Source organism: Clostridium lamae, from assembly GCF_033043255.1.
GTDB lineage: Bacteria > Bacillota > Clostridia > Clostridiales > Clostridiaceae > Clostridium > Clostridium lamae.
This window is the reverse complement of sequence record NZ_JASCQJ010000001.1, coordinates 173,015-230,685: the sequence shown is the minus strand read 5'-3', so window position 1 is coordinate 230,685 and position 57,671 is coordinate 173,015. Positions and strand designations below refer to the sequence as shown.

Annotated in this window: 49 protein-coding genes, 1 pseudogene and 1 riboswitch (2 of these 51 running past the window's edge); of the genes and pseudogenes, 5 read left to right on the top strand and 45 right to left on the bottom strand. The window is 29.4% G+C overall.

The annotated features are described in order from the left end of the window. The 9 genes from QK892_RS01010 to QK892_RS00970 all read right to left on the bottom strand — a co-directional run. On the bottom strand, positions 1-315 hold the 5' portion of the coding sequence (locus tag QK892_RS01010) for a GNAT family N-acetyltransferase (protein WP_317271654.1). It extends 183 nt beyond the left edge of the window; 315 of the gene's 498 nt are visible here — the first part of the coding sequence; the start codon lies at positions 313-315; the stop codon falls past the left edge of the window. A 17-nt stretch (positions 316-332) separates the two neighbouring features. Beyond that, the gene (locus QK892_RS01005; protein ID WP_394854992.1) at positions 333-464 is read right to left on the bottom strand and encodes a hypothetical protein; all 132 of its coding nucleotides are present in this window, start codon (positions 462-464) and stop codon (positions 333-335) included. 234 nt (positions 465-698) lie between these two features. Continuing rightward, on the bottom strand, positions 699-1,430 hold the full coding sequence (locus tag QK892_RS01000) for a lytic transglycosylase domain-containing protein (RefSeq protein ID WP_317271653.1): 732 nt from the start codon (positions 1,428-1,430) through the stop codon (positions 699-701). Positions 1,431-1,492: 62 nt separating this feature from the next. Beyond that, positions 1,493-3,568 (bottom strand): triple tyrosine motif-containing protein, encoded by a 2,076-nt coding sequence (locus QK892_RS00995; RefSeq protein WP_317271652.1) that lies wholly within the window; start codon positions 3,566-3,568, stop codon positions 1,493-1,495. Between the two features lie 126 nt (positions 3,569-3,694). Beyond that, positions 3,695-4,138: a YaiI/YqxD family protein gene (locus tag QK892_RS00990; protein ID WP_317271651.1), complete on the bottom strand. Its 444-nt coding sequence runs from the start codon at positions 4,136-4,138 to the stop codon at positions 3,695-3,697. Beyond that, positions 4,138-5,493, bottom strand: coding sequence for a glucose-6-phosphate isomerase (locus QK892_RS00985; RefSeq protein WP_317271650.1), 1,356 nt, complete (start codon positions 5,491-5,493; stop codon positions 4,138-4,140). The genes QK892_RS00990 and QK892_RS00985 overlap by 1 nt, the downstream gene beginning before the upstream one ends. 209 nt (positions 5,494-5,702) lie before the next feature. Then, the gene (locus QK892_RS00980; RefSeq protein ID WP_317271649.1) at positions 5,703-5,861 is read right to left on the bottom strand and encodes a hypothetical protein; all 159 of its coding nucleotides are present in this window, start codon (positions 5,859-5,861) and stop codon (positions 5,703-5,705) included. A gap of 48 nt (positions 5,862-5,909) precedes the next feature. Then, entirely contained in the window at positions 5,910-6,155 is a 246-nt protein-coding gene (locus tag QK892_RS00975) for a hypothetical protein (protein WP_317271648.1), read from the bottom strand. Positions 6,156-6,224: 69 nt separating this feature from the next. Continuing rightward, positions 6,225-6,533 (bottom strand): peptidoglycan recognition protein family protein, encoded by a 309-nt coding sequence (locus QK892_RS00970; RefSeq protein WP_317271647.1) that lies wholly within the window; start codon positions 6,531-6,533, stop codon positions 6,225-6,227. A gap of 174 nt (positions 6,534-6,707) precedes the next feature. On the opposite strand from QK892_RS00970, the gene QK892_RS00965 reads away from it, so the two are divergent. Both QK892_RS00965 and QK892_RS00960 read left to right on the top strand, forming a co-directional pair. Beyond that, positions 6,708-7,130, top strand: coding sequence for a GNAT family N-acetyltransferase (locus QK892_RS00965; protein WP_317271646.1), 423 nt, complete (start codon positions 6,708-6,710; stop codon positions 7,128-7,130). Between the two features lie 144 nt (positions 7,131-7,274). Further along, entirely contained in the window at positions 7,275-7,787 is a 513-nt protein-coding gene (locus tag QK892_RS00960) for a hypothetical protein (protein WP_317271645.1), read from the top strand. 271 nt (positions 7,788-8,058) lie between these two features. Here QK892_RS00960 and QK892_RS00955 read toward each other — a convergent pair whose 3' ends face one another. The 8 genes from QK892_RS00955 to QK892_RS00920 all read right to left on the bottom strand — a co-directional run bounded on the left by QK892_RS00955 (position 8,059) and on the right by QK892_RS00920 (position 20,998). After that, a complete protein-coding gene (locus QK892_RS00955) occupies positions 8,059-8,463 on the bottom strand; it encodes a YmaF family protein (protein WP_317271644.1) in 405 nt (134 codons plus the stop codon). 129 nt (positions 8,464-8,592) lie between these two features. Beyond that, the gene (locus QK892_RS00950; protein WP_317271643.1) at positions 8,593-10,338 is read right to left on the bottom strand and encodes an ammonium transporter; all 1,746 of its coding nucleotides are present in this window, start codon (positions 10,336-10,338) and stop codon (positions 8,593-8,595) included. A 307-nt stretch (positions 10,339-10,645) separates the two neighbouring features. Then, complete coding sequence (locus QK892_RS00945) at positions 10,646-12,748, bottom strand: glycoside hydrolase family 36 protein (protein ID WP_317271642.1); 2,103 nt, start codon at positions 12,746-12,748, stop codon at positions 10,646-10,648. A gap of 214 nt (positions 12,749-12,962) precedes the next feature. Continuing rightward, the gene (locus QK892_RS00940; protein WP_317271641.1) at positions 12,963-13,727 is read right to left on the bottom strand and encodes a YwaF family protein; all 765 of its coding nucleotides are present in this window, start codon (positions 13,725-13,727) and stop codon (positions 12,963-12,965) included. A 200-nt stretch (positions 13,728-13,927) separates the two neighbouring features. Then, a complete protein-coding gene (locus QK892_RS00935; protein ID WP_317271640.1) occupies positions 13,928-16,648 on the bottom strand; it encodes an ABC transporter ATP-binding protein/permease in 2,721 nt (906 codons plus the stop codon). A 224-nt stretch (positions 16,649-16,872) separates the two neighbouring features. Next, a complete protein-coding gene (locus QK892_RS00930; RefSeq protein WP_317271639.1) occupies positions 16,873-17,463 on the bottom strand; it encodes a GNAT family N-acetyltransferase in 591 nt (196 codons plus the stop codon). Between the two features lie 168 nt (positions 17,464-17,631). Continuing rightward, positions 17,632-18,945 (bottom strand): PTS sugar transporter subunit IIC, encoded by a 1,314-nt coding sequence (locus tag QK892_RS00925; protein WP_317271638.1) that lies wholly within the window; start codon positions 18,943-18,945, stop codon positions 17,632-17,634. 37 nt (positions 18,946-18,982) lie between these two features. Beyond that, positions 18,983-20,998, bottom strand: coding sequence for an alpha-galactosidase (locus QK892_RS00920; protein ID WP_317271637.1), 2,016 nt, complete (start codon positions 20,996-20,998; stop codon positions 18,983-18,985). 315 nt (positions 20,999-21,313) lie between these two features. On the opposite strand from QK892_RS00920, the gene QK892_RS00915 reads away from it, so the two are divergent. Continuing rightward, a complete protein-coding gene (locus tag QK892_RS00915; protein ID WP_317271636.1) occupies positions 21,314-22,150 on the top strand; it encodes an AraC family transcriptional regulator in 837 nt (278 codons plus the stop codon). A 194-nt stretch (positions 22,151-22,344) separates the two neighbouring features. Here QK892_RS00915 and QK892_RS00910 read toward each other — a convergent pair whose 3' ends face one another. Further along, positions 22,345-22,812: a YbaK/EbsC family protein gene (locus QK892_RS00910; protein WP_317271635.1), complete on the bottom strand. Its 468-nt coding sequence runs from the start codon at positions 22,810-22,812 to the stop codon at positions 22,345-22,347. A 227-nt stretch (positions 22,813-23,039) separates the two neighbouring features. Here QK892_RS00910 and QK892_RS00905 point away from each other — a divergent pair, with 227 nt between their 5' ends. Continuing rightward, positions 23,040-23,870, top strand: coding sequence for an EFR1 family ferrodoxin (locus tag QK892_RS00905; RefSeq protein ID WP_317271634.1), 831 nt, complete (start codon positions 23,040-23,042; stop codon positions 23,868-23,870). 78 nt (positions 23,871-23,948) lie between these two features. Here the strand turns inward: QK892_RS00905 and QK892_RS00900 are convergent, their stop codons facing one another. The 5 genes from QK892_RS00900 to QK892_RS00880 all read right to left on the bottom strand — a co-directional run bounded on the left by QK892_RS00900 (position 23,949) and on the right by QK892_RS00880 (position 30,045). Beyond that, the gene (locus tag QK892_RS00900) at positions 23,949-24,464 is read right to left on the bottom strand and encodes a PadR family transcriptional regulator (RefSeq protein ID WP_317271633.1); all 516 of its coding nucleotides are present in this window, start codon (positions 24,462-24,464) and stop codon (positions 23,949-23,951) included. 20 nt (positions 24,465-24,484) lie between these two features. Continuing rightward, a complete protein-coding gene (locus tag QK892_RS00895; RefSeq protein WP_317271632.1) occupies positions 24,485-25,336 on the bottom strand; it encodes a sialate O-acetylesterase in 852 nt (283 codons plus the stop codon). Between the two features lie 266 nt (positions 25,337-25,602). Further along, a complete protein-coding gene (locus QK892_RS00890) occupies positions 25,603-27,522 on the bottom strand; it encodes an oxidoreductase (protein WP_317271631.1) in 1,920 nt (639 codons plus the stop codon). A gap of 390 nt (positions 27,523-27,912) precedes the next feature. Continuing rightward, the gene (locus QK892_RS00885; protein ID WP_317271630.1) at positions 27,913-28,839 is read right to left on the bottom strand and encodes an aldo/keto reductase; all 927 of its coding nucleotides are present in this window, start codon (positions 28,837-28,839) and stop codon (positions 27,913-27,915) included. 27 nt (positions 28,840-28,866) lie between these two features. Further along, positions 28,867-30,045, bottom strand: coding sequence for an iron-containing alcohol dehydrogenase (locus QK892_RS00880; protein WP_317271629.1), 1,179 nt, complete (start codon positions 30,043-30,045; stop codon positions 28,867-28,869). 94 nt (positions 30,046-30,139) lie between these two features. On the opposite strand from QK892_RS00880, the gene QK892_RS00875 reads away from it, so the two are divergent. Next, complete coding sequence (locus QK892_RS00875) at positions 30,140-30,541, top strand: MerR family transcriptional regulator (protein ID WP_317271628.1); 402 nt, start codon at positions 30,140-30,142, stop codon at positions 30,539-30,541. 118 nt (positions 30,542-30,659) lie between these two features. Here the strand turns inward: QK892_RS00875 and QK892_RS00870 are convergent. From QK892_RS00870 to groL, 22 genes and pseudogenes are all read right to left on the bottom strand, one after another. Continuing rightward, positions 30,660-30,734, bottom strand: a pseudogene (locus QK892_RS00870) (GMP synthase (glutamine-hydrolyzing)); the annotation flags it as partial. 398 nt (positions 30,735-31,132) lie between these two features. Then, positions 31,133-31,843: a Fic family protein gene (locus QK892_RS00865; protein ID WP_317271627.1), complete on the bottom strand. Its 711-nt coding sequence runs from the start codon at positions 31,841-31,843 to the stop codon at positions 31,133-31,135. 244 nt (positions 31,844-32,087) lie between these two features. Continuing rightward, positions 32,088-32,726 carry an HAD family hydrolase gene (locus QK892_RS00860; protein WP_317271626.1) on the bottom strand — a complete coding sequence of 213 codons (639 nt, stop codon included), beginning with the start codon at positions 32,724-32,726 and terminating at the stop codon, positions 32,088-32,090. A 184-nt stretch (positions 32,727-32,910) separates the two neighbouring features. After that, a complete protein-coding gene (gene guaA, locus QK892_RS00855) occupies positions 32,911-34,452 on the bottom strand; it encodes a glutamine-hydrolyzing GMP synthase (RefSeq protein ID WP_317271625.1) in 1,542 nt (513 codons plus the stop codon). A gap of 288 nt (positions 34,453-34,740) precedes the next feature. Then, positions 34,741-36,189 (bottom strand): IMP dehydrogenase, encoded by a 1,449-nt coding sequence (gene guaB, locus QK892_RS00850; RefSeq protein ID WP_317271624.1) that lies wholly within the window; start codon positions 36,187-36,189, stop codon positions 34,741-34,743. A gap of 154 nt (positions 36,190-36,343) precedes the next feature. After that, a riboswitch (purine riboswitch) is annotated at positions 36,344-36,441 on the bottom strand. Positions 36,442-36,513: 72 nt separating this feature from the next. Then, positions 36,514-37,650, bottom strand: coding sequence for a glycerate kinase (locus QK892_RS00845; protein WP_317271623.1), 1,137 nt, complete (start codon positions 37,648-37,650; stop codon positions 36,514-36,516). Positions 37,651-37,747: 97 nt separating this feature from the next. Then, positions 37,748-39,280, bottom strand: coding sequence for a PTS transporter subunit EIIC (locus QK892_RS00840; protein WP_317271622.1), 1,533 nt, complete (start codon positions 39,278-39,280; stop codon positions 37,748-37,750). Between the two features lie 79 nt (positions 39,281-39,359). Continuing rightward, positions 39,360-40,682 carry a 6-phospho-alpha-glucosidase gene (locus QK892_RS00835; RefSeq protein ID WP_317271621.1) on the bottom strand — a complete coding sequence of 441 codons (1,323 nt, stop codon included), beginning with the start codon at positions 40,680-40,682 and terminating at the stop codon, positions 39,360-39,362. A 188-nt stretch (positions 40,683-40,870) separates the two neighbouring features. Continuing rightward, positions 40,871-41,644 (bottom strand): MurR/RpiR family transcriptional regulator, encoded by a 774-nt coding sequence (locus QK892_RS00830; protein WP_317271620.1) that lies wholly within the window; start codon positions 41,642-41,644, stop codon positions 40,871-40,873. 230 nt (positions 41,645-41,874) lie between these two features. Beyond that, the gene (locus QK892_RS00825) at positions 41,875-44,796 is read right to left on the bottom strand and encodes a VWA domain-containing protein (RefSeq protein ID WP_317271619.1); all 2,922 of its coding nucleotides are present in this window, start codon (positions 44,794-44,796) and stop codon (positions 41,875-41,877) included. A 1-nt stretch (position 44,797) separates the two neighbouring features. Further along, a complete protein-coding gene (locus QK892_RS00820) occupies positions 44,798-45,409 on the bottom strand; it encodes a type II secretion system protein (RefSeq protein ID WP_317271618.1) in 612 nt (203 codons plus the stop codon). 14 nt (positions 45,410-45,423) lie between these two features. Beyond that, positions 45,424-47,481: an autotransporter outer membrane beta-barrel domain-containing protein gene (locus QK892_RS00815; protein ID WP_317271617.1), complete on the bottom strand. Its 2,058-nt coding sequence runs from the start codon at positions 47,479-47,481 to the stop codon at positions 45,424-45,426. Positions 47,482-47,501: 20 nt separating this feature from the next. Beyond that, complete coding sequence (locus QK892_RS00810) at positions 47,502-48,398, bottom strand: type IV pilus modification PilV family protein (RefSeq protein ID WP_317271616.1); 897 nt, start codon at positions 48,396-48,398, stop codon at positions 47,502-47,504. Positions 48,399-48,406: 8 nt separating this feature from the next. Further along, positions 48,407-49,678, bottom strand: coding sequence for a hypothetical protein (locus QK892_RS00805; RefSeq protein WP_317271615.1), 1,272 nt, complete (start codon positions 49,676-49,678; stop codon positions 48,407-48,409). 1 nt (position 49,679) lies between these two features. Continuing rightward, on the bottom strand, positions 49,680-50,228 hold the full coding sequence (locus tag QK892_RS00800; protein ID WP_317271614.1) for a PilN domain-containing protein: 549 nt from the start codon (positions 50,226-50,228) through the stop codon (positions 49,680-49,682). Between the two features lie 15 nt (positions 50,229-50,243). Next, positions 50,244-51,431 (bottom strand): type IV pilus assembly protein PilM, encoded by a 1,188-nt coding sequence (gene pilM, locus QK892_RS00795; protein WP_317271613.1) that lies wholly within the window; start codon positions 51,429-51,431, stop codon positions 50,244-50,246. Positions 51,432-51,710: 279 nt separating this feature from the next. Next, positions 51,711-52,163 carry a prepilin-type N-terminal cleavage/methylation domain-containing protein gene (locus tag QK892_RS00790; RefSeq protein ID WP_317271612.1) on the bottom strand — a complete coding sequence of 151 codons (453 nt, stop codon included), beginning with the start codon at positions 52,161-52,163 and terminating at the stop codon, positions 51,711-51,713. Between the two features lie 413 nt (positions 52,164-52,576). After that, positions 52,577-53,779, bottom strand: a complete 1,203-nt coding sequence (locus QK892_RS00785) for a type II secretion system F family protein (protein WP_317271611.1) — start codon at positions 53,777-53,779, stop codon at positions 52,577-52,579. A gap of 16 nt (positions 53,780-53,795) precedes the next feature. Continuing rightward, positions 53,796-55,487, bottom strand: a complete 1,692-nt coding sequence (locus tag QK892_RS00780) for a GspE/PulE family protein (RefSeq protein WP_317271610.1) — start codon at positions 55,485-55,487, stop codon at positions 53,796-53,798. Between the two features lie 143 nt (positions 55,488-55,630). After that, a complete protein-coding gene (locus QK892_RS00775) occupies positions 55,631-56,380 on the bottom strand; it encodes a prepilin peptidase (protein WP_317271609.1) in 750 nt (249 codons plus the stop codon). A gap of 231 nt (positions 56,381-56,611) precedes the next feature. Beyond that, positions 56,612-57,016, bottom strand: a complete 405-nt coding sequence (locus tag QK892_RS00770) for a type II secretion system protein (RefSeq protein WP_317271608.1) — start codon at positions 57,014-57,016, stop codon at positions 56,612-56,614. A gap of 134 nt (positions 57,017-57,150) precedes the next feature. Beyond that, positions 57,151-57,671 carry the end of a chaperonin GroEL gene (gene groL / locus QK892_RS00765; protein WP_317271607.1) on the bottom strand. The gene runs 1,105 nt beyond the window's last position, so only the last 521 of its 1,626 coding nucleotides appear in the window; the start codon falls outside the window, past its right edge — the gene reads right to left on this strand; it ends in the stop codon at positions 57,151-57,153.

Here is a 57,671-nt window from a genome sequence, read left to right as displayed (position 1 = left end):
TTTACCTATACCTTTATTTTGAAGATTTGTATCTATAAATATATTTCCTAAGTAATTAATATTTGTTTCACTATTTATCCATAAAATTACACAACCTATGGTCTTATCTTCTAGGCTTATCTTATAGGAAGTTGTATCTTCTAGGAATCCATATTTTCGTAAAAAGTCTCCATTATCATAGCCTTCCGGTCCACCTTTATCTTCACCTAAATGAATTTTGGTATCCTCATCAAAGGCTCTTTCCATTATTGTAGTTAATTCGTCAATATCTTTTTCTTGTAAAACTTCAAAAATTAAATCTCCATATTTCTTCATAACATATTGATCCCTTCTTATAACTTTCTTATAGGAAAAAACATATATCCTTCTTGCCATAGCCTTTGAATAAAGCCATTCCCTTCATTAGTTGAACCTTCTTTGCCAATTACAGAAAATGATTCTTTTATACATTTATTAATCTCCATCTCAATTCCCCCTATAATATAACCCTACTTATTAATTTAATTATACTCTTATATCCATAAATTTACATGTATAATGTTGTTAGTTAATTTTATAAAATCTATAATTTTACAAGTTCTAGAGTTCATAGCGCAAAATAAAAGAGCGTTTTTACACGCTCTTAAAATAAATTTTTAGTAATCTTTAACAAATTACATTAAAAACTATTTACTTTTACTTTTTAATTACTCACATTTTTATACTAGTTGTCCCATTATTTTTGGCACATAATTTTGTGTTTCCTCTGGCATTTTATATAAATCACTTGGAGAGCTTACCCCTCTTCTTTGAACTGTACCTGGTCCTGCATTATATGCCATTAGCGCCATCTCTACATTGCCATTATACAAATCTAAATAAGATTTAATATGTTTAACTCCAGCGTTTATGTTTTCATCAATATCAAAAGGATTTTTTACTCCATAGGCTTTACTATTAAAATCCATTAATTGCATAAGTCCCTTTGCTCCAGCACTAGAAACCGCATTTGGATTAAAGTTTGATTCCTGTTTTATAATTGCTAACACCAATTTTTTATCAACACCATATTGGCTTGAATATTTATCAACAGCATTATAAATCTTATCCATATCAACAGAAGAATTTTCTTGTGAATATACTTCAAGACTGTTACCTACATTATTATATACTGTATTAGTACTTTCTAAGACTAACTCACCAGTTTGTATTGGAGTAGTTCTCATTCTTAGTGGAATATCATCAAGTCTTTGTCCCGATCCAGATGTTGTATAAGAATATGATTCTTCCTCTTTATTTTCTTGATTTTCTTCTGAATTCATATTCTCTATTTGAGAATTCACCATAGTTTCATAAACTAAATCAAATTCAGGACCATCACCTATTGCCTTTTTTAAAACATCTTTACTTATAGTTAATCCCAAAAAATCTTCAACCTTAGATATATTCACACCTCTACCTCACTCTCACTAATAATATAACTATTATTAATTTCGTATATAATATATTATTCTTAAGGCTTAACTTCAAATTCTAAATATGCATAGTCCTCATAATTAACTTTTTTATAGTAACTCTTACTTAAAACTAAAACTCTATATTCCCCAGGAGTAAATGGAAGGAATGTATAGTAGTTTTTTTTGCTATAAGGTTGTACTCTTACCCAGTTCCCCTTTTCCATGATGTAAAATTCATAACAAACGTCTTTTCCACCTTCACTTAACACCTCAAAAGTAACCTCTTTACCTGCTAGAACTTCATTAACATCTAATTTAATTTTAGTATTAGTTATTTGTACTGCTTCATTCACATAAATTGATAGCTCTTTCTTTGTATCATACTCTTCTTTGCACAATACATTTTTAGCATATATCTCAAAGGTATATTTCCCTGGACACTTAGGTTTAACCTTAATATATTTACTAGAAATAAATCCCGTATCTTCAACTTCATGTCCATTAATTTTAGTTACATATCTTAATAATATGTTCTTTGTATTTTGTGTTATTATCTCAAGCTCTATTTTATCTCCTACTAAGTAAAACTCTTTTCCTTCTAATAAAACATAATCAATTTCTGCTTCTTGATATTCCTTTACTTTAAAGAATAACCGATCATGAGCATCATATTCCCTTGAAGAATATTTATCTATAACTCTTACCTCAACTTCATATTCTCCACTTTCTTCAGGAGTAAAATTAACCCAATTCGTTAATCCGTATTGACTTCTTTCTTTTTCAATCCCATCTTTATATACTATAAAAGAATATTTAAGACATGTTCCACCTTCTGCTTTTACTTTTAAGTTTATCGGTTCTCCCTTAACACACCCTCTTGTTTTACTTGAATTTATTTCTAAAATATTGATAGGCTTTTCACCCTTTTTATCAATTTTAAAGAATAATTCTTTTTTATCTTCATACTCTCCTTCAAATGATATATCTTTTACCATTAAAGTTATCTTATATTCTCCTTCTGCTTTAGTTTCCCAGTTAAAATTCCTATTTCTAATATATCCACTCTCTTCAGCAACTGGTCCTTCTATTATATATTTATATAATACCTCTTTACCTCCAGACACTGATGCCTTAAGTGTTATTGTATTTCCACACAATTGAGGTGAACTTAATTCTGAAGTAAAATTATTAATTCTTATTTCCTCATATGCCTTAACTGAATAAATCATAGCAGCTCTATCATCATAAGGTTTGTTAGAAAAGATATCTCTTACATAACATAGTAATTTATATTTACCTTTTTCATTTTCATATAGAGAGACAATATTTTTTGTGGAATAATCTTGAATGCAAGTAACTCTTCCATTCTCATCTACTCTTAAAAACTTATAAAGAATAGTTCTTGATTTTTCATAATTTACTCCAACTTTAAAGATAAGCTCCTCTCCAACTAAAAGATTACTTGATAAACAATCAAATGAAGTCAATTCAATTACTGGCTGTTCCCTTACTTGAAATTTAATAGTTGTAAAATCATCTACATTATTAAATGAAGACGGTCTCTTACATTCTATTAGTATTTCCTCTTCTCCCACCTTTGTAGTTGTATAAGTTAACTTATTTTCTGTACTGTAGTCTTTTAAAGGCTCCCAACCATGAGTTCCTCTAATCCAAAATCTATATAACAATACTTCCTCTTCTTCTGGAGAAAGTATATCTAAATTAATCTTTTCTCCTAGTATTAAGCTTGTCTTATCTATTACTACATCTTGTATTAATTTACTTATTTCTGTATTATTTCTGTCACTCTCAATTATATCCTTTTCGATTATATCTTTTTCATCTGCATCTTTTATCTTATACTTCATTCTTCCAATATTAGTGACACCAGACTCCTTATCTACAGTTTGAACCATTATCATATAGTCACCTGGATTATTAGGCTTCCAATTGCATTGAGAATCACCTGAAAAATCCTGTATTTGCTTCCAAGTTAAACTTCTTTCATTTGGTGTCCCTTCTAAGAATTTGTATTCTAAATTTTCTTCATTTTCTGTAATTACTTTTATTTTAATTTCTTCATTTACATTTGACGGACTTTCCTTATCAAAAACTAATATTATATCACTCATACCCTCACACCCTGTTTTTCTCAATATTGTATAATATTATTATACATTTACATCCTCAAAATATAAAACGAAATTTGTCATCTATATATAAAAATAAGGATAAACCGTAATTTATATTTCTACAGTTTATCCTTTTATATTACTTTCTATTAGCTTTATCAAGTTTTTCTCTAATCTTGAATCGTCTTCTTTTGTCCTTTTTTTAGGATTATTAGTTCTTCCACCTGCACGCCTTATTTTTTGAGAGATATGTCTTTCTTCTAATAATCTGTCAATATTTCCTTCATTATAATAATATCCCTTAGGATTAATAACATAAGCTTTTTTACCTAAAGCAATAGCTGCTACTCCATAATCTTGGCTAATTACTATATCCTTTTCCTTACAAATATTTATTACATACATATCTACACTTTGAAATCCACTATCTACAACCTTAACTTCACCATATTCTAAATATATATAATGATTAATATCGCAAAAAACTATTAAATCTAGTTTATATTCTTTTGCTATATTTTCAATAATGGAGATACCTGGACAGGCATCTCCATCTACTATGATTCTCATTATTTTAATTTAGCTTCTAATTCAGCTTTTAATTCTTCGAATCCTGGCTTTCCAAGTAAAGCAAACATATTCTTCTTGTATGCTTCAACTCCTGGTTGATCAAATGGATTAACGCCTAATAAGTATCCACTTATTCCACAAGCTTTTTCAAAGAAGTATACCATGTATCCAAAGTAATATGCATTAAGTTCTGGAATATTTAATACCATATTTGGAACTCCACCATCATTGTGAGCTAATAAAGTTCCCTTAAATGCTTGTTTGTTAACAAAATCTATAGTTTTTCCAGCTAAGAAATTTAATCCATCTAAGTTTCCATCAACTTCTTCTATAGACATTTCTCTCTTAGCTTTTTCTACATTTAGAACTGTTTCAAACATTATTCTGCTACCCTCTTGGATAAATTGTCCCATTGAGTGTAAGTCTGTTGAAAAGTCTACTGCTGCAGGGAAAATTCCTTTTTCATCTTTTCCTTCTGATTCTCCAAATAATTGCTTCCACCATTCATTGAAATAGTGTAAACCTGGTTCGTAGTTAACTAAAATTTCTGTGTTCTTTCCTTTATTATATAAAATATTTCTCATTGCTGCATATTTGTAGCAATCATTGTTCATAAAGTCATCAGTTGCATATGCTTCTCTAGCATCTGCAGCACCTTGCATCATTTCATCTATACTAATTCCTGCTACTGCTATTGGTAATAATCCAACTGCAGTTAATACTGAAAATCTTCCGCCAACATCATCTGGAATTACGAATGTTTCATATCCCATTTCATCTGCTAAGGATTTTAATGCACCTCTACTCTTATCAGTAGTTGCAAATATTCTTTCCTTTGAACCTTCAACACCATATTTCTTTTCCATATAATCTTTAAATACTCTAAATGCTATAGCAGGTTCTGTTGTAGTTCCTGACTTAGAAATAACATTTACGCTTATGTCTAATCCTTCGATTGCATCTAAAAGATCAGCTAAATATGTTGAACTAATATTGTTTCCAACAAAGAATACTTGTGGAGTTTCTCTCTTATTTTTTCCTAAAACATTATAGAAGTTGCTATTTAACATTTCTATAGCCGCTCTTGGACCTAAATATGATCCACCTATTCCTATAACTATTAAAGCATCTGAATTTTTCTTTATTTTTTCAGCTGCATTTTTTATTCTTGCAAACTCATTTTTATCATAGTTTACAGGTAAATCTAGCCATCCTAAAAAGTCATTACCTGCGCCTGTTCCCTTTTCTAGAGTTTCTTGTGCAACTTTAACCATTGCTTCCATATGTTTTAATTCTTGTTCTACTTTTACATATGGTTCTACTTTAGATAAGTCTAATCTTAAACCTTTATTCATTTCTATAACCTCCAAATTTTCTAGGAATTTTTTTGTCAACTGATTCTACGTTTATTAATTCTAGTATATTATAACATAATTTATTTTTATATTTAAAATTTTTTATTTATTTATATTATTTCATACATTGCTCTAAAATACTTATACATTTTTTCTATGAATATATTAATAAAGACAAAAAGGAGCTATTAAACAGCTCCAATTGATTATTATGCTTTATACCCTGCTAAAACTAAGTCCTTTAAATAAACCCAGCTAGTTATTTCTGCTAACAAAGCCTTATCATAAGTTATCCTACTAACAGTGAAAGTTTTTTGTTTTACCCAATAAGGAATAGTTTCACTTGTAGCATAATAAATTCCAACCACTTTTACTTTTGAACCTACAACTATATTTTCTATCGGATATACCTTTACTCAAGAACTATTAAATATACTATAACCAGGATTTTTATCTGCACAATCTATTGCATTTTGCAATACACTAAATGCTCCAATTTGTGAAGCTTCATCTGCCCATGTTTTTCTTACCCTATATAATTCAGTTGTCGGTGGATTTAAATTGTCTATTTCAGTTTGAATAATATTTAAGAATCTTTGCCATCCCATATCTAAAGTTCTATGAGGGCAATATTTACCACTAAAATCTTGATGTTTTTTCACATTACTTATCGTCCACCCATATTGTTTTAGTAATGCTGCAACTTCTTTTGCTGCTCTCTTTTCTGCTATTCAAAATCTGTCTCCTCCTGATTTTGAATAACAGATTTCTACTCCAATATAATATCTGTTACCTTCACCACTTCCTCCATCTCCAGCATGCCAACCATTTCTATTTAGTGGTAATCCTTGAATTGCTTCTTTATCATCCACAGCAATATGAAAAGATGTAGAACTAGTATTAGTTTGCATGTAAGAAATCTCATTTGATGCAGTTGCATCATTTGCAGTGTTGTGAATACATATACCTTTTGGTGTCATTGGATAAGGACATTTTAATGAATACTTGTCTGATGAAATAAGTCTTTGAATTAATGCCATTTAAAATTCTTACTCCTTTTAATTTATTTAAGGAATTATTATCCTTACCTATTACATACGTACTAGAAAGGTCTTTTTTAAATTTTTATATTTTTAATTTTATATTTATCTTCTTTTTCATCATTTAATTTATGATAAAATAATATTAATTTATTGGTAAAAGGGGTATATATAATGAATATAATAATAAAAAAAGATTGTTTAAATATCGATTGGCATGAAGTCAGAGATATAATAAGAATGGTAGGAATGTCCTATGTTGATGCAGAGCTTCATAAAAAGTCCTTTGAAAATAGTTATGCTGTAGTTTTTATTTTTCATGATAGTAAATTGATTGGATTTGGAAGATCTATTTCCGATGGTGTTAGACAATCTGCTATATATGATGTCGCCATTCATCCAGAATATCAAAGAAAGGGTATCGGTAGCTTAATTATAAAAAATATAATTGAAGCCACTCCTACTTGCAACTTCATACTTTATGCTTCTCCTGGAAAAGAAAGCTTTTATGAAAGCCTCGGATTTAGCAAACTAAAAACCGGTATGGGGTTATTTGTAAATATGGAAAGAATGAAATCTAACAACTTCATTTATTAAGTTCAAAGCCAACCTTATATAATATTTTATTTGTAATTATACTTTTCTTATTGTAACAATTATAGTCCAAGCAACATATTATAGAATATGTGCATTATAGTTAATACTGCACAAATATAATTACGTTTATGGAGATGGATTAGTATGACTTATAGTAATTCAAATGACAATTGGTATTTCTCTTATGATGATGAAAAAGAAGATAATAGAGAATACGATAATGAAAGATGTTGGGAAAAGAAAGAAGAAAGACATTGTAAAGACAAAGATAAAAAGAAAAAAGAAGAATACTACTGTAAATGCTATAAGAAACATGATGATAAGAAAGATAAAGATCATGATGACAAAGATTACGACGACAAAAAAAATTCTAATTGGAGAGAAATTGACGAGCGTGATAGGTGTAAGTGTCCTAGAAAGCATGATGACGACAAAGATAAATGCAAAGACGATAAGGACGACAAGAAAGATTATTCAGAACTTTACTGTAAATGCTATAAAAAAGAAGAAGATAAGAAAGACAAATGTCATGAAAAACGTGATGAAGATAAACATGATAGATGTTGTGAAAAACGTGATGATGACAAGAAAGATGACTATTCCTATGAAGATCACTTTAAGTGGTGCAAACACACCTATGAAAATCAAAAAAGATAGTTAGATATTTATATTTTTAGGAATTATTTTTAGAAATTATTTTTAATAAAAATTCTATAATTTAAAATTTCAGCTGTATCTAATTAGGTTAAAACAAATTAGATGCAGCCCTTTTTACTTGATTAATTCTAGTTAAAAGTTAAATATTTTATAAAAAAGATAGTAATATGTAATGTTTTTACATATTACTATCTTAATTCTTAGAATAAATTATTACTTAATATTCTTATTCAAAAAAATTAAGTATTTTTACTCAAGTGTATAGTTTGAATTAACAATATTCATTGTCACCTATAGGATTTTCAATTAAAGTCGCAACCCTAAAATTATGCCTATGGCCATTACTATCCCTTGTGCAAGCAAATACATAATGGACATGCCTTGCACCATTACCTACTGGTATTGCTGGACCAGTAACAACATCAAGAACATGGTAATGATTATTATGATTATCTGTTCTTGTTACTATTCTATGAACATGACTTTCTCTACCATTACTATCTCTACAAGGAATTGCGTCTCCAGTAACTCCTGCAAAACGATGATTATGGGCTTGGCTAGTATTTTCTCCAACTACTCTTGTGCTACCAAGGTACTCATGAACGTGTCTTTGAACTTCTTCTTCACAACTGCGTCTTTCCTCTTCTTCTTCACATCTCATGTCTTCTCTTCTCATGGTTAGACCCCTTTCTCTTTTGTTACGTAATATCTAATATATAATACATAATATATAATATTTATTTACTATGGATTTTGTTACTCTTTTCTAATAAATCTTTATAAAAATGTGTGATATATAATTATATTATTCTTCATCTTGTAATGCATCATAACCATGTTCTTTAGTACGAATCTTAATTACATCTTCTACATCGTAGATAAATATCTTTCCGTCACCAATCTTTCCTGTATAAAGTACCTTTTGTACAGTTTCAACAAGAGTTTCAGTTGGTATTTTACATATTACAACATCAATCTTAACCTTAGGAAGAAGCCTAGTATCCATAGGTGCTCCTCTAAAGAATGTTGGATTACCCTTTTGCATACCATGACCAAGAACATTTGTAACTGTAAGCCCAGTAACCCCAAGTTTTTCAAGAGCATCTTGTAATTCTGAGAGCTTATTTTGATTTGTAATAATAGTAACCTTTGTCATCTTTTCATCTGAATTCTCTTTGTGAACAACAGGAATTGCAACATTTGCTGAAACATTCTTATTCTTTGAAAAATCTTCTTCAATATCTATCTCAATATTTTCTACAGAATTAGTAAATTCAGTTGCAATTCCAGCTATAGCAAAGTCCGGATAAGCTATATTTCCATGCTCACCGATATCAAGTCCAGCAATTTCTTCTTCAGGAGATACTCTAATTCCAAGTGTCTTCTTAATTAAATACCAAACAAGTAAAGATGAAGCAAATACAAATGCACCTACTGCAACTATCCCTATAAGTTGAGCCCATAATAATTCAAATCCTCCGCCATAGAATAAACCATTTTTAGTTGATAAAGTAGTGATTCCTTCTTGTGCAAATAACCCAACACAGATTGTCCCAAAAACACCACAAGCAAGATGGACAGCTGTAGCTCCAACTGGATCATCAACTTTTATTTTATCAAAGAACATTACTGCAAATACTACTATAATACCAGCAATAGCTCCAATTAATAATGAAGCCTCAATACTAACATATGCACAACTTCCAGTAATTCCTACTAAACCAGCAAGACATCCATTAATAGTCATTCCTAAATCAGGTTTTCCTATTACAATCCAAGAAGTAGCAGTAGATGTTATTACAGCTGCAATTGCTGCAGTATTAGTAGTCATTAAAATATGCATTACATCAGCTGGATTTTGAAAACTCATTGTAGATCCAGGATTGAATCCAAACCAACCAAGCCAAAGAACAAATAATCCTATAACAGCTAGTGACATATTATGCCCTGGAATAGCCTTCACTTTACCGTCTTTACCATATTTTCCAATACGAGGACCAAGAATCAATGCACCTGCAAGTGCTGCCCATCCTCCAACTGAGTGTACGACAGTATCACCTGCAAAATCCATAAAACCTATATTAGCAAGCCAACCGCCTCCCCATACCCAGTGACCAACTATTGGGTATATAATAAGAGTTAGTACAAATGAAAAAACTATAAATGAAATATATTTTACACGCTCAGCTACAGCACCAGAGACTATAGTAGCTGCTGTACCACAGAATACAAGTTGGAAGAAGAATTTTCCCCAAAATGGAACACTTGCTGTTAATGTTTCATCATAGAATGAAAGATCTGCATTTCCTAAAATAAATAGATTCTCTGTTCCAACAAAAGGGTTGTCCCCACCAAACATCAGTCCCCATCCAAGTAGCATAAAACCAAGTGATGAAACTGCAAATACAATAAAGTTTTTTGATAGGATATTAACTGTATTTTTGGATCTTGCAAAACCTGCTTCCACTGATGCAAAGCCAAGATTCATGAAGAAAACCAAAATAGCTGCAAGAAATACCCAAATAGTGTCAATAATCATTGTAGTATCCATAATTATACCTCCTAAAAAAATATATAAAAAAAGAAGGCAAAGACATTCTAACTTAGAACGCCTTTGCCCTCTTTTTTTTTTAATGTTATTATAATATCACGGCTAATAATTCGTGTCAATATTTACCTCAAAAGTATTATTTTATTTTATTTTTTACAAATTTGCATCGTTTACTTTTACGTATTCTATAATTTTTTATATAATTGTAACTTTTTTTCTTATATTTTATACATTGCTCATTTCATAGAAATATAAATTTTATTATTCTAATGATTTGATGATTTTCTCTTAGGCATTAATAATAAATTCAAACAAGCTTAATCGCTAAAGCTTTATAATTTTCCTTTGGATAATATTTCAAAACATTATTCTCAATAACAACATTTTCTTCTGTATCAGAATATATTTCTTTTATTTTTTTAGGATATCCTTTTTTTAGTTCTATTGATATACATTCTGGAATTTCCGCTTCAAATGTATGGATAACAATATAAGCCTCATTATTTTTCCCTATGCGAAGAAGAGCTTGCCATCCCTTAGGATATCTTGTGCTTTTTATTTTACTTCCATATAAATAAGATTGTCCATTTTTTATGATTTCAGATATACTCTTATAAAATTTTATTCCCTTTTCTATTAAAATCCACTGATCTTTTGTAAGTTTTGTTACATCTCCAGATAAACATAATCTTCCTAAAAATGTATTTGCCATTGAATATGCTATTCTCTTTAAAGAATCATCTGTACGTATCACAGCCCATATTTGACTTTGTGCTGGATGAATAACTCTATGAAGGTTTGCTGCTATAATAGGAATATCCTTACATTCATGAGCATCTGAAAATGAAGCCATGCTCATTTGAGCCATAAGGCTAGGCTCTAGACGATGTCCTCCTGATGCACAATTTTCAAGTACTATATTAGGAACTTCATTTTTAACTTTATCTATAAATTTATATGAAGCTTCCATATTCTTTCTTAAGCCTTCTCCAAGAGATTCTGCTCCTTCACAACCAATTCCAATGGTTTCATTATAATCAATTTTCATATAACCAAATCCATATTTGTTTAATGTACCTATTACTCTATCTGTAAGATAATTCTCCACCCATGGATTTTTCATATCCCAGAATCTTCTGAAATAACTTGTTAATACTTTTCCATCCTTATGAAGAAGATAATCTTCCATTTTATAAGCCTTTGATGCACTACCTACATTTTCGATTTCAAACCAAATACCAGGAATCATATCTGCATCTTTAATTACCTTTACGGTCTTATCTAAACCTTCTGGAAAAAGACTTTTTGATACCTCATAATCTCCCATACTTATATCCCATGGAATTCCATCTTCTTTAAACCACCCACAATCAATAACAAAATAGCTAAATCCTTTTCCTTTAATATTTTCAAGAATTTCTGTGATATTTTCGTGTGATGGATTCCCCCAAGTAGTACAATATTCATTAAATACTAATGGTAAATCTTTTTCTATATCTGGAACCTTATCAAGATGTTCTAATGCATATTGTGTAAGCCTACCAGTTAATTCATCGAAGGATTCTGTATTTGCTGTTGTTACAATTGCATAAGGTGTATCAAAAGTCTCCTTAGGTTTTATTTCTTTCATCCAATGTCCAAATTCTCTATCTGCAAGCCCACCGCTTATACTTAATCCATCATCCTTACGATACACTTCCATTTGCCAAGAAGCATTATGAGCAATTTGAGCTCCCCAAAACACATTATTTTTTCTATCTTCTATTGCTACGAAAGGAAAGAATTTATTTACTGGCATTGATCCTACTTGACCAAAACGTTCACAACGAACTGCATGAGGTGAGTATGCTGGCTCAAGCTGTAAGTCCTCTACAGGCAAATACTCATGTCTTCCTTCTTGACTCCAAACACCTCTTATTCTATGAAGATATAAATTTTCATGTCCATCTCCCTCTAAGTAAGGAGATAATCCACTAATAGAAAAGCTCTCCATCATTTCTAAAGAAACTACTTCCTCACTTTGATTTTCAAAAGTACAGTAAATCTTTATATATGGTGTTTTATATTTCCATATAAGGTGGTGGGTCACCCTATATCCTCTATCATCTAATAATACTGTATTAATAGTTAAATATTCATCAGCCTTTTCTATTTCTTGCTCTTTATAAACAAGTCTTTTTACTGTTTCACTATTACGCATGGTATTTCCCATAGCATATGCACAATCATAAATATCCCCAGTTATTTTCAACTGGACTAAAGACTCTAATTTCTCATTTTTCACAATATTATTTTCAGGATATTTATCAGAAGGAAGCAATCTTAATGAAACTTGTCCACTACTTTCTTCTATCAAATATTTTGCTATTATATCACCTAAAATATATTCTCTTAATAGTTTTATTGCCATATTATTTTCTCCTCATAACCACCCATTTTTATCTCTCAATAAATAAAATTATATAGCAAAAAGTAAATGTTCACTATATAATACCCTTATCAAATGCCCCTTTTTTTTTTATAATGATCCTTGTTTTTTACAACAAAAAAGAAGGAACTGTCGCAACAGCACCCTCTTTAATCTTCCAGTTCTTTTACCTTTTAACCTTATTTTAACGCAAATCTTAAGCACAAGTCTTTTCTTCTTTACTTTTTAAAATTCCAGACTTAGATTTTTTCATAAAATAAAATGGAGAATACATTACTACTAATACTAATGATTCAATGACAGGTACCCCAAGTAAATGATGTCCAAAGTTTTCTCCAAACCAATAAAGTGGATTACCAGGTTCTGCAGACATTAAAAACATAAAATTCGTATCCCATAATAAATTTAAAAAGTAAATAGGTACAGACATAATAGCTGTAAAAAGAATACTTTTAGGAATTTCCCTTATATCTGGCTTAATATCTTTTCCAGCCACAAGCATCAATGGATATGTTGCCAATAAAATATGTATAGTAAAGCTATGCATATGCATGAAATTCCCAAACGGTAATTCTATCCAACTAGGAGCTACTATCGCTGCTAAAGCTGCTGGAAAACAAATCGAATAAAGAAAGTTATCCAACATCTTTGAAGGTTTATACACATGATAAGTAATTATAAAAATATTAATACTACATAAGTGCAATGGTAGATACTTAACGCCATAATTTCCACCTATTAAAAGCATAACTATTTTAAAAATTTCATCTCCTATAATTAAAAAAGCCATTACCTTTCTTAACTTTAAACGTATTGTCGTATCACTTGAACTATAAACGTAACAACAAATGCCAGCAAAGATGATAAAAATTGCTAGCCAAAATAAATGTGTTGCTCCAAAATAGCTAAACCCAACACCCTCTTCTATTGTTTCTACTGTGTCTAAAAAATATTTCATCATCCCATCTCCCCTCTCACATATAAACTATACCAAATCTAAACATAATTTTACAACTTTTTCTATATAATACAAACATTAAATTATACTGAACTTTATATTAACCAGAAATTAAATAGCAGATAATCACTAGGATCATCTGCTATTATCTACTTAATATTAACTATCTTTATTTGAACTCTTTAATTGTTATTTTATAATGCCTATTCAGTTCTTAATGCTGTTACTGGATCTTTTTTAGCTGCCTTTTTAGCAGGGATAAATCCTCCTATTAGTGTTAAAATAACACTTAAAACAATTAATATTATAGCAGCACCTACTGGCAGCTTAGCATTAATTGTTGTAATATCAGTTAATTTATGAATTACTGCATTTGTTGGTATTAAAAGTAATAATGTAACTCCAACACCTATAAAGCCAGAAAGTAATCCAATAATAAATGTTTCTGCATTAAATACTTGACTAATATTACGTTTTGAAGCACCAATTGCACGTAATATACCAATTTCCTTTGTTCTTTCAAGTACTGAAATATAAGTAATTATACCTATCATTATTGAAGAAACAACTAATGATACTCCTACAAATGCAATCAATACATAAGAAATAACATCTATAATTGTTGTGATTGAAGACATTAATAAAGCAACATAGTCTGTATAAGTTATTTTATTTTCCTCTGAAGCACTATCATTATATTCTTCTATACATCTTGAAATTTCTTCCTTTGCCTCAAAACTATCTGCATAAATATTTATTGAAGAAGGAGCATCTAAACTAACAACTCCAAATGCAGTTAAATTATCATCATAATTACCTGTAGAAATATATTGATCATATATTCCAATTAACGCTTCATCACTAGCAGTAGTTATATATTGATCCATCATACTAGCTAGTTGACTTTCTCCCATAGCTCTCATTTGTGTTGGCATCATACTTTCAGATTGCATAATTGACATAGCTAAATTAGCTTTATCTGATACTCCTAATTGTTCAACATAAGTTCTCGCATCTTGAATTTTTGTTGCATCATCAGCTGGTGTAAATGTCATCCCATTTAATACATTTACATTTTTACTGTCTAATTGAGCTTTTACTACATCACTTTTATTTGCATAATCAATAAGATAATCTGTTAATAATCTAGTATATCCTAATGTAGAATTAATAGATAAATTTTCATCTTCTTTTTGGCGAATAATTCCACTAATTTGAAGTTTAACTGCACTATCTAATAATTCTACAAGTTGTGCATTATCCTCAATCAAATCAAATGTACCATAATTATTCTTTACATATCTATCACTTGCAGGAATTAAGTAAAATTCTTGATTAGCTATATCTTCATAAGTCCATGATTCTGTTTCTAAACTAACCTCTTTACCTTCTTCAATATCTTTCATTATCTTTTTATATTCTGAAGCAGGTAATAATCCTAATTCATATAATGTTTTTGATGAAATTTCATTATTTTTATTAAGTGCTAATACAATTTCATTATATTCTGTTGGCCATTCACCATATAAAACATCATAACTATCTTTTAAAGCATTACTAATAATATTATCACCAGTTCCAGACATCAACTCAGAAAAATTAGAATTTGAACTGCTTCCTCCCATAAATGGCGGCATTCCACTTGAACTTCCTCCCATAGGTGACTGCATTGAAGTTGAACTAGAATTTTCAAAAGAACTTCCATCCGTATTGATAAGTTCATCTTCACTATCATAAGTAAATACATCAAATTTTACATCATAAGAATAAACAACGCCATTTTCTCCGATAAATTGATGAATTTCACTATTCTCATCATCTAAATACTTTTTAAATTGTGTTAGATTATTTTCACTAATACTAGTTGTCATACTTGATGTCATTTCTAACTCAGTATTATTTGAATAAACTTCATTTAATTCATGATTAGCTTCCTCATTCTGATTCATAGCATTTTCTCTACCACTTTCCATTATTCCGGTTAAATCAATTGCCTGTGAATCAATAGTAATTGGATAAGAAGTCATTGTATCTTTTTGAATATCTTCTATATAAGTATTTACTCCTGTTGATAAAGATAAGATTGCTGCTATACCAATAATCCCTATAGACCCTGCAAAAGCAGTTAAAAATGTTCTTGCTTTTTTAGTACGAAGATTGTTGAAGCTTAATGATAAAGCTGTAAGAAGGGACATAGAAGATTTCCCCATATTCTTGTGCTCTATCACTTCTTCCTCTTTTTCAATAATAAAAGGATCAGTATCCTCTAATATTACCCCATCTTTTACTTTTACAATTCTAGTTGCATATTCCTCTGCTAATTCAGGATTATGTGTAACCATAACAACTAATCTCTCTTTGGCTACTTCTTTTAATAATTCCATAACCTGTACGCTAGTATCACTATCTAAGGCTCCCGTTGGCTCATCAGCAAGTAAAATATCAGGATTATTAACTAAGGCACGGGCAATAGCAACACGCTGCATTTGTCCTCCTGACATTTGATTAGGTTTTTTATGAATGTGCTCACCTAAGCCTACCTCTTCTAATGCTTTGATTGCTTTTTTTCTTCTTTCACTCTTAGATATACCTGAGATTGTTAGGGCTAATTCTACATTTGATAATATTGTTTGATGAGGAATTAAGTTATAACTTTGGAATACAAAGCCGATTGTATGATTTCTATATGAATCCCAATCTCTATCTGTATATTTCTTTGTAGAAATATTATTAATAATTAAATCTCCTGAATCATAATGATCTAACCCACCAATAATATTTAATAATGTCGTTTTCCCAGAACCACTCGGTCCTAAAATTGCAACAAATTCATTATTTCTTAAATTTAAACTAACATCATTTAAAGCATTTTGTACTAAATCTCCAGTTACATATTGCTTTTTAATATTTTTTATTTGTAACATTTAAATACTCCTTTCTCATTGTATAAAAGATATTTTAACATACTTTGATAAACTTGGAATAAAATCTATCATATTTTTATTTATTTTCCAGTTAACTTTTACACAATAATCTAATCTATACCTCTATTTCAGATTAAGTCTTCTAAAATAATATAAATAATACTAGTAAGAATAAAAGAAGTTAGAATTCAACTAACTTCTTAATACCTTTTAATATAATAGAATTATAATATTTTTCTGAAAATATAAGTTGTATCAAGCTCTTTTATCATAGTAAATCCCATACTTTCATATAACTTTATAGGACCATGAAACTGATGTATTCCATTTGCCTCTTTCCTTGGATAACCCTCAATATAATCATAGCCTTCTAAACTAGCCTCATCGCATATGAATTTCAAAATATCCTTTGCAATACCTTTTCCACGATAATCAGGCGCAATATTAAAACAATATACTGTTTTAATTCTAAATTCTTCATCACCATCTAACCAATAGTCTCTATTATTTTTAATGCGAATATAATTGCTTTTATCATTGGCATTACACCATGCAATTACATTGCCTTCATTATAAACAAGGTATCCATTCATAACTCCATTTAAAATAAGGGCTCTTACTCTCTCACGGCGCAAATCTTTTTCACGAATTAAAGCATTTCCAGTTAACTCTATCTCCTCATCTACTGATTCCTCATGACCTTCAAGGCAGTAGCATAGCGACCATTCAGGATTATTCCTAAATGCAACATTATCGAAATAAAATACATAATCATCAACAAGTGAGGGGCTAAGCTTTTTTATCTCTAAATTCATAACTTTTTCCTCCGAACTTTTATTTATTCAATTATCTAAATTATACTATTCAGATTTAATTGTGTAAATAAAATAGGTATTAATGCCAATATAATAAATTATATATAAGAAAAAACGCCCATTAATATAGGCGTTCCTTAAAAGAGTATATATTTAAAGCTTTTTAAATTAGTTTGTATTATTTACTAATTGTTTTTCCTCTACTCGTTTCCCCTCTTCTAGCTTTTCTTGTTCTAATAATTGATTATCATATTTCTTAACTAAAGGAACACTTAGAATTGTATAAATAACACCTAATATAATTTGCCAAAGTACAGCAGATATTTGTCCACCTGTGCCAATAAATGCATATATTCCAGGTGGAGCTGTCCAAGGAACTCCAGTACCATTTAATCTAGCAACTAGTCCAATGCTAGTAACAAAATAAGTCAAAACAATCCCAATAACCGGTAAAACAATATATAATGAACCTAAATAAATATTATACATAATAGGATATCCGAATACTAATGGCTCATGGATTCCAAAGACAGCTGGAAGTAAACCTAACTTAGAAATTTCTTTTCCTTGTCTACTTTTTCCAACAATTAAGAAAGCAATACACATATACAGTCCAGTTCCAGTCGCATAAGTTAAAAACTCATTAGTAATGATATTAGGTAATGCTTGTCCAGCTTGGAATGCAAGTCTATTTTGATCACTTAACATCAATAATCCTGGTGATAATGCCCCCATTACAATAGATGTACCATGAATTCCAAAGAACCAAAGTACCATGGCAAAGAATATAGCAAAAGCAAATCCCCATAAACTTCCTGACAAACTTTGAATAGGTTTTGATAAAAGAACATTTAAGAAATCGTGAATATTTCCAAATGGTGAAATTTCAAGTAATATTTTAATAATAAACATTCCAACAAAAATTATTGCTATTGGTATTAGAGATGAGAAAGAGTTAGCGACTTCTGGTGGAACTGCATCTGGTAGTTTTATTGTTAATTTTTTTTCTATAAGATATTTATATAATGTCGGAACAATAAGTCCTAAAACAATAGCTACAATTAAGCTTGCAGCACCTAATCTTGAAAAAGCAATAGCTGATGCACCATCTTCTAATGTACTTAAAGGTGTCATGAAATAGAATACACCTAAACTAATTACAGAAGCATAAATTGGTTTTACTTTTGGATTTTTAAATTGTTCTGCTAAATTATATGAAATGAATAACAAGCAGATAATTCCACCTAAATTCATAGTCCCATTCATAAAACTATTTACTTGATTTTGCCATACTGAGGGTTCTGATACCCCCAATAAGTTAGTAATAAAATTTATATAAGCTTCAGAAGGAAAATTAGTGATTAACAAAGCAATTGATGCAATAATCGTAAATGGTGCATATGCAATAACACCATTTTTTATAGCAGTAACATATTTATTTGTACTAAACTTACTTACCCAAATTAACATTTTATCTTTCATATTTTATCTCCCTTCATAATTTAATAAAACTAATCATCTACTTAAAGAATATAATAGCTGCTTCTTTTGTTTTATTATCAATCTTGATTAAAACATTGTCCTCATCTATAAATTCAACTGCTGCATTTCCAAAAACCTTAATATTTTTAGTCGTTTTATTTTTTAATTTATAAGTGTACTGTCCTAATGAATTTGTAAATAAAACCACTGCTCCACGCCCAGTATTTTCTCTAATTTTTTCATGAACTTCAAATGTTTCACCAGGTCTTCCAAAGACAATTGGATATGCCTCAGTTATATCTTCTCTGACTTCCTTATAAGCTGATAAACTATCATTAAATAATTTAACTCCCTCTTTGGAAATATTTAGTAAATCTCCCCAAATTCCATTTTGACCTAGAATAAGAGAAGCAATATTTAATAATTGGGAATCATACCCATCATCAGGTAAATAGTGAGTTAAAAATAGAACTGATGGAATCCATTTATCATAATCCAAAATTCTTCTTGCTATACAAGCTCTAGCAGGACCAGGATGAACAAAAATATTAGACCATGTATTAGGTTCTCTTTTCATATTATAATCGTCAAAGTATGGACCATTATTAATAGCAAAATACTTTCCAGATGAAAGGAATCCTAAGCCTGTACAACGTCCTGGTTCAGTTATATCAAAATCAAATATAACTTCAGGATGCTTTTCGCATACATAATCAATAATTTTTACTAAGTATCTTACAACATTAAATGAATAATTTTCTTCACATTCTTCAGGTGAATTATTATTTGTTCCATGATAATGGTTACCTTGCTGGCATCCTTCCATTCCTACAGCATCCCATTTGATATATGAAACACCTAATTCTTCAATTATTTCACATAAACGTGAAGCATATCTTTTCCAGTAACCTGAAACTAAGCACATTTCATAACTTTCTTCTGTTTCCCAAATTTCATGTGGTTCTTTCACGGAATCTCTCTTGTTAATGACATTATCTTTTTGTGATAAATACATTTCACTTGTTTTTCCTGCTGCAATTGGATTAAACCAAATTCCTAGTTTCATACCATAGGAATCTAATTTTTTCTTAATAAGCTTTAATTTATCTGGAAACTTGTCTTCATTAATTAACCAATCTCCAGTTTGCTTATACCAACCTGTATCAATGACAAATACTTCTATTCCCATTTGATAAGCAACATCAATTTCTTTTTCCATTCTTTCAAATGTCATATCAGTTAAATATTTATTACCATTCCATCTTTTATTTCTTTCTTGAAAATTCCATGTATTATAGAAAATATATGGTTTTCTACTTTCCATATTTAAAGTACAATATTTTAGCTGGAATGTTCTATACTGCTTAGCTAAAGAATCTTTATTTCCTTTAACTGCACCAAATTGAAACCAAATCGTTTCAAAGTTATTATTACTATCAATTAATTGATTAGAAACATAATTTCCTTTTATTGACTTAACCGAAATTTTATTACCATCTTTTTCAAAGCCTAAAAACTTATTTGGATATTGTGAACCGTGCTCATAAGCTAAAAGTAAAGATACATCTTCTCTTTCCTCGACAAGAATTGGTCCCATAATTTGATTTTCATTATTAAATGCATGATTTTCTGTTATTACATGAGTATGATACATATAATCATAATCCGAAATTCTCAATTCAATTTTTTTACTTTCCTTCAAAGATTCATATCCGCAATAAACAATATTATCTAGACCATTATGCTTTGTTAAATATCTCTCATCATTTGAATATAAAACATATTTAAATCTAATAATCGGACTTTTATCACTAACGTGAATAACAATGTCAATATTTATATCATTAGTAAGTATTGAAGAATAAGTTAGCTCTTCAATATCTTCGTTAAGCTTATTTCTTTCTTTATAAATAAATTTTTGAGCAGGAACAACGTTTTCATTATCTACTTCAAAAGATGGCATTTTGATTGAGACCTGTAAATTCTCATCTATAAGATAACTAAATAGATAATCTTGTCCCATTTCAATTTCAAAATAATTATTTTTATACATTTTTCCCTCCATCATATACAATCCCTATTTTTATCTTCTATAACTCAATACAATTCTATAAACTAATAGAAGGTATCAGCATTAAATAATTAGCAATGAATCGACTCATAAATACATAGTTAATCAATCTTCTTAAATTAGATAAAATTTGACTTTTTTCTATTTAAATAAATTTATTTGTACAAATAAAATAAACGCTTACATGATTAGTTTATCACGCTATTTTTTCTTTTAGTATAGAATTATTTGTTTTATATATGTCTTTTTTTTACCTTTTTATTGAAATAAATATAATTATATATTAAAATTCATATCATGAAACAATATAAAGAAACAAGTACTTCATTACTTTATAAATCTCTATCTGATTTTATTATTTTTAACGCAGGTTATGAGGCATGTGAACCAAATCATATATTTGGTCCTGCATTTCGTGAATTTAATTTAATCCACTTTGTCATGGATGGAAAGGGAGAACTTACAATAGACAATCATACATTCCTATTATCTAAAGGAGATGCATTTATTATTCCTGCTAATAAAATATCTACTTATAAAGCTAACCAAAATACTCCTTGGACTTATGTTTGGTTAGGTTATTTAGGTATTAATTCACAAAAATATACTTCACAGTTATTAAGGGCAAATGAAGAAATATATGTTTTTAAGAATCTTAATAATGAGTATTATTACAATGAAATCAATAAAATCCTAAACATGCATAACAACCACAATAGTATGTTTTTTAGAGCTAATAGTATTTTGCTAGAGATTTTTGCTAATCTCTTCGATGAAATAGGGATTAATGATAATTTAGATTCAAAAACTACAGCAATGGAAGAAATAAAATATTATATTGATTTAAATTATCCACTCAATTTAACTGTTACTCAAATTGCAGAGAAGTTCGGTTTTAACTCTAGCTATTTATCTAGAACCTTTTCTAACAAATTTGGAATTTCACCTAAACAATATATTTTGAAAAAGAAAATAAATAAAGCTTGTGAATTATTGATTACTACTGATTTAAATATTTCAATAATAGCTAACTCATTGTCTTTCGATGATCAACTAGCTTTCTCTAAAATATTTAAAAAGAACAAAGGTTGTTCACCATTGCAATTTAGAAAGAATAATACAATATTTAAATAATAACTAATTGATTTAATGCTCAATGATTATTTAGTAAATATTAAGTGCTAATATGTGTATAATCACCCTATAACCTTAGAAGATATAGCTAAGCTTATAAGCAATTTTATAGTAATTCGTTTCGAATTACATCAATAATTCTACATTTTACATTCTGCATTTTTAATTAAGGAGCTGTTGTACAGCTCCTTATATTAAACTATCTTACATACATCTATCCAAGAAATACATTGAGAATATTCTTCTAGTTCTTTCATAGAAAGCTCAATGGCACTATTTGAACTACCACATGCAGGAAAAACAGTTTCAAATCGTTGAAGTGATATATCTAAATATGTTTCTACTCCTTCATTTACAGCAAAAGGGCAAACCCCTCCAACAGCATGACCAATTAAAGATTCTGCTTCATCAAAAGAAAGCATTTTTGCTTTAGTCCCAAATTGAGCTTTATACTTAGGATTATCAATTTTTACATCTCCTGCTGCAACAACTAGTACAACCTTATCACCAACATGAAAGGATAATGTTTTTGCAATACGACTTTCTTCACAATTTACAGCTTTTGCAGCAAGTGTAACTGTTGCACTTGAAGCATCAAATTCTTGTATTCTTTCTTCAATTCCTAGTTTTTTAAAATATTCTCTTACTTTTTCAATAGCCACTTTATATCCTCCTATGTTTCTCAATAATTTATTATAACTATTATACAATAAACATTATTTAATATAATAGAAAATTCAAATTATTTAAATTGACCTTAAATATTGTCATTGTTATAATTTATGTAAACAATTAAATTAAGTAATTATAGTGAACTTAAGAAGCAAATTAGATGTAACCACCTTATTTAAAAACAATGTTTTAAATTTCTATGGAAAGGAAGTATCTTATGAAAATCACTCATATAACTGTTATTTTTTATAGTGCAACAGGAAACACAAGAAAAGTAATTACTAGAATTGCAAAAAACATTCAAGAAATATTACGAGTTCCTATTAGTTATATAAACTACACCAGACCTCAAAACAGACAAACCTCTTATTCTTTTGGTTCTGAAGAGTTAGTTCTTTTTGCATCACCGACTTACGCTGGAAGGATTCCTAATAAAATGTTACCTTATATTGACAGTTCTTTTTTAGGTACAAACACTCCTGTAATTCCTATTGTTGTTTATGGAAATAGAAGTTTCGATAATTCTCTTTCTGAACTTACTGATATTTTATCTTCAAATGGATTTATACCGTTTTCAGCTGCAGCAATTGCAACAGTTCATGCTTTTTCATCTAAGATTGGAACTAATCGACCTGATGAGAAGGATTTACAACAAATAGACTCATTCTGTAAAAATGCTTCAGAGTATCTTTTAAATAGTAAAAATCTATTGCCAATTGAAGTGCCAGGGGAACATCCAGCAGTTACTTACTATAAACCTTTAGGTATAGATAATAAGCCTGTAAATTTCTTAAAGGCAAAGCCAAAAACAATAAAAGAACTCTGCGATAATTGTGGTGCTTGTGCAAAAGCTTGCCCAATGTCAGCAATTAATTTTATTGATAATACCCTTGTACCTGGAACTTGCATTAAGTGCCAATGTTGTGTGAAAATATGTCATACAAATGCTAAATATTTTGATAATGAATCATTTCTATCTCATATTCGTATGTTAGAAGAGCATTATGCTAGAAGAAGTGAACCTTCATTTTTTCTTCCACTTAAATAAGTGAATTATATTTATACACTAAATATATAAAAATAGCAGATAATCATTTAGACTATCTACTATTATATAAATTTTTATTTAAATATCATCTAAAAGTTTCTCGAACCATTTAACATTCACTACATGATGATCACGAGAATTTTCTAACATCTTTCTAAAAAATGGAGAAATTGGTTTGTCACTTTTAAGCGCATTTTCGATTAAAGAAATTCTCTCTTTAATTTCCTTAATCTGAATTTTTATCAAATTTAGCATTTCTTCTTTTGGATACTCATTTGAAAATATCATAGCTGCATAAAAAGATAAATTAACATACTCGGTCTTCGAACCATATTTTAACATTAATCGTTCAAACTCTTTATTTCCTAATTCTGTAATCACATAATTATGTGTTTCATGAACCTTGTTTTCCTTCTCAACTTCAATTTTTTTTATGTATTTTTTTTCTTCTAATTGTTGAAGATTATAATAAAATGAACCTTTGGTATAATTAACTATAAATTTAAAATGTTGTTCTTCCATCAAAGTTAAAAGTTCATATCCATGAGCTCCTGGATTCTGCTTTAATAATCCTAAAATCAATAGTGGTATCAAATCTAGTTCTCCTTTTTCATCTAATTTGACTTATTAATATCGGTTAACTTGGTAGCAAATTCATCATATGTCATTTCTCCTAATGCAAGACCCATCATTTCTATATACATCTTTTCTGCTTTTGTATACGGTCTGTTGCAACAAATATCTACCAACTCATTTTCATTATTCACTGGTTCTAATACATGTTGTCTTTTAGAAAAAGCCTCAAAATAACGTATTCCAAATCTTCTTTGAGACACAGCATTGATATGAATACCATCTGAATTCGCTGATAAATCTTCAGCTGTTACAAAGTAACTATTTTCATGATCAAAAGCAAACTTTTGTAATTCTCTATTAACTAGTGTATATTCTGTACAATTCGCCCCAAAACCATTTTTTCCTAAAAAGTCTCCTAATCCACCAATAATAAGTGGAACATCTGGAGCATTTAATTCTTTTCTTAGTGTTTCAATAATTACACGTAATTTTTCATAATAAGATTTATAATTTTCTCCATAGCTATCACTTTCTCCTTGATGCCATAAGATTCCTGCTAATTCACTATCCTCCATGGCAAATTTAGCTTCACTTATTGCATGTTTAAACAGAGGTTTATCAACAGACCAATCATCAAGAGAACTTCCCCCCTCTGCACATGGAATCAATCCAATAGTATCTTCAGGATTTTCAAGACACCACATTGCTGCAAAGCTTCCTGCAAGACTTATTCCTGCAACAGGACGATCGTAATTAATAGGCTCTGTCATCATCTGCCATCTACCATTACGTAGCATTTGTATTCTTTCATTATAAATCGGTGAAACCTCTTTTATAAACCCACGTCCAGCCATATTTGACTGACCAAGCATTAAAAATGATTTAATCATTATTTTCTTCCTTTCTTCAATACCAACTTCAATAGTCTAATTAGACTATTGATAACTTATTATATAGTCTAATTAGACTATTAGTCAAGTTTAATTTAATATTAAAAAAGCCTCATTTCACATATTAGTGTTCATCAAGGAAATTAATGACTATTAACTTTAAGTTAATAGAGAGTATTAACGAATTTATAAGTTTAATACTCTCTTTACATACTCTTAGAAAATTTATAAATTAAAAATAGGTCCTCTTGTCTAATTTTTAACTATTAAATATTTCTTCCTACTTCATAACCTTCAACAGTTGCATTTAAAACCATTCTTACTCCATTTGCATCACCAACGACTTTTATATTAAATCCGGCATCTTCTAATGATTTCTTTAATGTTATATCTGGTTCTGAACCCGTAGCTACAACTACTGTATCTACTGGGAAGGCTAATATTTGATCAGATTTTTTAGCAATAACTGCTTCATCAGTAATTTCAATTACTTCTGTATTTACATGACAAGCTACCTTTCTCGCTTCTAAGTTTTTCAAAAGATCCCATCTTGGAGCTAATGCTTCATCAACTGCAATTGATCCCATTGCTTCAATACATGTAACATTCTTTAATTGTTGACCTAAATAATTTGCAGTTTCAGCACCTACTTGTCCTCCACCAATTACAACACAGTTAACCCCTGGATTAACATTTCCTAATAAAATATCATTACTTGTACATACCTTTGCATTATCTATACCTTTAATTGGTGGAATAATAGGTTTAGCACCAGTTGCTAAAATTATTTCATCAGGATTTACTTGTTCCATTAATTCTGTTGTTACTTTTGTATTATATTTAATTTCAATTCCTTCCTTTTGACATTGTGTTACTTGCCAAGTAATAAAGTTTGCAATTTCTCCTTTACATGGAGCAATTGATGCCATATAGAATTGTCCACCAGCACGACTTGATTTTTCATAAACAGTTACCTTATGTCCTGCTTTATTAGCAGCTAAAGCGGCTTCTAATCCCGCTGGCCCAGCACCAATAATTGCTACATTTTTCTTTACTTCGGCTTCTTTAATTTCACAAGTTATTTCATTTCCTAAAGTAGGATTTAAAACGCATTTTATTGGATTATCAGTAAATAGAATACCTATGCATCCATAGTTACATCCTATACACTGTCTAATATCTTCAAATCTTCCCTCTTTTGCTTTATTAGGCATTTCAGGATCACATAATGAAGCTCTACCCATTGATACAAAATCTGCTTTTCCTGAAGATAGAATACTATTTGCTAAAATAGGATCATTAATTCTTCCAACTGTAATTACAGGTATATTACAAATTTCTTTTACTTCTTTAGCCAAATCAGCAATCCATGCATGTTCTGTATATGATGATGGAATTATTGCATCACAAGATGCATATACTCCTGCTGAAATATGAATCATATCCAATCCTGCTTCTTCAAAGAATGGAACCATAGCTTTTGTATCTTCTAAGGTACGTCCCCCTTCAATCTTTTCATCTCCTGAAATACGCATATCAATAATAAAGTCTTCTCCACATTTTTTACGGATATCCTTAATTATCTCTATTGCAAATCTCATACGATTCATCAGAGTTCCACCATATTCATCAACACGCTTATTTGAATAAGGAGATAAAAATTCTGCTACCAAATATCCATGGGCTCCATGAATTTCTACTCCATCAAATCCACATTTCTTTGCTCTTAAAGCTGTATCTCCAAATTTAGAGATAATTTCTTTTATTTCTTGGATTGTAAGTTCAATTGGCATATCTGTACCAAATGGACAAGGTATTGCTGTTGGAGCATAAGGTTGATGTTTAATAGCTCCCCAGTTAGTTTGTCTACCACAATGATAAATTTGAGCTATAATCTTTGCTCCATACTTATGCACTCTCTTTGGAAGTTCACTATGACTCTCAATTTGATAATCATCCCATAAACCTGCCACATTTTTAAATCCTTTACCATAAGGATCAACTGCATAGTCTTCGGTAATAATTAATCCAAAGCCTCCCTTTGCTTTCGCTTCATGATATGCTATATAACGCTCTGTTGCAGTACCATCTTCATTACAATAATTTGTAACCATAGGGGGTACAACTATTCTATTTTTAATTGTCTTTCCTTTAATTGTATACGGTGAAAATAAAGCATCTAACATTCTTTTTCCTCCTTATAACTATAAAATAATTCAATTAACATAACGTTTACATGTTAATTTTATCACAAAGTTTTCCAGTAGACAACACCACTTACTAATCAATAATTATATTTTATATATGTTTTCTTTATCTTTATAAAAGATAACCTATGTTTAATATACTAATTTTAGTAAAAATAACTAATTAATTATTGGTATAAAAAAAGCCCATATTTCTACAGGCTTAATTTATAGTTATTTTAATAACTAAGAAAGATTGTAAATATTTTCTCTTTTCCTTTTACTTAATACCATAGGTAATATTTAACAATAACCTCATCATTATTATTAAATATTACCTAAATCCCCTTAAATCTTTTTTAAATTATTCGTAATCCGCTCAGCTCTTTATTATGGTAAAAACTTTCCAGAAGAAAGATATAAACGATACCACTCCTCATGGGTAAGACTAAATTTACAAGCCTCTGCCATTTCAGTCAGATGAACTGGATTCATTGTACCTGCGATTACCTGCATTTTTGCTGGATGGCGAAGAATCCATGCAATTGCGATTGCTGCCTTTGTAACATTATACTGATCAGCTAACTCGCCAAGTACCTTATTCATTTCAGGGAAATCTGGATTATCTATAAACATGCCCTTAAACATTCCATGTTGAAGTGGGGACCATGCCTGAATTGTAATATCATTTAAACGACAGTAATCAAGTGCTCCGCCATCACGCATAATTGACATCTCAGTTGTTTTGTTATTCATATATAAATCCTGATCAATTAATTGTGACTGCTCCAAAGAAAGCTGTAACTGATTAATCTTAAGGGGCTGCTTTACATATTTCTTTAAAAGTTCTATCTGCATAGGCATGGTATTGCTGACACCAAAATGACGAACCTTTCCTGAAGCCTCAAGTTCATCAAATGCCTCTGCAATTTGTTCTGGATCATAGAGTAAATCTGGTCTATGTAATAATAGAATATCTAGATACTCCATTTTTAATCTCTTCAGTATTCCATCAACACTTTCAATAATATTAGACTTTCTCCAGTCAAATATCTGTTTATCAAATCTTAAGCCACACTTAGACTGAATGATTAAATCTTCACGTTTTACACCTGTAAGGGATATTGCATCACCAAATCTCTTTTCTGCTTCTCCATCACCATAGCAGGTAGCATGATCAATAAAATTGATTCCCAAATCATGTGCTGTCTGAATCATCTTAGCTGCATCTTCTATAGAAAGTGCAGGCATACGCATACAGCCAAGGATTAGTCTTGATGCATTATCAGGTCCATTTGTAATATTAATTGTTTGCATAATTATCCATCTCCTTATTATTATTTTCTAAAGCATAAGTCTGTAAATTGCTTCTACATCCTTTTGTTTCAATGATACAAAACCACCAATTTGACCACCCTCATTACCTTTACCGTAACAACAGGTATATGCAAGTTTTTCAATATCATCTTCCTTAGCTCCAAGTTCCTCAAAATTCTTTGGCATTCCTATAGATATTAAGAAACTGCGAAGAGCTTCAATTCCTTCTTTTGCTGTTCTTTCAGGATGAGAAAAATCCATTTGGCAGCCCCATACTCTGACAGCTATCTGTGCAAATCTCATAACATCATGAGACATATTATAAGTAAATACTGCTGGCATTGTAACTGCAAGTCCAGCACCATGTGCACAATCATATAATGCAGATAACTCATGCTCAATTTGATGACTAGTCCAATCTTGAGAACGACCAACTCCAACGATATTATTATGAGCAACCATTCCTGCCCACATAATGTTGGCTCTTGCCTCATAATCTTCAAGATTAACCATTACCTTAGGAGCCTCAGTTTTCATAGTAAGAATAAGTGATTCAATCAAACGATCTGTAACCTCTACATCTTTAGAATTTGTCAAATAACGCTCATATAAATGTGCAATAATATCTGTAATACCGCAGGCAGTCTGATATGCAGGAAGTGTCTCCGTAAGCTCTGGATTTAGTATTGAAAACTTTGGACGAATTGCATCTCCTGATGCACCTCTTTTAATCATTCCATCTTCGTTAGTAATTACTGAATCTGGTGATCCTTCAGAACCTGCAGCTGCTATTGTAAGAATTGTTCCAACAGGAAGTGCTTCATCAATCCTCTTGCCTTGATAGAAATCCCAAAAATCTCCATCATATACTACACCTGCAGCAATTGCTTTGGCTGAATCAATGGTGCTTCCACCTCCAACTGCAAGAATAAAATCTACATTCTCTTTTTTGCTAAGTTCTATTCCTTCATAAACAAGACCACTTCTTGGATTGGGCATAACACCACCAAGCTCTACAAATTCAATAGAAGCTTTTTTAAGGGATTCCTTTACCCTGTCAAGCAAGCCCGAACGCACAACAGAGCCTCCGCCATAATGAATTAATACCTTACCGCCACCAAATCTCTTTACTAACTCTCCGCAATCGTTTTCACGCCCTTTGCCAAATGCAAAAAATGTTGGTGCAAAAAAATCAAAACTTTCCATTGTACCCCTCCATAGTTATATTATGATATAATTATATTATACAACTTGAAGTTAACTTCAACTCAAGTTTTTTTTGGGGAGGATTAAAAAGTATATGTCTTATTCGATTACAGAACTATCAAAAATGTTTCATTTAGCATCATCAACAATACGTTATTATGAAAAAATTGGATTATTAGAAAATGTAGAACATATAAATGACTATAGAAGAGTTTACGACAATTCACATATTGATCGTTTGCATGCCATAGATTGTTTCAAGAAAGCATTACTTCCATTGGATGAAATAAAAGCTTTTTTTGCTTATGAAAAAGATATCGTATCTAATTCAGACAAAATCCTCTTAATGATGAAATCTCAGGAAGAAAAAACAAAAGCAGCCATAAAAGATTTAGAGGATGGACTTGAACATATCCAAAAAAAAGTGCATTATTATTCTTTAGTAAATGAGGCAATCAAAAATAATACGCCACTACCAAGTTGGAATGATATATAACATTGTTAAAATACAGGAAGGCTTAGACTCTAGTTTATCAATGCCTTCCTTCAAATGTCTGGAAAATTCCTAAAAAAAAACTGAGCCCGCTATTTAAACGTGCTCAGTTTTTTATAAATTATTCAAATTCAATAGTTACTGGTGGTTTTCCTGTGCAATCATAAAGCACTCTATTTACACCTTTAACTTCATCACCTTCATTTTTACGAAGTCAACCATGATCAACAAATACACATGTTAATTGATTCTAAACCTAGTTAGATCACTACAGAAAAACTTCCTATCAATCATTATCTTGTTAAAGGCATGCATGAATATGTTGAAAGTAAATAATTAGTATAGTATAAAGTTTTAAAAGATTAAAATTATTCCAAAATATAAATTAAAGTTATTGTTAAAAAATAATCCTGAGATGCCTATTTTAACTAGGAATCTCAGGATTTTATTATTTTCTTATTGTTAGAATCTATTTCTTTAATTGCAAAGATAGATTCATTTATTAATATCCCTGTTTCCATAAACCAAAGGAAGAATAATATGTAAATTACATCATATTAATCTTAATGAATGAAATTTATGATTTATAGAAACTTAAAACATTCTCTCATTTTCTTCTATAAAATTCTTTTGTTTTTCTATATAATCAACTAATGGCTTTATGTTCTCAGATGATGATTCTTCTAATGCTTTTTTATATTCACTAGAAGATTCTCCATTCATATATTTTAATTCTAATCTATTATCCAATAATTGTTTTAAATATATAAATCTCCCTATTCTTCCGTTACCATCTTGGAAAGGATGTATACATTCAAATTCAAAATGGAATCTTGCTACATCATAAATTGTAACCTCATTTAAATTGTAAAACTTTTCTATAATGTTATTTAATTTCTCTTCTACCTCCCATGGATTGGCTGTATCAAATTTAGCACCAAGTATTCTATTTTGATATTTCTTAAATACACCCGCTAGCCCCATATCATAAAGTCTTGTTCTATACATTAAACTAGCATGCCATTCTTTTATCATTTCTAATGTAAGTTTTTTATCTATTTTATCTAATACCATATCAAAAGTATAAAAAGAATTAACAGTTTCTTGAACATCATCTAATGTATGAGTTCCCATTACTATATTTTTCTCAATCAAAAGCTGAAGTGCTTCCGTAGTAAATGTACTTCCCTCTATTTTATTTGAATGATATATAAAATCATATTTTAAAATTTCATTTAAGGAATTATGGATTCCTTTAGTTTCTTTTAATACACTTAAAAATCTATCATAATACGGCTTATCCATTCTATTTTTCCCCTCATTAATTGTTTTTTTATATTTTATTTTCTCTTTTATCTAATATCCTTAAGAACGCTTGTCTTTTTATATATTATATCCTAAATTTATTCATAAATACATGTTATAACTACATTAGTATTTTAAATTTTTGTACTTATCTTTTACTTTATATAATATTTTTTCAACATTTACATTTACTTTAATAAAAATAGAAGTAAAATCTAAAACAAGACTTTACTTCTATTTTTAACTATAAGTTTAATATTTCTTTAACATCACTTATTAAGTAATCTGGATTTTCATTTTTTAGTTCTTCAACTTTATGAGCTCCCCAAGTAACACCACAGCTTTTAACATCTGCTGATCTTCCCATTTGCAAATCATAAGTTGCATCTCCTATCATTACTGTATCCTCTTTATTAATATTAAATCTTTTTAATATATTTAATATTCCATCTGGAGCTGGTTTAAAGTTTTCTACATTATCTGAACCAGATACCCCTTTAAAATATTTTAATATCTTTAATTGTTCAAGATTTCTAATTAAAGCTGTTGAATGCTTACTTGATACTACAAATAAATTCTTCTCATTTTTATATAATTCACTTAAAACCTTGTCCATATCTGTAAATAATCTTAAATTTTCTATTTCAAACTTTTTATAGTTGTCACGAAAGTTGTTTAATAAATCTTCAAATTCTTTATCTGTAAAATCTTTATTTGCCATCTTCCTAAATGATATTTCAATTGGAATTCCCATATAATGTTCAATTAATTCCTCGCTAGGAATTATTAATCCTACTTTCTTAAAAGCAGCTTGAGTTGCAAATATTGCTGTACTTCCTGAATCAGCTAAAGTACCATCAAAATCAAAAATATAATTTTTCATTATAACCTCTCCTTTTTCTTACTATTTACTAGTATTTTTTATTAAAGCAATAATTCACTTCATCATACACCTTTTATAAGTAAAAAAGAGCAAAAGTTAAAACTTTACTTATTGCTCTCTTTTGTCTATTATAAGAAGTTTTCATCTTATATTTATAACTAATATAATTAATATTTATGACTTATTATTCAAATTCAATTGTTGCTGGTGGTTTTCCTGTGCAGTCATACATTACACGGTTAACCCCTTTAACTTCATTTACTATTCTAGTTGTTACCTTTCCAAGTACTTCCCATGGAAGATCTGCTGACTCTGCTGTCATAAAATCACTTGTAGTAACTGCACGAAGAACTACTGCATAATCATAAGTTCTTTCATCTCCCATTACCCCTACTGATCTCATATTAGTAAGTGCTGCAAAGTATTGACCTAAGTCTTTATCAACTCCGGCATTTGCTATTTCTTCTCTATAAATGGCATCTGCTTCTTGAACTATCTTAACTTTTTCAGCTGTTACTTCACCAATTATACGTATTCCAAGTCCTGGTCCCGGGAATGGTTGTCTAAATACTAACTTTTCAGGTATTCCAAGCTCTAAGCCTGCCTTACGTACTTCATCCTTAAATAATAATCTTAATGGTTCTATTATTTCTTTAAAATCAACATAGTCTGGAAGTCCTCCAACATTATGATGAGATTTTATAACTGCTGATTTTCCAAGACCACTTTCGATTACGTCTGGATAAATAGTTCCTTGTACTAAGAAATCTACAGTTCCAATTTTCTTAGCTTCTTCTTCAAATACTCTAATGAACTCTTCACCGATTATTTTTCTCTTTTGCTCTGGTTCTTCTATGCCTCTTAATTTTTCATAGAATCTTTCTTGTGCATTTACTCTAATAAAGTTTAAGTCATATTGTCCATTAGGTCCAAATACTTCTTCAACTTCATCACCTTCATTTTTACGGAGTAAACCATGATCAACAAATACACATGTTAATTGGCTTCCAACTGCTTTTGAAAGTAGTACTGCAGCTACTGATGAATCAACACCACCTGATAAAGCACATAATACCTTACCATTTCCAACTTTTTCTCTAATTTCTTCAATTGTCTTTTCAACAAATGAATCCATTTTCCAATCTCCAGCACATTCACAAACATTATATAAGAAGTTTGAAATCATCTTTTGTCCTTCTTGCGTGTGCATAACTTCTGGATGGAATTGAACTGCATATAGATTTTTTTCTTCACATTCCATAGCAGCTACTGGACATACTGGTGTGTTACCTATTATTTTAAATCCTTCTGGTGCCTTTTCTATGTAATCTGTATGGCTCATCCAACAAATTGTAGATGGTGACACTCCTTTAAATAACTTAGATTCTGAATCTACATCAACTTTTGTTTTTCCATATTCACTTACTGGAGCAGTTGCAACCTTTCCCCCAAGCATATGAGACATTAATTGAGAACCATAGCATATTCCAAGTATAGGGATTCCAGCTTCAAATAAAGATTTTTCACATAAAGGAGAATCTTCTCCATAAACACTATTTGGTCCACCAGTAAATATTATTCCCTTAGGATTCATTTCTTTTATTTCATCAACACTTAAAGTATGTGGGTGAACTTCACAATAAACACCACATTCCCTAACCCTTCTAGCTATCAATTGATTATATTGACCACCAAAGTCAACAACTAAAACTAACTCTTTATTCATAGGTTACCTCCAACCCTTATTTTTATAATATAATGAAAGAATGAAGGAATGAAAAAATGAAAAAATGAAAAAATTATGGTAATTATTCAACTATTGTTGAATAATTAAATATTAATTTTTATTCTTTCATAACTCAGCTTGTCTGAGTTATTTCCTTCATTCTTTCATGACATTTAAAATGCAATTTTAAATGGAATTTTCATTTCTTCATTTTTTCATTAACTCAGCTCGTCTGAGTTATTTCCCTAATTCTACATTTTACATTCTTCATTTTACATTTACAGCAATTTATTTGCTGTAGTTAGGTGCTTCCTTAGTTATATTAACATCATGTGGATGGCTTTCTCTTATTCCTGATGAAGTTTGTACTACAAATTTAGCATTTTCATATAAGTTTTCTAAATCTGGTGCTCCTAAGTATCCCATTCCAGATCTAATTCCACCCAATAATTGGTATATAGTATCTGCAACATAGCCTTTGTATGCTACTCTTCCTTCAACACCTTCAGGTACAAATTTCTTAGTTCCATTTTGGAAGTATCTATCACTTGAGCCCTTTTCCATTGCTCCAAGTGAGCCCATTCCTCTATAAACTTTGTAGCTTCTTCCTTGATATATTTCAGTAGCTCCAGGTGCTTCATCACATCCTGCAAACATAGATCCCATCATTGCAGCTGCTGCTCCAGCTGCTAAGGCCTTTACTATATCTCCTGAATACTTTAAACCACCGTCAGCAATTACTGGAACTCCGTATCTCTTTCCTTCTTCTGCACAGTCCATAACAGCTGTTAATTGTGGAACACCTACGCCTGCAACTATTCTAGTTGTACAAATTGATCCAGGTCCTATACCAACCTTGACACAATCTGCTCCTGCTTCTATTAAATCTCTTGTAGCTTCAGCAGTTGCAATATTACCTGCTATAATTTGAAGTTCTGGATATTTAGCTTTTATAGTTCTTACAGCATCCATAACTCCTTTTGAATGTCCATGTGCAGTATCTAATGTAATAACATCAACATTAGCCTTCACTAAAGCATCTACTCTATCCATCATATCTTTAGTAATTCCAACTGATGCTCCGCATAATAATCTACCTTTAGAATCTTTTGCTGCATTTGGGAATGCCTTTGCTTTTTCTATATCCTTAATAGTTATTAATCCTTTTAAGTTATTTTCATCATCTACTAACGGCAATTTTTCTATTTTATGTTTCTTTAATATTTCAAGGGCTTCTTCTAAAGTTGTTCCTTCTTTTGAAGTTACAAGTGGACTTTTAGTCATAACTTCTGAAACTGGTCTGTCAAATTCTGTTTCAAAAACTATGTCTCTATTAGTTATTATTCCAACTAGCTTGGTTCCTCTTGTTATTGGAACACCAGAAATTCTATATTGAGCCATAAGTTCTTGAGCATCTCTTATTATATGATCTTCTGATAAGAATATTGGATCTGTAATAATTCCATTTTCTTGTCTCTTAACTCTGTCAACTTCTTTTGCTTGCTCTTCTATAGTCATATTCTTGTGAATTATCCCAATTCCACCTTCTCTAGCCATAGCAATTGCCATTTTTGATTCAGTTACTGTATCCATACTTGCACTCATTAAAGGAATATTTAATGTTATTTTCTTTGTTAGTTTAGTTTTTAAGCTAACTTCATTAGGTAAAACCTCAGATTTATTTGGTACTAATAATACGTCATCAAAAGTATATGCAGTTTTAATTATTGTTGCCATTGTTCTTCCCCCTTAAAATAACTTTTTTAATTCATTTTTTTATTAATATGAAACTTAAAATTCATTTTTTCTCTATTTTTATGTATAAAAAAAGACATATTAATCTTCTAAGTGAAGTTAATATGCCTATAAAACTATATAACAAATATAGCTTAAGTATATCAAAATCACTCATAGTCGGAAATTTAAGGTTCCCGGTAGATACTCTCTGCCATATTCAGAGGATATACGAGCTCATTATATATGTCTGTTTTAATTTATAGTTATTATATATCTCTCCTATGTTATTGTCAATAATTTTGCAATTTATATTTCAAGTAAATTTTACAAATTGGTTTTAATCATTCTTACTATATTTTCTGTTGTAGATTCTATATTTTCTTTTCCACCTTTTAATGCCTCTTCTAAAGTCATAACGCTATTTAGTATTCCAAAAGCTGCTGTGACTCCTAACTCATATAATTCATTAATATTAGAATCTACTTTTCCTCCTAAAGCTATTACAGGAATATTATATTTTTTCCCTAACATCGCTATTCCACTAATAGTTTTACCAAACTTAGTTTGAGCATCTATACTTCCTTCCCCAGTAAATATATAATCTGCTCCTTTTATTAATTCTTCTAATTTGGAATATTTAATTACTATATCTATACCCCTATTTAATTCTCCACCACAAAATCCTACTAAGGAAGCTCCCATTCCTCCTGCCGCTCCAGCCCCTTCAATATTATCAATATCTATATTAAAGGTATTTTTAACTACATTTGCAAAACTCTTTAAATTTGAATCTAGGATTTCTATCATTTTTTCATGGGCACCTTTTTGCCTAGCAAAAATATAACTTGCTCCATTTTTGCCTGTTAAAGTATTTTTAACATCACAAGCAACTTCTATTTTTACATTTTCGATTCTTTTATCAAAATTGGATAAGTCTATTTTTTTTATTCTATGAAGCTCTCCTCCACCAAAGTGAACCTCTTTATTATTATCATCTAAGAAGCGTCCCCCTAAAGCCTGCAACATACCCACGCCTGCATCATTTGTTGCACTTCCACCTAGACCTATAACTATAGTATTTACATTAAAATCTAATGCAGCTTTTATTAATTCACCAGTTCCATAACTTGTAGTAATCATTGGATTTCTTTCTTCTTTATTTATAAGTTCTAATCCACTCGCCTCTGCCATTTCTATTATTGCAGTTTTCTTATCACCTAGAATCCCAAATCTAGCTTTAATCTTATTCCCTAATGGATTTAAAACTTCCTTATAAAATATTTCCCCATTTGTAGAATCAATTAAGGCTTGCAAGGTTCCCTCTCCCCCATCTGCCATAGGTACATGTATAACTTCAACATCAGGCATTACTTTTCTTATCCCCTTCTCCATAGCTATACAAACCTCTTTAGCTCTCATGCTTTCCTTAAAAGAATCTGGTGCTAGTATAAATTTCTTCATTCTTTTCTCCTCCAAAACAACAACTGTCAATTAAATATATTTAGTATGCACTAAAAATCACTCAGCTATATCTTTAATCTGAGTGATTTTTATAAAACTATAGTGCTTCTTTTACTGCTGATGCTATTACATCAACCTTCGGCCCATATATAACCTGAATATGAGTATCTGATGTTTTTACAATTCCTACTGCTCCAGTAGATTTTAGTCTACCTTCATCTGTTTTACTAATATCTTTTATATCAACTCTTAATCTTGTAAAACAATTGTTTACTTCTACTATATTTTCTCTTCCGCCTAAAGCTTCTATAATTTCTTCTTCTTTAGCTGAACCTTTATTGGAATTCTCTTTATTATTTTTTGAATCTCCATTTATAGTTTCAGTATCATCACCTGATTGAATCTGAATATTTTTCTTAGTTAAATACCACTTAAATACAAAGTAATATATAGCTGCATACACTAGTCCAACAATAACTGTGTAAATCCAATTAGATCCTGGTACCATCATACCATAAACTACTAAATCTATAATACCACCTTGAGTATTTCCTATTCCTACATTTAAAATTGACATTAACATAAATGATAACCCTGCCATAACAGAATGGAAGATAAATAAGAATGGTGCTACAAATAAGAATGCAAATTCAAGTGGCTCAGTTATCCCAGTTGTGAATGAAGCTAAAACTCCTGCAATTAATAATGCTTTAACAGCCTTTTTCTTTTCTGGCTTAGTTGTCTTATATATTGCATAAGCTGCAGCTGGTAATCCAAATACCATATATGGAATCTTACCTTGTGCCATATACACAGTAAAATCTTTTAAAACTTCTATATCTACAGTTCCAAAGTATTGGAAGAAAATATTCCATACGCCTTCTATACCTTCATAAACTCCACCAACAGATGTAGTTCTAAATATTCCATTTAAAATATGATGTAATCCTGTTGGTATCAATAATCTTTCAAAGAATCCGAATAAGAATACCCCTAGATTTCCTAGATTTGCAATACCATATCCAACAGAGTTTATAACATTAGAAATTGGTATCCATATGAAAGGTAATATTTGTCCTAATAAAGTTGCAGCAAGTACAACTATTATAGATACAAATCTCTTTCCACCAAAGAATGCTATAGCAACAGGTAATTCAATATTATAAAAACGATTATGAAGTGCTGAAACTAATATCCCTGCTGTCATCCCACCTATAGCGCCCATTTCTAAAGTTTTTGCAACTCCAAGAACTGTTCCAAGTCCAACTTCTCCAAAGTTAATAAGTCCTGATGCTATTATATTTGATGCACTCCACGCCATAATATAATATCCAATAAATCCTGCCATTGCTGCAATATGTTTTTCCTTCTTAGCTAATCCCATAGAAATTGAAATTGCAAATAATACCGGTATCAACTCAAAGACTTTACTACTCATTGATCTAATTAAGAAAAGTACATAGTAGATGTACTCGTTTTCTAAGAATGGTAGAAAAGCTTGTACCTGAGGTCTTGATAATGCTGCTGTTAATCCATAAAGTATTCCTACAGCTGCTAAGGTAGCAATTGGTAGCATTAAACTTCTACCAAAAGCTTGGAAGAAATCCATAATTTTTTGTTTACGTTTCATATCCCTATCCTCCTATAATATATTCTCTTTATTTATCAAGAAAGATATTACTAATTCAATATCTTTCTTGATTATTAAATTATTTTAATTCTGGCCAATATTCCTTGTTAGCTTCTATTAAATCATCAAGAATCTTTCGTGCCTTTTTACCATCAACAATAGTTCTGTTTAATGTTAATGCCTTTAAAGCCTTATTATAGGAATTCTCAAAATATGCATCAACTGCTAGCTTCTCATAAGCTAATTGCTGTTCTATCATCCCTTTATAGAATGTATCTATTTTTCCTACTCCCATTGGACGTGGTCCATTAGCTCCTAATATAGCTGCTACTTCCACCATTGCATCATCTTGTATATTTTCAATTAATCCATTATTCTCAACTATAACTATATATTGTCTATTTCTATTATGGGCTATAGCTTCTGCCACTTCTACAATCATATCTCCATGAGCATCATTGTGTACTACCTTAGAATCTTTTGCTGTTCCTACCTCTGCAATTCTTCTACAGTCTTCAAATACTCTCTTTTCACGATTAGCCATAACTTCATTTGCTCTTGTATAATTAGGGTCTTGCTTAGCTACCTTATATTCTGGATATAAGTAATATTGAAGATATGTGTTTGGTAAATATTCTGGGTAATCCTTTAGCATAGTCTCAACCATAGCATAAGTATCTAACCAAGATTTATCTCTTTGCTCTGCATCTACTGGGATAAATCCATTCTTATAAACCATATCCTTTATTACTGGAACTAAATCTTTTCCTTCTTTATCATATAAATGTGTGAACCATCCAAAGTGATTTAATCCGAAATAAACTGGTTCAAATTCATATGGATCTACATTTAATAATCTTCCATAAGATCTTAATAAGTTCACTGGTTGGTCACATATATTTAATATTCTTTTATCATTAGGGAACTCCCTATTTAATGCTTCTGCTACTATAGCTGCTGGATTAGTATAATTAATAATCCATGCATTTTCAGATCTTTCTCTTACATCATTCACCATTTGAATCATATCTCTTATTGAACGCATTCCATATGCAAATCCACCTGCTCCACATGTTTCTTGTCCTATACATCCATGCTTTAGAGGAATCTTTTCATCTAACTCACGCATCTTATATCCACCAGTTCTCATTTGGCAGAAAACAAAATCTACATCCTTATATGCTATTTCTTTATCAGTTGTATATTCAAAATCCAATTCAGGATAATTTTCTTTAAAAAATACTTTAGCAAACTCCCCGATAACAGCTTGGCGTTCACTATTTGTATCGAATAAAACTAACTTATTTAATGGAAACTCATTTTTCTTTTTTGAAAGGCTACTTAATAATCCTGGGGTCCAAGTGCTTCCTCCACCAACTATTACTATATTATATTTCTTCATCTTAATTCCCCCTTGTTTGTTTAGACATTAATCTTATTTACAAGACAAGTCTAACCCCTAAAGTAAACTTTTTCAATGAATCTAGCGCCTTTAGTACCATATCAAGCTTATTGTCATATGTTTCATATGCTGTAATTTATGACACCCTTGATAAATACTAGGCTAGAGGGAATTATTATATTAGCTTATTATCTGTTAGTTTTATCATAATTTCTTTTTTCTACATACTTATTTACTATTACATTTAAAACAAATAATACTGGTATTCTAGATTTCATATCATAAGGCAAATTACTAGTTTCATTTGTATAAATCCTAAAATTGATATCTGCTATTTCTGAAATAGTATTATTATTTATATTTGTAATTGCAATTATTGTGGCTCCTTTACTTTTTGCAATTTGAATCATCTTTATTATTTGATGTGTTTTTCCACTTAAGCTGGCAACAAATAAAACATCTTTTTCACTCATAGCTTCAGCTGCTAAATAAGCAATATGTGTATCTTCATAACATATATTTAGTCTATTACATGTTAATAAATATTTAGATATATATTGTAATGCTGTACTAGTTAACCCCTTACCGAAAAAGTGTATATTTCTATCTAAAAGAAGTAATTCTACAACTTTATCCACATCATCTTCCGATATTAAATTGTAAGATTGCTGAATCTCATACATTAAGTTATCAGCAATTTTCCCAATTGAGCTAACTTCTTTTAGCTGAACTTCCTCACTATTTAATTCTTCTCTTATTTTATATTTAAGCTCTGAAAAACCAGATAAACCAACCTTTTTACATAATCTAATAATTGTAGCTGTAGATATAAAAATACTTTTTGCAAGTTCTTGAACACTCATATTAAGAACTTCTCTCTTATTTTTTTCAATATATTTTAAAACTTCAATCTCTGAATTGCTTAAACTACTTAAAATATCAGTATTTAATGATTTTATCAATATAATCCTCTCCCATATATTATTTATAATTAAATTCTTATTCTATAAATTGTATTATATTATTTAAATATAGAAATTATAAGCTATATTAATTTTTTTATTAATATGTTAATAGATTTTATTGTTTAGCTTTATAGATATTACAATAATATTTAATATGTAAGTTAAATTTAAAAAAGCTAATCCCCTTAGTTATAGGAATCAGCTTTTATACTTTATTTTTTATATATTTAGAACAAATCTGGTAAGCTTGAACTTCCATCTGTTTCAATTGGAACTTCTATCTCAACAGCCTTATTAATAGTTTCACTGAATATAATTTCGTTTATTACTGGATCATCATCATAGAACTCCTGCTTTACCCTACCTTGATATATAACTAATATATCTATTTCTCCTGTTTGATTGCCTTCTTTAATCTTATCAATAGATATATTAAAGTTATTATTTCCTTTGCTTTCTATTTTTTTATTCTCATTTGATATTGCTATTAATTCATTATTTCCCGAGGAATCTTTTAAAACCTTGTATATCTTAATATCAATTGAGTTTACAGGATTAAATTTCTCATCTATATTTAATTCAAACTTTGCACTATTTCCACCTAAAGTAAATTGAGCTCCAAAGGTAACCGTTGAACCTTGTGCAATCTCAAATCTTGCTCCATTATTAGTTTCTTGAATATCTACTTCACCATTAATTCCATTATATAATCCATGGGAAAGATTCTTCACTTCGTCTTTTACTGTTACTACAGGAGTAGTTATTAAAGATTCTACAATCCCACCCTTTAACTTATTATAGACAATTACATTTTTATTTGCTTCACCAAAATTCAATTCTCCAGACTTATCTAAACTTGGTGATATAGAAAATTCTATTGGAGTAATGCTACTCGCTGAATATCTACCATTTGAAACATAATTATAAATAACTTCCGGTAGCTTTATAGTTGCAATACCATTGCTTACATTCTCTATTCCACTAATCGGAATAAAATTATTTCCTAAGTTTATTTTCAATACAGGATTAAATTTATATGGTTTGTACTTAGTAGCAGAAACTATTCTATCTGAAACTAGACTCATTAAACTATTTTCAATACTGTTATAATCATTATTTACTACGTTAAAGTATCCCTCTGTATTTCCTACTAATAAACTATGCATTTTATATAAACTATCTGCAGTTGTTTTGTTATTCATAGATAAACTTACAATATTATAGCCCTTATCTTTTAACTTTCCTAAGTCACTCTCGGTATAAGACACTTGTCCGGTAGATATAAATATTATATTTTTCTTTGCATCAGCTCTTCCTGAATTTAAGACTTTTGTAATAGAGTCAAATGTCTTAGAAATATTAGAAGTCATATTATCAGTGGCTAATTTTTTTATATAATTATCATTTAAATCTGTAACATTGTCTGTCAAAGGAACCTCTTGTTTAACTTGATTACTATATGTTATTAAACCATATTGAGATTTACTAATTTTCAAAGCGTCTATATTTAAAAGCTTATTAAATAAAGCGTTTTTTATTATTGTTAATGAATCTTTCATACCTTCTGAAACATCTAGAACTATAACAATATCATTCGGAATTGCATTGGTGCTATCATTAAATACAAAATCTGCAGCTTCTACTTGATATCTAACATTAAATATCTCACCTTTATTGACACTAACATTACTTTCACTTATAAGCTTAGCACTTATAGATGGCAGTTCATTTGATTTAATTGTTATAGGTACAGTATTTTTAGGGTTTATTGTTATAGTGCTATCCTTCCATGGAAAGTTAATACTTATTTTATTATATATTTGTTGCTCCCCTGGCTTATTTCCTTTCACAATAAATTTAAATGGCACTGGATCAGCTTCATATCTTACTTTTCCATTTCTTTCAGATACCTTTTTATAATTTACATTATTTAATTTTACAGTATTTCCTCCTATATTTAGAGTAAATCCATCTGTAAAATTTATATTCATATCTATATTATTTATAGGATAACTATCTATAATTTGTGTTGCTATTTTATTAAATACAGCTTGTATAGCATTTGTACTGGTTGGGAAAAATCCACTACTTTCATATAAATCTGGTTTTCCCTTAATATTAAGTCCTGTCATTGCTTCATGTATGGTTAATAAAGTGTCATTTCCATCGGTCTCTAAGCCATATCCTACTGAAAATGAATTGTATCCTTTCGTCTTTATAATTTCACCTATTACTTTTGCATACTCTTTAGACTTGGTATCCAAGTCAGTTCCTTCTCCTGCAATTTGCGGCTGAGTATTATCTATTGTCATATAGTTCTTTTTATTTGAGCCTGTTACTGAATAAAATGTCGGTAATCCATCCGTCATAAGAACTATAGTTTTACTTGCTGATTTTTCTCCATTATCAAGCATATGAATAGCTTTTCTCATACCTTCACCAGTATTAGTTCCACCCAAAGCATCTAAGTTATTAATTATTCCTGTCAATCTTGAATCATTGCTTTGCAGAAAATTTACTCCAAGTGAACTATAATTTGTGACATCATGGCTACTATTAGAATCTAAGCTTTTAACTCTCTTAGTTCCATTTTTACTATTTGGATTAATTGTAGCTATACTAGAGTAAGCCACTATACCTATCTTAAGATTAGGAACATCTCTCATTTTCTCTATAAAACCATTAGCTGCTCTTTTTAGCTCATCTATCTTTCTGTTGTTAGTAGTAATATTATGCTCACCAGACTTTCTATGTTCAACACAATAATCATTTACCCATCTATGCCATATTTGCCACCATTCACCATGATTCAGATCGCTACTATCATGAGATGTACAATATCTTACTCTTTCATTAGTACATGGGTCCTCTATTTCCTCATTCATACTTCCAGATACATCTAAAACTAATACTATTTCTTTAGCTGGAGTGGTTGCTTCAAAAGGTTTTGGTATTATCCTACCACTAACTGTTATATCTTCACCAACCATAGCTGGATTTGGCGATGCTGAAATCTCAAAATCAAAATCAGGTTTATCTGGAATTTCTCCCGTTGCTTTTACATTTAAACTCTTAAGGGATATTAAAGTTGATATAACAAATAAAATTGTTATAATACTTATTATTTTAAACTTCTTTTTTTTAATCATTTTATCCCCTCTCTTTAAATTTATTTCTGAACTTAACTATAACACTCACTGGCATAGTTACATCTGAATAGCCTTTTTTCTTATTTAATACTAATGAAATCTCTAAACCAGTGGATTCTTTAAAATTTCCTTCTAAATTCATTCTATAGTCTAATGGTCTAATCTTAAATTCTGTGATATTAGTTGATAGAACCTTTGGTAAATTTAATTCAGAATCTGTAATTTCTTCCCCATTCTCATTAACTTTCTTTAATAATAGTTCTTTGTTTTGATTATTATATATAAATGTAAAATAGCTTTCTCCAACTTTAAAAACTACTTCTGTAACATCTAATTTTCCATCACTATCGCTTATTTCTTTATAGTTATATTTATTATTATTTGTAAGCATTACGTTATTAATTTTAATTATTCCTTCTGCTTCAATTCCATATTGTAATAGCTCTTTTTGAATTACTTCTGACTCAATTTGAAGATCTGAATTTATCTCTGTTCTTGCTAATGTTTTACTATTATTAAGAAAGAATAGATAAACTACTCCAAGAACTATAACTGTTATACTTAATGTAATTATAAGTTCTAATACAGTAAAACCTTTTGATTTTTTCTTCAATAAATCCACCTCTTCTATTTAATAATTTTCCATAAAGATTTTTTCATAAATTTCTCAACACTATAAAGTTCTGAATCAGAATTTACTCTTATTTCTTCTCTGCTACTTTGTGCTTTTATAAATATATCTTTTAGGAAATCATAATTTAAAGATAATATACTTCTTATAACTTGAGGGTCATAAGCTATATTTTTTTCTCCTTCACCTTTTAAAATTATATTTCCAGTTGTAATTATATTTCCTTTGAAATCAAAATCACCTTCTATTGTTATATCTCTATTAGTTATAATCAGCCCTTTTTCTATGATTTGTCCATTATACTCGTTGTCCTTAATTTCAATTACATCATTTTCATTTCCTTTTAAAATAACTATACCTTCACTTTCATCAAATGAACTTCCTTGTATTCTTCTAATTTCACCGAAATCAACTTGATTTTCAACGGTTCTCTTTACTTCTTGTCCAGCATATAAATCTTCATAGCCTGTGGCATCGCCCATAGCATATACATTTCTTGCAAATTCATTTCTTTGCTCATTTATTAATTTTATATCATTGTCATCTATATTAGATTTTAAAATATTTCCTTCGCTATCTTTCACACTGGCTCCAACAGATTTAACATTTCCTTTAAGCTCTACTCCGCCTTCATTAAACTTATAGTGATTTTTATCTTGATAATAATATTCTGCAAAATAATCTGCCTTCATATTAGCATCAGAATTATTGTCTTTGCTTTCCAGTAATTGTAGCGGTGAGTAGTATTTTAATGTAACATTATTCTTTCCGTCTAAAATATCTTGAACATCGGTATAAGCTAGATAATTTCCCTTTATTGCCACTGATTCTCCAGTTTGATATTTTTGTCCACTTGCATCCGTTGCATTTAAATAAGCAACTCCCATAATATATGAATCATGTTCTACAGTTAATTTGGAAGTTCCACTTGTATCATTAACGATGATACTACTTGATTTTAAAGCTTTATTGGCAGTTTCCGTATCAGTTGTTTTATCATTAATACCATAAAAATTCTTACTAATTGTAATATTACTACTTGTAGCATTTAAAGCTAAATCATTGTTCACTATAACATTTTTCTCAAAAGATACATTATTTGATTGTGAAACATTTGAATTTATAGACTTACCAACATAAATATTTTTAGCAAATGTATCTCCATTAACTACGCTTTGTGCGTTATTATTTAAATGATAGGTATTTGCAGTATATATATTCCCAGTAATATTAAAGCTTGTATTATCTAACTTTATTCCACCTATATATTTATCAAAAGTATACTCTGGATCTGTTCCTAAGTTATTATTTCCTTTTATCCATATATCTCCATTTATATTTACAATGCTTTTATTAGCAGAACTCTCAACATTCATATTTCCATCTGCAGTGATTGCCTTTCCATCAAAAACAGGAGATATATTTATTGAAGTTATTTCTGTATTATATTCTGGAGCAAAAACTTCATATTCTGTAGATACTGTTTTTCTATTCTTAAATTCTCCTAGTTTAGTTTCAAAAGTTGAGTGAACTTTTATTGTTATACTTTCTATTACTTCTCCATGCTTATTTACTTTATACCCCTCTTCTGGAATTTGTATGTCAATATCTTTATTCATTCCGTTAGGTGCATAATTAATTACTCCATTATCAGATATAGACTTTATATACAACTTTTCTTTTATTAGTTTTTCTAGTAGTTCACCACTTGTTTCTGTTTCTTTATGAGATAGAAAATAATAAAATTTTTCCTTAAATAACTTATTTAATTCCTCTTTGCTTGTATAACTGTTATCTAGTTCAGTGAATTCTCTTCTAAGTTCTTTATCTGCATATTTTATGGCTTCTTGTGAGGTTTTTATTATTGTATTTTCAACGATATCTAATCCTGAATCTGCTTCATAAAGATTTTTAATCTTTTTACTTTGGTTGATTCTCATTTTATAATCATTTGCTGTAACAGCTAATATAGTTGTACCTGTAGTAAAAATAATTGCCATTACAAAAATCACTATTACAAAGGTAGATCCCTTTTTCTTTTTTCTTAACTTCACCTATAATCACCCCTATAAGCCTATTTTATATTCACATTTTTGCTTGAAGCACCTTCAAATAAACTATTATTTTTCTTATCTTTAACATTAACCTTATAGTTATATAAATCTCCAATTGAATTTTCTTCTATTTCATTTTCTTCATATAAAATGACATCCCCAATACTTGAATATATCTTAAACTTTGAATAACTATTCCTTCCCTTTATTATACGAATCTCTACAATTTCTTCTGTATTATTTTTAAACTCTATATCCATATCTCTAGAAAAATCTTCTTTAATATATAAAACAATATCGTTGTTATCTACGTTTGCTTTATCAATGCTTAACAACGCACTAGAACTATTTTCTCCATATACATTTAATTTGCTTGAGCTCTTCTCTAACTCAATAATTAATTTATTTGAAATTATACTGACCTTTCCTAAACTGTCTTGTATCTTTCTTATACCACTATCATTAATAAAGTTAACTCTAAATGCCGCATTAGTATTTTTCTCTAAATTATTTTCATTATCATATTTAAAATTTTCATCCTTAAATAATTCAACGTCAATTTTATAAATATCCTTATCTCTTCCATCTACTTCTGAAGGTTTCCCATACATAGTTCTATCAAAACTTCCTGCAAATTTTCCATCCGACATTTGAATTATTTTATCTCCATCTAAAAGTTCAAAATACTTTTGTCCATTATCAATTTTTAAAGTTATATCATCATAAGCCTTTAACTCTTCTAAGACTTTTTGCCCTATATAACTTGCTTTCTGCATATCTTCTGCATCTATGTTATTTCTTAGGCTAGACATCACTAGACCTGATAAAGGTATTATTAATATTGATAAAAGGGCAACACTAATTATTACCTCAATTAATGTCATCCCCTTTTTTACTTTTATTTTACTCCCCTTCATACTATCACCTACTTCCTAGTAACATTTACAGTATTACCTTCACTTTTTACTGAAATTCTAGGATTTGAAGAATCGTCATCTTTGATTATTACTTCAATATTCTTAGTTGTATTATTTACAATTTTTAGGTTTACTCCTGAATTATCTGAAGCTTCTCCCCTTTTCTCACTAAGTATTTCAATTACTATATTATCTGATTTTGAAGTAAACTCCTTACCTTCAGAAGAACTATCTTTAGGATAATATGAATTTGCTGTTTTATATTTAAAGTAAGTCTTTTCTGATGCTTCATCAAAGGATATTTCTACTTCTTCAATCTTGTCATTATCTGAATAAATATAGCTTTCTCTAGACTCATCTTTAGCTCTACCAATAGTTACTGTCGGTAATTCAGATAAGGATGATCTTAGCATCATTACAAAATCATTAATATCTTCCTCATTATTTTGCTCCTCTATAGTAGATGCATAAGCTCCATTTGCTGCACCACTACTAAATAATACTTCTTTCCCATAAACATTTTTCAGTGTCCATATTAGATATTCCATATCTTCATCTGATAGCTTCGGCACTGCATGAAATTCTAAATTCATAACACCAGTTAACTCTTCTTGTGATTTCGATGATATAGATATATTTGTGATTACTATTTTTCTTTCATAGTTTTGCACTGATGAAATGAAGCTTTTTAACACTTCATAGCTTCCCGAAAAGTTAATTGCAACTTTTAGTTGTTCTGATGTAGCTTCACTTGTTTCTGAAACTACTTCATTGGAAGATTCAGTTTCACTCTCATCAGTTGGTGTATTATTACTTTCATCATTTTCTTCTACATTACTACTTTCATTTTCTGTCATATCTTCTGAATATTCATCTGTTATTTCTTTTAATGAGCTTTCTGCCTTTTGAATTTCAGGTGATAATAGAGTTTCTACAGCTGCTACTTCTACTGGGCTAAATGCTATATTCCCTTTAAGTCCACTATCATTTAACAGCTTATCCAATTCAATTATTATTTTTTCTTGCATTATAGTTGGATATAAGTCTTTAGACTTATCCAGTATGGTTGCTTTTAATATCTTTAGCTCTTCTTCTTTTTTATCTATATCTGATATATTATTCATTGCATCTTCATATCTTTTTTCAATTTCATTTTTTTCAGTTCTTATATCATTTAATTTTTTAACTTGCCTTGTATAGATAAATTGATAATAAAAAAAACATATTAATACAGTTAATAAAATTCCTATTAAAAACTTTTCTCTTTTACTTATATTCATTCTACTCAACATCCTTTAATACACATTTTATATCAAAGGTATAATTTTCATCCCCTGATATTCCACCAATATACACATCTTGTACATTATTTAAATTCTTTAAATTATGTTCTATTTCGCCTATGGCTACTCTACTTGTTGAGACAGCTTGTATAGAAATTTCTGTATTAGTTATGCTTATGCTATTAAAAGTTACCTCTGTTGGTAAGGTAGAACTTAATTTGTCCAATATTTCTGTAGTTACAACTTCTCTAGTATTTAATGAATCTACTATATTACTTAATTCATTATCATATCTTGTTAGAATACTATTCTTTTTGCTTATATCATCCCACTTAGCTAATTTTTCTTTTATTACTTTTTCTTCTAACTTTTCATTATAAGTTTTTATCTTATTATTTACTAAAATAATATTTACACTATTCCAAGCCAAGCTTCCAACTACAACTACTGATAAAAATCCTACTAAGGAGTAAACATAAATATTTTTATTTTTTTGCTCTTTTTTCTGACCTTGATAAGGTGCAAAAAAGTTCATATCTTTTATCATATAAAAATGTCCTCCTTATAATCTTATAATTGCCCCTATGGCATTTAAATACTGTCCAAGTTCTTCACTTCTTAAATCATTTGATGTTATATCAATATTTCTTATTTCATCTATTCTAACTACGTCCATTAATAATCTGTTTTTCATATATAAATTTATATTATTTAAGTTTGCTAGGCCTCCATAAATATAAATCTTATCTATGGTTGTATTTGATTTATTACTATAGAATTGAAGTATTCTCTCTAATTCTTCTAATATTTCGTCAACAGCTTCTTTTATGGTTAGATTTAAAGTATCATCTTCTTTGTAATTCAAAAGATTTCCTTCTTTAATTTTCATAGATTCTGTTGATTTTATTGACATATCTATGCTTTGGCTTAGGGCATAATCTATATTATCTCCACCAGACTTTATCATTCTTGTAAAATCTAATTTGCCATTTTTAAATATTGCCACGTTTATAGAGGTTGCTCCCATATCAACAAAAGCAACAGTACCTCCCATTATTTCTCCGTTATTTGCTGCATAATCAGAATAATTAGCTATTTTATTCACTGAATTATAAGCCACATCTAATGCATATGGATTTAACTCCAAGGTATTTATTACATGATAATAGGAATAAGCCATTTTCTCTGGAAATGATGTTACATTTACCTTAAGCTTTACACCTGAATCATCAACAATTTCATCCAAAACTACAAATTGAATTATGTAATCATCTAAATTTATAGGTAAGTATTGTTGTATTTCATACCTAATTACAGTTTCCATTTCATCATCTTCTACTACAGGTATTAAAATATCCCTATTTATTATTGAAGATGAGTTAGTTGTAAAAATTATATCCTTAGTCTTTAGACTATTTTGTTTTATTAAAAAATCCAATACATCGACTACAGCTTGTGTATTAAGTATCTTTCCATCAGCTATACATCCTTCTGGCGTTGGTATTTGAATAGCCTTATTTATATTAAGCCTATTCTTTTGAAATCTTCCTTCTACTAATTTTATAGAATTCGTTCCTAAATCTATAGATAATACAGTCTTAGATTTTTCTCTAAGCTTCTGTTTTTTTTCAGCTTTAATTACCTTATAAGAAGAATTCAAATCCTCAGATTTTTCCTTCTTAAAAAGCTTTCCTATATCTTTTACATCCATGCTACTTATTTCTTTTAATTTAGATAAGTTAATTGGCATTGAATCACCCCCGACAAAAATGTAAAATGTAAAATGTAGAATGTAGAATTAATGTAAAAACTCCTTCGGAGTTTATGAAATTAAATAATGAATCTTCACTTTTGCTAACGCAAAATTGAAATAAAAAAATGAAATAATTGATTATTAAACTCTTTAGAAATTAGTGATTTTTATAAATCACTTTTTTAAAGATATAATTAATCATTTTATATAAATATTACTTGAAAAATTTATTAGCAAAATGCAGATTTATCTGCATTTTGCATTGACTAATTTTTATTATTGAGCGTAATCACCTGTTCCATTTGGATAAATTACAGTTCCATCTTTTGCTGTTTTTACAGTTGTTTGACCGTCTTTAGTAACCTCTACAGTAAAATAGCCCCCATTATTTGTTGCTCCCTTAATCTTAGGAGTAGATCCTTGTAATTGATTTTTTATAGCTTCTTCTATCTTTGTAGAATCAGTATCACTTGTCTTAGTTTCACCATCAAAAACAAAAGTAGCTCCTCCAGTAGGTGGCAATTCAACCCCATCTGCTATTACCATTGAAACTGCACCTTGTATTTGCTTAGCATTTGCTATATCAGCACTTATATTAGCTTTTTTTCTAACGTCTCCAAATTTAGGAATAGCTATTGCTGCTAGGATTGCTATAATTGCTATAACGATAATTAATTCGATAAGTGTAAAACCTTTCTTTTTTTTCTTGTTTTTTAAATTCTTAACCATAAATAATTCCTCCTTGATTTTTGTTATTTATTTTCTTTATATTAATTTTAAAAATATAAACTGTTTTATTTTGCTACGCAAAATAGGTAAAAGTGAAGAAGTAAGAGTGAATAGTGAAAGTTTAAATCTTTAAGAGATTTTTCACCTTTGCTATTTGAATATATAAAATATTTTTAGCGCTAAATATAAATTAGCAAAGATAACTGGAATATGTGAAATAAGCATATAACGAGCAGTTAGAAGTACTTGGTGAAGGATAAACTGCTAAGCCTTAGTGTTGTTGGTTTGTTTGAGCGACGCGAGTTAACCAAAACTCTTGGCTTAGTAGTTTTTCCAAGCCTAGTACTTCTTCGTGCAGTTATTTCTGCTTATGGAACATATCTAGTTATCGTGCTTTTATTTTTGCAAAAATATTACATTTCTGTGTACATGTTGAACATCGGCAGCATAATTGAAATAATTATTCCTCCGATAACTAATCCCATTATTACTATTAGTAATGGTTCTATTAATGAAGTAGTTGTTTGAATTGCTTGTTCAACTTCATCATCGTAGAAGTCTGCTGTTTTGTTTAGGATATCATCTAAGGAACCTGATTCTTCTCCTATTTTTATCATTGAAGATAGCATTTTAGGGAAGATATCATTTTCTCTTATTGGATCGCTTAGTCCATCTCCTCTTATAACTCTTTCTCTTATTTTTAGGATTGCATCTTCAGCTACTTTATTTTCTAGAACTCCTGCAACTGTTGGCAACGCTTGTACTAAAGATACACCTGATGCTAATAGTGTAGATAAAGTTCTTGTAAATCTTGAAACAATTATCTTCTTATTCAAAGCTCCTATTATAGGGAGTCTTAGTTTTAAGCTGCTTATATTAACTATTCCATTTGGACTTTTTTTATAAATATTAAATAGTATAACTAAAATAGTTATAGCTATTAATATAAGGATTAAGTTACTACTTAAAAACTTACTTGTTCCAAGCATAATTTTTGTTACTAAAGGAAGTTCTACCCCTTCGCCTTCAAACATTCCTACGAATGTAGGCATTACAAATACCATTATGAAAACAACTGCTACAACGGCAACTAAACTTAATATACTTGGATATGTCATAGCAGATTTAACCTTATTATTAATCTTATTTTCTTTTTCAAAATGCACTGACATTCTAAGCATCATTTCATCGATATTTCCGCTCACTTCCCCAGCTTCTACCATGCTTATTAAAAGCTGTGGGAAATATTTTTTATGCTTTGCCATTGATTCTGATAAAAGCTCTCCCTTTTTAACATCATCTTCAATTATAGATAAAAGCTCTCTTAACTTTTTATTAGGAATCTCATTTGATAAAATATTCAAACAATTCGTTATAGTAACTCCAGCATCTAGCATAGTGTAGAATTGTCTACAAAAAATCGCTAGATCCTTTGTTGTTACCCTTTCAAAGAATTTAAAATCAATTTGTTTACTTTCAATTATTTCTTCAACCATTAAGGGATAATATCCACTTGAAGTTATCATATTTATTACATCATCTCTTGAGCTAGCTTCAAATTTTCCTTCTTTCTTAGTTCCATCATTTTTCATAGCTCTATATTTAAAACTTTTCATAACTTCTAATCACCCCTTATATATCCCTTAATAAAGTTATAGTTGCAAGCTCCTCGATAGTAGTAGTACCATCTAAAACCATTTTTTTACACTCCTCTGCAAGAGTTGTCATTCCATGTTTTACAGATATATCTTTTAAAACATTTGAATCTCTGGTCCTATTTATTGCATCTCTGTGCTCTCTTGTTATTTCCATTATTTCATACACACCTATTCGTCCATTATATCCTGTATTATTGCAATGACCGCACCCTCTACCTCTATATAATTTCAATTCAGTATTATTAGATATATTAAATGCACTTTTTTCGTAATACGAAGCCTCATATTCCTCTTTACAATTACTACATATCTTCTTTACTAATCTTTGAGCTATTATTCCAGAAATTGAAGTTGCTACTAAGTATGGTTCAACTCCCATATCAACTAACCTAGTCATAGTTGATGGAGCATCGTTAGTATGTAATGTACTTAAAACTAAATGCCCTGTGATAGCAGCTTTTATTGCTATTTGTGCAGTTTCCTCATCTCTTATTTCTCCTATCATAACTATATCTGGGTCTTGTCTTAAAATACTTCTAAGTCCATTTGCAAAAGTTAGTCCAGCTTTAGTATTTACATTCACTTGATTAACTCCATTAAGTGTATATTCTACCGGATCTTCTATTGTAACTATATTTACATTACTTGAATTAAGTTCACTTAAAATTGTATAGAGAGTTGTTGATTTCCCACTTCCTGTAGGACCAGTAACAAGGACTATTCCATGAGGACTAGACACTATATTTTCTAGCTTTTCAAGATTTTCTTTACTTAATCCTAATCTCTCTTTGCCAAGCTTATAATTATCTCTGTTTAGTATTCTTATTACTACCTTTTCTCCATTTACAGTAGGTAAAATAGATACTCTAAGATCTACATCAGTATTTCCAACTTTAGTTATTATTCTTCCATCTTGTGGTATTCTTTTTTCTGCTATATTTAAATTTGCAAGTATTTTTATTCTAGTTATTAATGGTGCTAAACTCTCTATACCAAGCGTATTGATAGTTGTTAGCTCTCCATCAATTCTATATCTTATTCTTATTTCTTTCTCATAAGGTTCAATATGTATATCTGATGCTCTCATCTCAATTGAATTTCTAAATAAATACTCTATCATCTTAACAACAGGAGCATTTTTTACATCATCTGGTTCTTCTGCATCTAATGATATACTTCTTGCCTCTAAAGTTTCTTTCACTAATTCTTCTGCTGCTTTATTTACTTCTTCGCTACTATAGTTTATTTGAACAAATTTATTTATATCTTTTTTAGGTGCAATAAATGTCTTAACACCTAAACCTGTTGATATTGAAATATCATCTATTGCAAAAATATTTAATGGATCTGCAAGCGCTATCATTATTTTTTCTTCTTCAAATCCTAGTGGTATTAAACTATATTTATTACAAAGATTCTGAGGCACTATTTTAATGGCTCTTTTATCAAAATCAACATTGTTTAAATCAATTTTCCTTATTCCAGTTTGAGTCTCTATGGCATCTATAATGTCTTCTTCTGAAACAATTCCACTTTCTATTAAAACTTCACCTAATTTTTTCCCTAAAAGCTTTTGTGTCTTTAGGGCATTTTGTAACTGAAATGGAGTAATTTTTTCTGCCATTACTAAAATATCTCCAAGCCTTTTCTTTTGAACTATTGCCATAGCTCTGCCTCCTGATTTAAAACAAACTTTAATTTCATTTATTGAAAAATTTCCTTTTTTTGTTTATTTTCTTAATCATAATAATATTAATATAGACTTTAGTCATTTTCAAGTCTAATTTGAATTTAAGTTTAATTTACACTTTATAGAAAAAACTGTAAATATATCGACAATAATTCCTTCCCAATTAAGATGTAAATTACAGTACCAATAGCTATATATGGCCCAAATGCAATTTCTGATTTTTTCTCCTTTAACTTTAATAATAATATTATTGATGCTACTAATCCGCCTAATACTATTGCTATAAATAAACTAACTAAAATTCCTTTAATTCCTATAAATAATCCACAAACTCCAGCAATTTCTGCATCACCTTGTCCCATACCATTTGTAATTATTACTATTAGATATATTATTAAATATCCTATAATCCCACCTATAATATTATCAACTATGCTTATCTGTTTAGTAAGTAATCCTACTCCTATATAAATGGAAGCAAGAATTACACCGAATATTATAGTAGATAAATATATATATTTGCTTTCTAAATCTATATAAGAAATTACTATTAACAATGAAACTAAAAAACTATAAAATATAAAATTTAAACTCATTCCAAATTTTAAATACATTAATAAATAAAGTACTCCATTTAGAATCTCAACTAGTGGATATTTTATAGATATACTTTGTTTACACTTTCTACACCCTCCTTTCAAAAACAAATAACTTATTACTGGAATAAGATCTGTAGCCTTAAGTTCATACCCACAACTTGTACAATGCGATGGTGGAAAAACTATTGACTCTTCTCTAGGAATTCTATAAATACATACATTTAAAAAACTTCCTATGCATAGTCCAATTATTAATATAAATACCCCCATAATAACCTCCCAATATTTATAAATTACTATTCTAAACCCAATAAAGTCATTTTATCTCCTCATTATATATGGTGTTTTATAATCCAAATAATATTCTTGAAATATTACCCATTATTTATTTTTTCAATTCAATATATTATTTCAGTATAAAAACAAGAAAATATCGAATATAATCATATACTTATTGAAAATATTCGATATTTATATATCATCATTGGGATTACTTATAATTTAATTATTTATTTCTATTCTCAAAAATTTTCCTTCTTTATTTATTATAAAATCCACTTCATTATTTATTATTTTTTTTGCATCTTCTAAAGTTAAAACTTCTATTTTATTGAAAGTATCTATGTCTTTATATTTTTTTATTGCTTCTAACTTATCTCCGCCCTCATTTTTTATATCAGCTATTGTATCAGAATTATCAAACTTTATGCCTTCATTAATTTCTACAACTTCAGCAGTTAAAATTAATTCTCTCGCTGATTCCTTTATTTCTATTTTTTTTGTTGTCTTTTTATAATTATTAAAACTAATAATTAATGTTATTGCAAGTATTACTGATATAATTGCAATTAATCTTTTCTGTATTTTAATAATTTTTTCTCTTTTACTTTTACTTTGACTTTTCATAAGCTCCCTCAATTTTATCCGTTTTTTTCATTATAAAATATTGTGAAATACATATCAATATATTATATCTCAGTTCAAATAAAAAAGCTGTAACAAACTATAGTTTGTTACAACTTTTACTAATTTATTTAATTTTAATACATTCCATCCATTCCCATTCCTGGTGCTCCTGCCATTGGGTTATCTTTTTGAGGAATATCAACAACAGCAGCTTCTGTAGTTAAGAATGTAGATGCTACTGATGCAGCATTTTGAAGTGCTGATCTTGTAACCTTAGTCGGATCAACTATACCAGCTTTAATCATATTTACATATTCATTTCTTAAAGCATCATAACCAACTCCTGCTTCACATCCCTTTACATGCTCAATAATAACTGAGCCTTCAAGACCAGCATTAGTTGCTATTTGTCTCATTGGTTCTTCTAATGCTCTTACTATAATATTGATACCAACTTGAGTGTCTGGTATATCTGAAGTTACTGTATTTACTTCACTTATAATATTAGCATAAGCAGCTCCACCACCTGGAACTATACCTTCTTCAACAGCTGCCTTTGTAGCTGCTAAAGCATCTTCTATTCTTAATTTCTTTTCTTTTAATTCTGTTTCTGTAGCAGCACCTACTTTAATTACTGCAACTCCACCAGCAAGTT

Bases quoted from the DNA above. Each gene is read 5' to 3' on its own strand.
- QK892_RS00805 (WP_317271615.1), bottom strand. From the start codon at position 49,678: ATGAATATAAGTAAAAGAGAAAAGTTTTTAATAGGAATTTTATTAACT.
- QK892_RS00905 (WP_317271634.1), top strand. From the start codon at position 23,040: ATGAAAATCACTCATATAACTGTTATTTTTTATAGTGCAACAGGAAAC.
- QK892_RS00960 (WP_317271645.1), top strand. From the start codon at position 7,275: ATGACTTATAGTAATTCAAATGACAATTGGTATTTCTCTTATGATGAT.
- QK892_RS00790 (WP_317271612.1), bottom strand. From the start codon at position 52,163: ATGGTTAAGAATTTAAAAAACAAGAAAAAAAAGAAAGGTTTTACACTT.
- QK892_RS00925 (WP_317271638.1), bottom strand. From the start codon at position 18,945: ATGAAAGATAAAATGTTAATTTGGGTAAGTAAGTTTAGTACAAATAAA.
- QK892_RS01005 (WP_394854992.1), bottom strand. From the start codon at position 464: ATGGAGATTAATAAATGTATAAAAGAATCATTTTCTGTAATTGGCAAA.
- guaB (WP_317271624.1), bottom strand. From the start codon at position 36,189: ATGGCAACAATAATTAAAACTGCATATACTTTTGATGACGTATTATTA.
- QK892_RS00930 (WP_317271639.1), bottom strand. From the start codon at position 17,463: ATGAATTTAGAGATAAAAAAGCTTAGCCCCTCACTTGTTGATGATTAT.
- QK892_RS00950 (WP_317271643.1), bottom strand. From the start codon at position 10,338: ATGGATACTACAATGATTATTGACACTATTTGGGTATTTCTTGCAGCT.
- QK892_RS00825 (WP_317271619.1), bottom strand. From the start codon at position 44,796: ATGATTAAAAAAAAGAAGTTTAAAATAATAAGTATTATAACAATTTTA.
- QK892_RS00770 (WP_317271608.1), bottom strand. From the start codon at position 57,016: ATGAAAAGTCAAAGTAAAAGTAAAAGAGAAAAAATTATTAAAATACAG.
- pilM (WP_317271613.1), bottom strand. From the start codon at position 51,431: ATGCCAATTAACTTATCTAAATTAAAAGAAATAAGTAGCATGGATGTA.
- QK892_RS00995 (WP_317271652.1), bottom strand. From the start codon at position 3,568: ATGAGTGATATAATATTAGTTTTTGATAAGGAAAGTCCGTCAAATGTA.
- QK892_RS00955 (WP_317271644.1), bottom strand. From the start codon at position 8,463: ATGAGAAGAGAAGACATGAGATGTGAAGAAGAAGAGGAAAGACGCAGT.
- QK892_RS00860 (WP_317271626.1), bottom strand. From the start codon at position 32,726: ATGAAAAATTATATTTTTGATTTTGATGGTACTTTAGCTGATTCAGGA.
- QK892_RS00810 (WP_317271616.1), bottom strand. From the start codon at position 48,398: ATGAAGGGGAGTAAAATAAAAGTAAAAAAGGGGATGACATTAATTGAG.
- QK892_RS00935 (WP_317271640.1), bottom strand. From the start codon at position 16,648: ATGTTACAAATAAAAAATATTAAAAAGCAATATGTAACTGGAGATTTA.
- QK892_RS00885 (WP_317271630.1), bottom strand. From the start codon at position 28,839: ATGCAAACAATTAATATTACAAATGGACCTGATAATGCATCAAGACTA.
- QK892_RS00890 (WP_317271631.1), bottom strand. From the start codon at position 27,522: ATGTTAGATGCTTTATTTTCACCGTATACAATTAAAGGAAAGACAATT.
- QK892_RS00965 (WP_317271646.1), top strand. From the start codon at position 6,708: ATGAATATAATAATAAAAAAAGATTGTTTAAATATCGATTGGCATGAA.
- QK892_RS00840 (WP_317271622.1), bottom strand. From the start codon at position 39,280: ATGAAACGTAAACAAAAAATTATGGATTTCTTCCAAGCTTTTGGTAGA.
- QK892_RS00775 (WP_317271609.1), bottom strand. From the start codon at position 56,380: ATGGGGGTATTTATATTAATAATTGGACTATGCATAGGAAGTTTTTTA.
- QK892_RS00945 (WP_317271642.1), bottom strand. From the start codon at position 12,748: ATGGCAATAAAACTATTAAGAGAATATATTTTAGGTGATATAATAGCA.
- QK892_RS00990 (WP_317271651.1), bottom strand. From the start codon at position 4,138: ATGAGAATCATAGTAGATGGAGATGCCTGTCCAGGTATCTCCATTATT.
- QK892_RS00835 (WP_317271621.1), bottom strand. From the start codon at position 40,682: ATGAAGAAATATAATATAGTAATAGTTGGTGGAGGAAGCACTTGGACC.
- QK892_RS00985 (WP_317271650.1), bottom strand. From the start codon at position 5,493: ATGAATAAAGGTTTAAGATTAGACTTATCTAAAGTAGAACCATATGTA.
- QK892_RS00920 (WP_317271637.1), bottom strand. From the start codon at position 20,998: ATGTATAAAAATAATTATTTTGAAATTGAAATGGGACAAGATTATCTA.
- QK892_RS00970 (WP_317271647.1), bottom strand. From the start codon at position 6,533: ATGGCATTAATTCAAAGACTTATTTCATCAGACAAGTATTCATTAAAA.
- QK892_RS00915 (WP_317271636.1), top strand. From the start codon at position 21,314: ATGAAACAATATAAAGAAACAAGTACTTCATTACTTTATAAATCTCTA.
- QK892_RS00780 (WP_317271610.1), bottom strand. From the start codon at position 55,487: ATGGCAATAGTTCAAAAGAAAAGGCTTGGAGATATTTTAGTAATGGCA.
- guaA (WP_317271625.1), bottom strand. From the start codon at position 34,452: ATGAATAAAGAGTTAGTTTTAGTTGTTGACTTTGGTGGTCAATATAAT.
- QK892_RS00875 (WP_317271628.1), top strand. From the start codon at position 30,140: ATGTCTTATTCGATTACAGAACTATCAAAAATGTTTCATTTAGCATCA.
- QK892_RS00845 (WP_317271623.1), bottom strand. From the start codon at position 37,650: ATGAAGAAATTTATACTAGCACCAGATTCTTTTAAGGAAAGCATGAGA.
- QK892_RS00785 (WP_317271611.1), bottom strand. From the start codon at position 53,779: ATGAAAAGTTTTAAATATAGAGCTATGAAAAATGATGGAACTAAGAAA.
- QK892_RS00880 (WP_317271629.1), bottom strand. From the start codon at position 30,045: ATGGAAAGTTTTGATTTTTTTGCACCAACATTTTTTGCATTTGGCAAA.
- QK892_RS00895 (WP_317271632.1), bottom strand. From the start codon at position 25,336: ATGATTAAATCATTTTTAATGCTTGGTCAGTCAAATATGGCTGGACGT.
- QK892_RS00865 (WP_317271627.1), bottom strand. From the start codon at position 31,843: ATGGATAAGCCGTATTATGATAGATTTTTAAGTGTATTAAAAGAAACT.
- QK892_RS00940 (WP_317271641.1), bottom strand. From the start codon at position 13,727: ATGATGAAATATTTTTTAGACACAGTAGAAACAATAGAAGAGGGTGTT.
- QK892_RS00800 (WP_317271614.1), bottom strand. From the start codon at position 50,228: ATGATAAAAGATATGAACTTTTTTGCACCTTATCAAGGTCAGAAAAAA.